Annotated in this window: 52 protein-coding genes and 4 pseudogenes (2 of these 56 cut by a window edge); 33 read left to right on the top strand and 23 right to left on the bottom strand. The window is 42.5% G+C overall.

Translation table 11 applies throughout. The features are described 5' to 3' along the window. On the bottom strand, window positions 1–990 hold the beginning of the coding sequence (locus LPAF129_RS03980) for a peptidoglycan D,D-transpeptidase FtsI family protein (protein WP_244054864.1). 1,080 nt of this gene lie to the left of the window's left edge; only the first 990 of its 2,070 coding nucleotides appear in the window; its start codon is at window positions 988–990; its stop codon lies off the left edge, out of view. A 295-nt stretch (window positions 991–1,285) separates the two neighbouring features. Continuing rightward, window positions 1,286–2,098, bottom strand: a complete 813-nt coding sequence (thiD, locus tag LPAF129_RS03975) for a bifunctional hydroxymethylpyrimidine kinase/phosphomethylpyrimidine kinase (protein WP_244054863.1) — start codon at window positions 2,096–2,098, stop codon at window positions 1,286–1,288. A gap of 686 nt (window positions 2,099–2,784) precedes the next feature. Here thiD and LPAF129_RS03970 point away from each other — a divergent pair. The 4 genes from LPAF129_RS03970 to LPAF129_RS03955 all read left to right on the top strand — a co-directional run bounded on the left by LPAF129_RS03970 (window position 2,785) and on the right by LPAF129_RS03955 (window position 8,352). Continuing rightward, window positions 2,785–4,203 (top strand): flotillin family protein, encoded by a 1,419-nt coding sequence (locus tag LPAF129_RS03970; RefSeq protein ID WP_244054862.1) that lies wholly within the window; start codon window positions 2,785–2,787, stop codon window positions 4,201–4,203. 425 nt (window positions 4,204–4,628) lie between these two features. Further along, the gene (locus LPAF129_RS03965; RefSeq protein ID WP_244054861.1) at window positions 4,629–5,027 is read left to right on the top strand and encodes a flavodoxin family protein; all 399 of its coding nucleotides are present in this window, start codon (window positions 4,629–4,631) and stop codon (window positions 5,025–5,027) included. Window positions 5,028–5,265: 238 nt separating this feature from the next. Beyond that, window positions 5,266–6,534: a methionine gamma-lyase family protein gene (locus LPAF129_RS03960; protein ID WP_244054860.1), complete on the top strand. Its 1,269-nt coding sequence runs from the start codon at window positions 5,266–5,268 to the stop codon at window positions 6,532–6,534. Window positions 6,535–7,218: 684 nt separating this feature from the next. Next, complete coding sequence (locus LPAF129_RS03955; RefSeq protein WP_244054859.1) at window positions 7,219–8,352, top strand: 5-methyltetrahydropteroyltriglutamate--homocysteine S-methyltransferase; 1,134 nt, start codon at window positions 7,219–7,221, stop codon at window positions 8,350–8,352. Window positions 8,353–8,437: 85 nt separating this feature from the next. Here LPAF129_RS03955 and LPAF129_RS03950 read toward each other — a convergent pair whose 3' ends face one another. Next, window positions 8,438–9,289, bottom strand: coding sequence for an aldo/keto reductase (locus LPAF129_RS03950; RefSeq protein ID WP_244054858.1), 852 nt, complete (start codon window positions 9,287–9,289; stop codon window positions 8,438–8,440). 108 nt (window positions 9,290–9,397) lie between these two features. On the opposite strand from LPAF129_RS03950, the gene LPAF129_RS03945 reads away from it, so the two are divergent. From LPAF129_RS03945 to LPAF129_RS03930, 4 genes are all read left to right on the top strand, one after another. Next, window positions 9,398–10,783, top strand: a complete 1,386-nt coding sequence (locus tag LPAF129_RS03945) for an MFS transporter (protein WP_244054857.1) — start codon at window positions 9,398–9,400, stop codon at window positions 10,781–10,783. 488 nt (window positions 10,784–11,271) lie between these two features. Continuing rightward, entirely contained in the window at window positions 11,272–12,018 is a 747-nt protein-coding gene (locus tag LPAF129_RS03940; protein ID WP_244054856.1) for a deoxynucleoside kinase, read from the top strand. Window positions 12,019–12,370: 352 nt separating this feature from the next. Further along, window positions 12,371–13,291 (top strand): CPBP family intramembrane glutamic endopeptidase, encoded by a 921-nt coding sequence (locus LPAF129_RS03935; protein WP_244054855.1) that lies wholly within the window; start codon window positions 12,371–12,373, stop codon window positions 13,289–13,291. 97 nt (window positions 13,292–13,388) lie between these two features. Beyond that, a complete protein-coding gene (locus LPAF129_RS03930; protein ID WP_244054854.1) occupies window positions 13,389–13,847 on the top strand; it encodes a universal stress protein in 459 nt (152 codons plus the stop codon). Between the two features lie 157 nt (window positions 13,848–14,004). Here the strand turns inward: LPAF129_RS03930 and LPAF129_RS03925 are convergent, their stop codons facing one another. The 5 genes from LPAF129_RS03925 to LPAF129_RS03905 form a co-directional block, all read right to left on the bottom strand. Next, the gene (locus LPAF129_RS03925) at window positions 14,005–15,414 is read right to left on the bottom strand and encodes an amino acid ABC transporter substrate-binding protein/permease (RefSeq protein ID WP_244054888.1); all 1,410 of its coding nucleotides are present in this window, start codon (window positions 15,412–15,414) and stop codon (window positions 14,005–14,007) included. 761 nt (window positions 15,415–16,175) lie between these two features. Further along, window positions 16,176–16,229 carry a hypothetical protein gene (locus tag LPAF129_RS03920; RefSeq protein ID WP_244054887.1) on the bottom strand — a complete coding sequence of 18 codons (54 nt, stop codon included), beginning with the start codon at window positions 16,227–16,229 and terminating at the stop codon, window positions 16,176–16,178. A gap of 261 nt (window positions 16,230–16,490) precedes the next feature. Continuing rightward, the gene (locus LPAF129_RS03915) at window positions 16,491–18,239 is read right to left on the bottom strand and encodes a thiamine pyrophosphate-dependent enzyme (RefSeq protein ID WP_244054853.1); all 1,749 of its coding nucleotides are present in this window, start codon (window positions 18,237–18,239) and stop codon (window positions 16,491–16,493) included. A gap of 477 nt (window positions 18,240–18,716) precedes the next feature. Next, complete coding sequence (locus tag LPAF129_RS03910) at window positions 18,717–19,013, bottom strand: GNAT family N-acetyltransferase (protein ID WP_244054852.1); 297 nt, start codon at window positions 19,011–19,013, stop codon at window positions 18,717–18,719. A gap of 81 nt (window positions 19,014–19,094) precedes the next feature. Beyond that, a complete protein-coding gene (locus tag LPAF129_RS03905) occupies window positions 19,095–19,463 on the bottom strand; it encodes a DUF488 domain-containing protein (protein ID WP_244054851.1) in 369 nt (122 codons plus the stop codon). 190 nt (window positions 19,464–19,653) lie between these two features. Here LPAF129_RS03905 and LPAF129_RS03900 point away from each other — a divergent pair, with 190 nt between their 5' ends. From LPAF129_RS03900 to msrA, 3 genes are all read left to right on the top strand, one after another. Next, the gene (locus tag LPAF129_RS03900; RefSeq protein ID WP_244054850.1) at window positions 19,654–20,127 is read left to right on the top strand and encodes a glutathione peroxidase; all 474 of its coding nucleotides are present in this window, start codon (window positions 19,654–19,656) and stop codon (window positions 20,125–20,127) included. A 109-nt stretch (window positions 20,128–20,236) separates the two neighbouring features. Then, complete coding sequence (gene trxA / locus LPAF129_RS03895; RefSeq protein WP_244054849.1) at window positions 20,237–20,554, top strand: thioredoxin; 318 nt, start codon at window positions 20,237–20,239, stop codon at window positions 20,552–20,554. Window positions 20,555–20,625: 71 nt separating this feature from the next. Then, window positions 20,626–21,141 (top strand): peptide-methionine (S)-S-oxide reductase MsrA, encoded by a 516-nt coding sequence (msrA, locus tag LPAF129_RS03890; protein ID WP_244054848.1) that lies wholly within the window; start codon window positions 20,626–20,628, stop codon window positions 21,139–21,141. A gap of 302 nt (window positions 21,142–21,443) precedes the next feature. On the opposite strand, the gene LPAF129_RS03885 is transcribed toward msrA, so the two are convergent. From LPAF129_RS03885 to LPAF129_RS03875, 3 genes are all read right to left on the bottom strand, one after another. Continuing rightward, window positions 21,444–21,689: a hypothetical protein gene (locus tag LPAF129_RS03885; RefSeq protein WP_244054847.1), complete on the bottom strand. Its 246-nt coding sequence runs from the start codon at window positions 21,687–21,689 to the stop codon at window positions 21,444–21,446. A gap of 33 nt (window positions 21,690–21,722) precedes the next feature. Next, window positions 21,723–22,064 (bottom strand): hypothetical protein, encoded by a 342-nt coding sequence (locus LPAF129_RS03880; protein WP_244054846.1) that lies wholly within the window; start codon window positions 22,062–22,064, stop codon window positions 21,723–21,725. A 107-nt stretch (window positions 22,065–22,171) separates the two neighbouring features. Next, a complete protein-coding gene (locus tag LPAF129_RS03875; protein WP_244054845.1) occupies window positions 22,172–22,822 on the bottom strand; it encodes an NAD(P)H-binding protein in 651 nt (216 codons plus the stop codon). Window positions 22,823–23,000: 178 nt separating this feature from the next. Between LPAF129_RS03875 and LPAF129_RS03870 the strand changes: the two genes are divergently transcribed. The 3 genes from LPAF129_RS03870 to LPAF129_RS03860 all read left to right on the top strand — a co-directional run bounded on the left by LPAF129_RS03870 (window position 23,001) and on the right by LPAF129_RS03860 (window position 26,193). Next, window positions 23,001–23,765, top strand: coding sequence for an NUDIX hydrolase (locus LPAF129_RS03870; protein ID WP_244054844.1), 765 nt, complete (start codon window positions 23,001–23,003; stop codon window positions 23,763–23,765). A gap of 421 nt (window positions 23,766–24,186) precedes the next feature. Beyond that, window positions 24,187–25,647, top strand: coding sequence for a nicotinate phosphoribosyltransferase (locus LPAF129_RS03865; RefSeq protein WP_244054843.1), 1,461 nt, complete (start codon window positions 24,187–24,189; stop codon window positions 25,645–25,647). A 396-nt stretch (window positions 25,648–26,043) separates the two neighbouring features. Then, a complete protein-coding gene (locus LPAF129_RS03860) occupies window positions 26,044–26,193 on the top strand; it encodes a hypothetical protein (protein WP_244054842.1) in 150 nt (49 codons plus the stop codon). A 92-nt stretch (window positions 26,194–26,285) separates the two neighbouring features. Here the strand turns inward: LPAF129_RS03860 and LPAF129_RS03855 are convergent, their stop codons facing one another. Together LPAF129_RS03855 and sstT are read right to left on the bottom strand one after the other, a co-directional pair. Continuing rightward, window positions 26,286–27,008 (bottom strand): class I SAM-dependent methyltransferase, encoded by a 723-nt coding sequence (locus LPAF129_RS03855; protein ID WP_244054841.1) that lies wholly within the window; start codon window positions 27,006–27,008, stop codon window positions 26,286–26,288. A 204-nt stretch (window positions 27,009–27,212) separates the two neighbouring features. Continuing rightward, on the bottom strand, window positions 27,213–28,469 hold the full coding sequence (gene sstT, locus LPAF129_RS03850; protein ID WP_244054840.1) for a serine/threonine transporter SstT: 1,257 nt from the start codon (window positions 28,467–28,469) through the stop codon (window positions 27,213–27,215). 550 nt (window positions 28,470–29,019) lie between these two features. On the opposite strand from sstT, the gene LPAF129_RS03845 reads away from it, so the two are divergent. Together LPAF129_RS03845 and LPAF129_RS03840 are read left to right on the top strand one after the other, a co-directional pair. Further along, window positions 29,020–29,880: a helix-turn-helix domain-containing protein gene (locus LPAF129_RS03845; protein ID WP_244054839.1), complete on the top strand. Its 861-nt coding sequence runs from the start codon at window positions 29,020–29,022 to the stop codon at window positions 29,878–29,880. A gap of 487 nt (window positions 29,881–30,367) precedes the next feature. Continuing rightward, a complete protein-coding gene (locus tag LPAF129_RS03840) occupies window positions 30,368–31,438 on the top strand; it encodes a YdcF family protein (RefSeq protein ID WP_244054838.1) in 1,071 nt (356 codons plus the stop codon). Between the two features lie 225 nt (window positions 31,439–31,663). On the opposite strand, the gene LPAF129_RS03835 is transcribed toward LPAF129_RS03840, so the two are convergent. Then, window positions 31,664–32,530, bottom strand: a complete 867-nt coding sequence (locus tag LPAF129_RS03835; protein ID WP_244054837.1) for a metallophosphoesterase family protein — start codon at window positions 32,528–32,530, stop codon at window positions 31,664–31,666. Window positions 32,531–33,051: 521 nt separating this feature from the next. Then, the gene (dld, locus tag LPAF129_RS03830) at window positions 33,052–34,731 is read right to left on the bottom strand and encodes a D-lactate dehydrogenase (protein WP_244054836.1); all 1,680 of its coding nucleotides are present in this window, start codon (window positions 34,729–34,731) and stop codon (window positions 33,052–33,054) included. Window positions 34,732–35,121: 390 nt separating this feature from the next. Here dld and LPAF129_RS03825 point away from each other — a divergent pair, with 390 nt between their 5' ends. Next, on the top strand, window positions 35,122–36,294 hold the full coding sequence (locus LPAF129_RS03825; protein WP_244054835.1) for a cation:proton antiporter: 1,173 nt from the start codon (window positions 35,122–35,124) through the stop codon (window positions 36,292–36,294). 35 nt (window positions 36,295–36,329) lie between these two features. Continuing rightward, a complete protein-coding gene (locus LPAF129_RS03820; RefSeq protein WP_244054834.1) occupies window positions 36,330–37,313 on the top strand; it encodes a nuclease-related domain-containing protein in 984 nt (327 codons plus the stop codon). A gap of 327 nt (window positions 37,314–37,640) precedes the next feature. On the opposite strand, the gene LPAF129_RS03815 is transcribed toward LPAF129_RS03820, so the two are convergent. Continuing rightward, complete coding sequence (locus LPAF129_RS03815; RefSeq protein ID WP_244054833.1) at window positions 37,641–38,033, bottom strand: DUF1694 domain-containing protein; 393 nt, start codon at window positions 38,031–38,033, stop codon at window positions 37,641–37,643. 159 nt (window positions 38,034–38,192) lie between these two features. Here LPAF129_RS03815 and LPAF129_RS03810 point away from each other — a divergent pair, with 159 nt between their 5' ends. The 8 genes and pseudogenes from LPAF129_RS03810 (at window position 38,193) to LPAF129_RS03775 (ending at window position 43,707) form a co-directional block, all read left to right on the top strand. Beyond that, the gene (locus LPAF129_RS03810) at window positions 38,193–38,510 is read left to right on the top strand and encodes a hypothetical protein (protein WP_244054832.1); all 318 of its coding nucleotides are present in this window, start codon (window positions 38,193–38,195) and stop codon (window positions 38,508–38,510) included. 93 nt (window positions 38,511–38,603) lie between these two features. Further along, complete coding sequence (locus LPAF129_RS03805) at window positions 38,604–38,810, top strand: CsbD family protein (protein WP_244054831.1); 207 nt, start codon at window positions 38,604–38,606, stop codon at window positions 38,808–38,810. Window positions 38,811–39,304: 494 nt separating this feature from the next. Next, window positions 39,305–39,778 carry a free L-methionine (R)-S-oxide reductase MsrC gene (msrC, locus tag LPAF129_RS03800; RefSeq protein ID WP_244054830.1) on the top strand — a complete coding sequence of 158 codons (474 nt, stop codon included), beginning with the start codon at window positions 39,305–39,307 and terminating at the stop codon, window positions 39,776–39,778. Between the two features lie 6 nt (window positions 39,779–39,784). Then, window positions 39,785–40,867, top strand: a pseudogene (locus tag LPAF129_RS03795) (methionine ABC transporter ATP-binding protein). Next, window positions 40,861–41,526: pseudogene (locus LPAF129_RS03790) on the top strand (methionine ABC transporter permease); the annotation flags it as partial. The pseudogenes LPAF129_RS03795 and LPAF129_RS03790, both read left to right, overlap by 7 nt. Before the next feature lie 57 nt (window positions 41,527–41,583). Further along, window positions 41,584–42,433: pseudogene (locus LPAF129_RS03785) on the top strand (MetQ/NlpA family ABC transporter substrate-binding protein). A 2-nt stretch (window positions 42,434–42,435) separates the two neighbouring features. Next, the gene (locus LPAF129_RS03780; protein ID WP_244054829.1) at window positions 42,436–42,909 is read left to right on the top strand and encodes an S-ribosylhomocysteine lyase; all 474 of its coding nucleotides are present in this window, start codon (window positions 42,436–42,438) and stop codon (window positions 42,907–42,909) included. Window positions 42,910–42,936: 27 nt separating this feature from the next. After that, window positions 42,937–43,707 (top strand): acetoin reductase, encoded by a 771-nt coding sequence (locus LPAF129_RS03775; protein WP_244054828.1) that lies wholly within the window; start codon window positions 42,937–42,939, stop codon window positions 43,705–43,707. Window positions 43,708–43,798: 91 nt separating this feature from the next. Here the strand turns inward: LPAF129_RS03775 and LPAF129_RS03770 are convergent, their stop codons facing one another. Next, window positions 43,799–44,629, bottom strand: a complete 831-nt coding sequence (locus LPAF129_RS03770; RefSeq protein ID WP_244054827.1) for a DUF1129 domain-containing protein — start codon at window positions 44,627–44,629, stop codon at window positions 43,799–43,801. Continuing rightward, entirely contained in the window at window positions 44,622–44,960 is a 339-nt protein-coding gene (locus tag LPAF129_RS03765) for a PadR family transcriptional regulator (protein ID WP_244054826.1), read from the bottom strand. The genes LPAF129_RS03770 and LPAF129_RS03765 overlap by 8 nt, the downstream gene beginning before the upstream one ends. Window positions 44,961–45,151: 191 nt before the next feature. Between LPAF129_RS03765 and LPAF129_RS03760 the strand changes: the two genes are divergently transcribed. After that, window positions 45,152–45,619 carry an LbetaH domain-containing protein gene (locus LPAF129_RS03760; protein WP_244054825.1) on the top strand — a complete coding sequence of 156 codons (468 nt, stop codon included), beginning with the start codon at window positions 45,152–45,154 and terminating at the stop codon, window positions 45,617–45,619. Beyond that, the gene (locus LPAF129_RS03755; protein WP_244054886.1) at window positions 45,576–45,749 is read left to right on the top strand and encodes an LbetaH domain-containing protein; all 174 of its coding nucleotides are present in this window, start codon (window positions 45,576–45,578) and stop codon (window positions 45,747–45,749) included. The genes LPAF129_RS03760 and LPAF129_RS03755 overlap by 44 nt, the downstream gene beginning before the upstream one ends. Before the next feature lie 402 nt (window positions 45,750–46,151). Here LPAF129_RS03755 and LPAF129_RS03750 read toward each other — a convergent pair whose 3' ends face one another. The 5 genes from LPAF129_RS03750 to LPAF129_RS03730 form a co-directional block, all read right to left on the bottom strand. Further along, window positions 46,152–46,682 (bottom strand): P-loop NTPase family protein, encoded by a 531-nt coding sequence (locus LPAF129_RS03750; RefSeq protein ID WP_244054824.1) that lies wholly within the window; start codon window positions 46,680–46,682, stop codon window positions 46,152–46,154. Between the two features lie 90 nt (window positions 46,683–46,772). Beyond that, a complete protein-coding gene (locus tag LPAF129_RS03745; protein ID WP_244054823.1) occupies window positions 46,773–47,567 on the bottom strand; it encodes a class I SAM-dependent methyltransferase in 795 nt (264 codons plus the stop codon). Then, complete coding sequence (locus LPAF129_RS03740; protein ID WP_244054822.1) at window positions 47,554–47,955, bottom strand: hypothetical protein; 402 nt, start codon at window positions 47,953–47,955, stop codon at window positions 47,554–47,556. The genes LPAF129_RS03745 and LPAF129_RS03740 overlap by 14 nt, the downstream gene beginning before the upstream one ends. Window positions 47,956–47,989: 34 nt before the next feature. Continuing rightward, entirely contained in the window at window positions 47,990–48,202 is a 213-nt protein-coding gene (locus LPAF129_RS03735; protein WP_244054821.1) for a helix-turn-helix transcriptional regulator, read from the bottom strand. Between the two features lie 226 nt (window positions 48,203–48,428). Continuing rightward, a complete protein-coding gene (locus tag LPAF129_RS03730) occupies window positions 48,429–50,429 on the bottom strand; it encodes a putative ornithine decarboxylase (protein WP_244054820.1) in 2,001 nt (666 codons plus the stop codon). 447 nt (window positions 50,430–50,876) lie between these two features. On the opposite strand from LPAF129_RS03730, the gene LPAF129_RS03725 reads away from it, so the two are divergent. The 5 genes and pseudogenes from LPAF129_RS03725 to pfkB form a co-directional block, all read left to right on the top strand. Continuing rightward, the gene (locus tag LPAF129_RS03725) at window positions 50,877–52,340 is read left to right on the top strand and encodes an APC family permease (protein ID WP_244054819.1); all 1,464 of its coding nucleotides are present in this window, start codon (window positions 50,877–50,879) and stop codon (window positions 52,338–52,340) included. Window positions 52,341–53,157: 817 nt separating this feature from the next. Beyond that, entirely contained in the window at window positions 53,158–54,351 is a 1,194-nt protein-coding gene (locus tag LPAF129_RS03720) for an amidohydrolase family protein (protein ID WP_244054818.1), read from the top strand. A gap of 509 nt (window positions 54,352–54,860) precedes the next feature. Next, window positions 54,861–56,306, top strand: a pseudogene (locus LPAF129_RS03715) (APC family permease). Window positions 56,307–56,660: 354 nt separating this feature from the next. Next, on the top strand, window positions 56,661–57,410 hold the full coding sequence (locus LPAF129_RS03710; RefSeq protein WP_309296496.1) for a DeoR/GlpR family DNA-binding transcription regulator: 750 nt from the start codon (window positions 56,661–56,663) through the stop codon (window positions 57,408–57,410). Between the two features lie 5 nt (window positions 57,411–57,415). Continuing rightward, window positions 57,416–57,671, top strand: the beginning of a protein-coding gene (pfkB, locus tag LPAF129_RS03705) for a 1-phosphofructokinase (protein ID WP_244054817.1). 662 nt of this gene lie beyond the right edge of the window; only the first 256 of its 918 coding nucleotides appear in the window; it begins with the start codon at window positions 57,416–57,418; its stop codon lies off the right edge, out of view.

Raw genomic sequence — 57,671 nt, 5'->3', positions numbered from 1 at the left:
AACGATGTCTTGCACATGGTTTTGGAACTTGGAGTTGATTGTTAGCTGGATGTCATCCCCAGCTTTTCCACCGTACTGCTTGGTTCGCTGTAAAATCTTGCCGTTTTGGGTTTCGACGTTAATGGCTTCCTTGGTTCCCTTCAGAATGTTTTCATACTGAGATTCAATATAACTGGAACCGACGTTGTCATCTCGGGAATAGCCCTGGGCGAGTAATTCATTGATTCGTTCGCTTGGCAAACCTTGCTTTTGTGAGGTGACAGTTCCGGCGACATTCTTGATCGAATCGCCATTTGGATAGCTACGGGTCCAGTCGGTCGTGATTTTAATTCCGGGCAAATCAGACTGGTGTTCACCGATCCGCGCCATTTCTTCGTCAGAAACGTCTTTAGTTTTCAAATAAATGGTCGATAATGAATAGGCGTTGTTCATCTTATTATAGATGGCAGCAGCTTTTTTTTGTTGGTCGGACATGTTTTCAGTTAGTTTGTGCTGTTTAACGTAGTCAAATTCTAACTGAGCCAATTTCTTATCGTCGGTGATTTTATTGACGTTTGGAATTTGTTTTTTGACGTCATCTTCATGCTTGGCCAAATAAAAATTGATCAGCATGGAACTGGTTGTTGCTTCGTCGTCAATTGCGACATATTTTACCAAATCAGTTGCAACAGAATGCATCGTTTTCGGATAGACATTGAGTGGCTTAGAGTAACTAATGGCCCGAGTAGTGTTGTTTGCGACTAACGGTTTACCCGCTGAATCGTAAATCATCCCACGTTGGACATTTCTAGTTTCGGTTTTAATGTCACCACTGGTAATTTCACTTTGAAAACGATCACCTTGGATAATTTGCAGCTGCACGAGCCGGCCAATCAGTAAGGCGAACAACAGAAAGGTGATAAAAAACAGGATGTTTAACCGGTTCGGAATTCGTGATTTATTAACTCTAGTTGAATCGTCAGTTGATTTAGTTGGTTTAAAGAATTTCACAATAAGTACTCCCATTTCATATAATGAATCAATAACTTGAGCAATGCCCCTGCAATCTTTATATAGCGCGAGCTCAGCAAGTACAAGACCCTTGATTAGATAATAAGAAAAAATTACAACTTCATTGCTGAGTAATACTGAACTATTATAGCATTTTCCAACTAGTCCTGTCCGCTTTTGCAACCAGAATTAACTGATTGTTAGCAGTTAAAAATTAGTCCAGAGCTATGGGAATGGATGTGAAAAAAACTCACCAAGTGACTGTCATTTGAACAGTACTTGGTGAGTTTTTGATTTAATCGAAGTTGTAGTCTGTCAAATGGTTGACTGGGCCATACTTATGACCGACGAAAAGTTCATCCGCAATTGCAGCCGTGACGAATTTCTTTGCTTGACGAATGGCTGCTTCAATGCTGGTTCCTTTGGCAATTTCAGCGGCGATGCAAGCGGACAACAGGTCGCCGGTTCCGTTGATATGGGTGGTATTGATATAGGGTGCGCTTAAAGTAAAAGAAGTTCCGTCCTCTAATAAGACGGTGTCAGTAACTTCGGCTTGAGTGGTCGAAGTGTGGCGTCCTTTGACCATGACGTTTTTAGCCCCCATCTTCTGGAGAATATGGGCAGCCTGTAAGGCATCAGCCGGACTGTCGATTTCGGTCCCAGTTAGTTTGACGGCCTCATAGTAGTTAGGGGTTAACACTGTGGCTTGTGGGATCAGTTCAGACTTGAGTGTTTCAAATGCGTCTTCTTCAAGTAACATGTCACCATGTTTGGTAATGATAACTGGATCTAAAACTAGTGGTCCTAAATCATATTGACGGTAGTTGTCGGCGACAGTTTTAATGGTAGCTGTGTCTGTGAGCATCCCAGTTTTGCAAGCTTTGATCACAAAATCGTCAGTTAGAACCTTGAACTGTTGGTTGATGAAGTCAAGCGGCATTGGGTGGCTGGCAAAAATGCCATATGAATTACCAGCAACTGCGGCGGTTAAGACGCTCATTCCATAAACTCCACAACGCTGAAAAGTATTCATGTCAGCTTGCAAGCCGGCACTACCATCACTATCAGAGCCGGCAATTGTCAGCACCTGGGGAAATTGATTAACCATTTTAAATTACCTCTTTTTATTGTTAGTTTGGTTGTCGGACTAGTTTGCTGACAACAAGTAAGTATTGTTCACTCAAGAATAGCATAATTTCGGCTAAAAATCTGCTGAAAGTTTGCAGACTTTGAAAAATTAGTCTGACAGAAAGTATGAGCTAATTAAGTAACCTTTAACTAATAAAGAATTGAACTACATTTTAGGAAAATTTTAAGAAGCTTTATTACTTCAAATAAATACACAGAGAGCTAGTGTAATCAATCTCACAAGAAATGCCAAGACTGTGAAATTGTTTTGCGGCGGTAGTTGTCACTAAAAGTCCACAGCTTCTGCAGGAAAATAGACTGTTATAAAAAGCTAATGCTAGTAGTATCTATATAATATATCGTGCACAATCAAATTGTTTGACAACTTTCTAATGAATTCGATACCATAAAGGAGTGGCCGGTAATTTGGTCGGTTAAAAGTATGTAGCATTGAAAGTACATATTAAAAATATACTTTAGTAGTTTCGCCTTAAGCATCAGACTATGAAACGAAAAGCCCAGCATCTCAGGTCAACTTTAGTATCAAAAAATCATGGCTTAGCCTAGGTTTTTATCGGATATGTCTATTAACTGGGACGTTTAATAGGAGTTTTGTAGCACGGTCTGCTAGAATAATAAGTAGTAAAACTTTAAAGGAGTGGTAATATGCCTAGTTTTTTAGTGACAATTATTTCAATTATAGTACTGATCATCTTGTTTATCGTAATTGGTTCTATGCTGTATCGGAAAGTTGGACCCAATGAAGTCCTGATCGTAACTGGTGGTTTGCTGAAGGGAAAGAATATCCAGGAAAATGCCGATTTAGGGACCCACATGAAGGTTGTTAAAGGTGGGGGAGCCTTTGTGATCCCGGTGATCCAACAGGCCAATGTTTATTCATTGGATACCTTTAATATCAATGCTGATGTTGAAGAAATTATGACGGTTGATTCAGTCCCAGTAGATGCATCAGTCAACGCGGTCTTACGGATCGGTTCAACACCAGAATTGATTGCCATCGCTGCAGAAAAAATCATGGGCTTGTCAGATGACGAGTTAAGCGCACAGATGATCGAAGTGGTTAAAGGTGGTTTGCGTGAAGTCTTATCATCATTAACACCAAAAGAAGCCAATGACCGCTCGGCTTTCCAAACTCAAGTTGTGCGTTCGATTGAAGCAACTTTTGCTAATATGGGGTTGGAAATCACTAGTCTGCAAATTACGCGGATCTCTGACAAACATGGCTACTATGAATCATTGTCTGCTGGTGAAATTGCTGAAAAGCAAGCTAATGCCAAAAAGCTGCAAGCTTCAGCCGATGCAGAAGCCAGAAAAGAAATTGCCCAACGTGATAAAGAAGCTCGTTTGGTAGAAGCACAAAATACCCAGGAAGCTCAACAGGCTAAAGCCCGGGCAGATAAAGAAATCGCACAAACACAGCGTGATACGAACGTGGCTAAGGCGGAATACAATGCCGATGTCAATCAGAAAAACGCTGTGGCTGAACAAGCCGGAGAAATTGAAAAGGCTAAACAGCAACAACAAGTTTCTGAAAATCAAATTATTGTCGCACAAAACAAATTTAAGGCCACGACGATTGCTAGCCAAGAAGCTGACGCGCAGTCACAACGAATAGCTGCTGACGCCCAAGCTTATACGACTAGACAAACTGCGGAAGCTAACGCAGCGAAGATCCAAGCCGAAGGGAAGGCTTCTGCCGATGCTCAACGGATGATGTCACAGGCTCTGGCTGAAAATGACAAGGCCTTGCAACAGCAACTAATCGATAAGTTGCCAGAAATTATGTCAGCTTATGCTTCAGCCATTGCCAATATTGATAACTTAACGGTTTTTGATGGTGCCCAAGGTGTTGGTGACCAAATGAATACTGGTTTCGTTCAATCAAGCCAATTCATCAAACAAGCAACGGGGATCGATATCGCAGAAATCGTTGGCAAACGTGCCGATGGACGAGTTTCTTTGAACGAACCTGTTCCAACTAAGGAAACAACCCAAGTTCAGGCTGAACCAAAACAAGCACCAACTGCTAAAGATTATTTCGATGATGGAGAAGATCAGCAGTAAGCTAAGAAAAGGTTCGACGAATTTAGTGGATTTTATGCTTAGGTATGATTAAGTAAAACACATAACAACATCTAGATATTTGATGTTGTTATGTGTTTTTTTGAGATTTTTGGAAATTGGTGTTGAATGGAGGAAGGTTGTAGATGAAAGCATGGCCAGAACTAAAACAGGAAGTCAAAAAGTTATCTTAATGAAAATGGGCCAAGGCAGTTGCTTTGAATATTTTGCAAAGTGATCCCAAGGTAGTCCAGGGGGTGCTTTTGGGACAGACAGTATATTGATGTCTAATAATATTATCAGAAATCGATTACATTTTCAGACAGATTTTAATTTTTCCAAAGTAAGATTTGATTTAATTAATGAGCAAAGCGTATAATGGTTTTGTAATAAAAAACGCTTCATATTTCTACGAGGGGGAAATATTCATGATAGCTGTAAGATATTGTTCAAAATCTGGGAACACAGAGAAAGTCGCTAATTTATTGGGAGAAAAATTAGGTGTTCAAGCTGCTTCAATCGAAGAGCCGCTACCAGATAAGGTTGATAAATTGTACTTAGGTGGTGCTGTCCACGGTAAGATGTACTCAGCCTTACGGAAGTATGCTGAAAAGATCGATCCAAGCCAAGTTGGCGAAGTTGTGATGTTTGGAACTTCCGGCGGTGCATTCTCAATCAAAACAGAATTTACCAAGGCTTTGACAAAGAGCGGCGTTAAAATCAGTGATCATTCACTTTTCTTGCACGGCTTTGCACCAAAAATTAAGTCAGAATTAAACGATAAGCAGTTAGAAGAAGTAGCTGCTTTGGTTGAAGCAACTAAATAATAAACTAACAAACCTCACAGCGAGCAGTTGTGGGGTTTGCTTGTGCTTAAAATTGGAAGTAACCCGCAGTTAACGGAGTCTAAACTTGCTTATTAGCTATGAGATGGGTAGACTGGAAATGACAGCATCTCTGTGGTGCTAATGTAGTTTAGCGGACGTCACCGTGTCAGTTACGTGAGTTAAATTTCACCGGTTGGACACAAACTGCTCGTTTAATATGAAAAGGAGAAAAAAATACATGAAACATAATTGGCAAGAAAATTTACCAGCAGATCTACAACAAAAAATTGCCGAAGTCGACGAAATGATCGCTCCTCGGTTGAATGAAATTAATGAGGTTTCATTATATAACCAACAGCGCGTTTTGAATTTATTCCGCGAAAACCATGTCGCTGAAGAGGACTTAGTTGGTTCAACCGGCTATGGCTACGATGATATTGGCCGTGACAAATTGGAAAAAATTTATGCGGGTTATTTTAAGACAGAAGATGCTCTCGTGCGACCACAGTTGACTTCTGGGACCCATGCGATTGCCACAGCATTGTTCTCACAACTCTATTATGGCGATACTTTATACTATATGACTGGGACTCCTTACGATACGATTCAAGAAGTGATTGGTTTAGCGGGCGACAAACCCGGTAACATGAAGAAACGTGGCATTAACTTCAAATGTACTGAACTCTTACCAAATGGTGAAGTTGACTACGAAAACGTGGAAAAAGATCTGGCTGGCGACCCAACGATCAAAGTTGTGACGATTCAACGTTCTTTAGGGTACGCTACTCGAGCAACGTTCACCCTTGATAAAATTAAAAAGATGGTGGAAACGGCCAAACGTTTGGCACCACAAGCCATCATCTTCATTGATAACTGTTACGGTGAATTTACTGAAACTGAAGAAGCAACCTTCTTTGGGGCAGATTTAATGGCTGGTTCCCTGTACAAGAACGCTGGTGCCGGTATCGCCAAATCTGGTGCATATATCGTTGGCCGGGCGGATTTGATTCAAGACTGCGGCTCACAATTGATCGTACCAGGTGCTGGTAAGTACGAAGGTGCAACATACGGCTATTTGCGTGATTTTTATGAAGGATTCTTCTTAGCTCCACATACTACAGCGGAAGCTTTGAAGGGAATGGTCTTTACTGCAGCTTTATTGGAGAAGATGGGCATGGTTGCTGCACCAAAATGGAGTGATCCACGTTCAGATATTGTAGAAACGATTGCTTTTGGTAAGCCAGAACCAATGATTCAATTCTGTGCTGCTATCCAACATTACTCACCAATGAATGCTTTTGTTGATCCAGAACCAAGTTACCAAGATGGCTATGAAGATCAAGTTATCATGGCGTCAGGGAGCTTTACAGAGGGCTCAACGATTGAACTATCCTCCGATGGCCCGTTACGTGACCCATACATTTTGTATATTCAGGGTGGTTTGTCATTCCAGCACGATAAGATTGCGATTACTAATGCGGTTCGAGATACGTTCTACAAAGATTAATTGAAACTAAAAGCCGGGGCTAGTTGTGTAGTACAACTGGCCTCGACCTTTTTGTGTTCAGAGAAATGAGAGTTTTGGGGAGGTTTGGTGGATGGGAGCTTAAGTTTGGGAGTTTGGCCCTAAGATTGAGGAAATAGGGACCAAACGAAAGCAGTCTGGCCCCAAGAATGAGGAGGGATGGTCCAAACGAAAGCAGTCTGGCTCCAAAATTGAGGAAGAAGGAGCCAGACTGAACCCAAAGTCAGTCGAAGTATGTTCTAGAGCTCGAGACTGGCTAAAAGTTAGCCCACCAAAAATAAATTAAACCGTCATGCTTGACAACGGTCAGTGTCTGTTTTATTATTACTTACAACTTAATGAATATTTGCTAAAAAAAGATGAGTAACTGATTAAATCTTACCAGAGAATCGCGGGAGCTGGGAAGCGAGAAGAAGAGGTCGGTGAAGATGGTCTTGGAATGCAATCAAGTTGTGAGCTAAAACTAGTGAGCGACTTGCGGGTCCGCCCGTTACCGCGGCAGGGGATAGCTCAGTTAGTGTCCCTGATGAGGCTGTTAGTCAAACTAACAGCGAAGTGGGTGGTACCGCGTGAATTTTAATTTGTAAAAGACACGCCCCACAAAGATGATGGAAATTGTCTTTGTGGGGCGTTTTTGGTTTGGTGAAAAGTAAAGGAGAGATTTAAATGGTAGAACAAACAGCAACTAAGTTACATTATGATATTGTCGGTAGTTTTTTACGTCCAGCACAGTTAAAAGAGGCGCGAGAAAAGTTTGTGGCAGGCCAAATTGATCAGTCAGCATTGACGGCAGTCGAGAATAGCGAAATCAAAAAATTAGTGGCACAAGAAATCGCAGCTGGGTTGCAGGTTGTAACCGATGGTGAATTTCGGCGGAGTTACTGGCATTTAGATACTTTCTGGGGCTTTGCTGGGATTGAACATACTCGTCCGGAACACGGATATTTCTTCCATGATGAAGAAACACGAGCTGACTCAGCGCGGGTTGTTGGAAAAATTGCCTTTAAACCAAGTCATCCTGATATTCAAGCCTTTAAATTTCTGCAGGAACTAGTAGCCGACCAGCCAGGAGTGACCGCGCGTCAAAGTATTCCTGCACCTGCACAATTTTATTCCGAACTCTTGCGTGGTGAAGATAATTTAGCAGCTTTGCAACAAGTTTATCCTGATCAAGCAGAGTTAATTACTGATATTGGTCAGGCCTACCATGATTTGATCCTTACCTTATATCAAGCTGGGTGTCGGGACTTAAAAATTGATGATTGTACTTGGGGGATGGTAGTTGACCACGATTTTTGGGAAAATCAAACGAATGGCGACTATGACCTAGAGGAACTTCAGGATATTTATCTTCAGGTCAATAATGCCGCTTTAAGTGATCTGCCTGCTGATCTTCGACTGAGTACCCATGTTTGCCGTGGAAACTACCATTCAACTTGGGCCGCTAGTGGTGGTTATGCTCCGGTTGCCAGCCATTTGTTGGCACAAGAAAAGGTCGATGCTTTTTATCTCGAATTTGATGATGATCGTTCCGGTGACTTTGAACCGCTAGCGGAAGTACCTGCTGGCAAAAAAGTTGTCTTGGGTCTAGTCACCAGTAAAAAAGCACAGTTAGAACAACCTGAAACATTAATTGCGCGGATTAAAGAAGCAGCACAGGAAGTTCCATTAGAAAATCTTTCTTTAAGCACGCAGTGTGGCTTTGCTTCGACTGAGGAAGGAAACAAACTAACAGAAGACCAGCAGTGGGACAAGATCCGCCTGGTTGTGGCAACAGCTAAAGAGGTCTGGGGAGAATAAATTTAGCCAGGTTCCGTTATCGAAACGGAGCCTTTTTGGCGTCAAAAAATAGGCCTAGCACAGGGCCAGCCTATCTTAACGACGTTTATAGTTCTTCATGAGTGCGCGGATCTTGCTGAGAAACACGGGCATTTTCTTGATCCAAGGCACAGATTTGTTTAACTTCAGCAGTGGTTAATTTAAAGTCAAAAATATCCAGGTTTTGAGCTTGACGCTGGGGATTGTGCGAGAGTGGTAGCGGTAGGACGCCCAGTTGATGTTCCCAACGCAAAATAATTTGCCCGCTATTTTTACCGTATTTGTCAGCGAGACTTTGCAGTAACGGCAAGTTGCGAATCGGCTGGCTGAGATCCTGAGTTTTACCGCCGAGCGGACTCCAAGCCTGAGTTACAATTTCGTGTTCTGCATTATAACTACGCAATTCTGGTTGGCTGAAAAGTGGGTGGAGCTCAATCTGGTTAAGTTCGGGTAACTCGCCGGTCTCTGTTGCTAGCTTTTCCAAATGTTCAGGTAAGAAGTTGGAAACGCCCACTGCTCGCACGAGACCGAAACGTTTGGCGTCTAGTAATGCTTGCCATGCTTCGACGTACTCGGCGCGTTGCGGATTGGGCCAGTGGATCAGGTAGAGGTCGTAGTAGTCGAGGCCCGCGCGGTACAAAGATTCTTGAATGGCAGTGATGGCCTGGTGGTACTTGTGGTGGCGCCCTGGTAGTTTAGAAGAAATGAAGAGCTGTTCTCTGGGTAACTGGGCCTTCTTGATAGCTTGGCCGACAGTTCCTTCATTTTCATAATTATAGGCAGTATCTAGCAAACGGTAGCCCGCATTGATGGCTGAATTAATGGCAGTGATTCCGGCAGGCCCACGTAAGCCGGCGGTCCCAAAGCCGATGGCTGGTAGTTCAAGCCCGTCTCGTAAGGTAATGGTTGGTATTTGCATGTGATCGATCCTTTCTATGCTAGAAATAACTTAAAATTACCAGTAAAATAAGTGGGAAACTAAATTTAGTTTCATCATAAGATAGTAATAAAGGAGAAGTCAATTAATATGAATGAAACGACAGTTAGCCGGCAAACACAACTGGCAATCGGCGCAGTAGCGTTGTTATCATTTTTAGGAATTTTGGTTGAAACGTCGTTGAACGTCTCTTTTCCAACTTTGACCCAAGAATTTCATGTGAGTTTGGGAAGTATGCAGTGGGTCACTTCAGGGTATTTGTTAATGGTCACTTTGGTCATGTCAACGACAGGCTTTTTAACTAAAAAGTTTGCTGCCCGGACATTATTTACGACGGCCATCTGTTTTAATTTGGTGGGAACCTTGTTGTGTGCGAGTGCCCCAAGTTTTGCAGTTCTGCTGGGAGGACGGTTACTACAGGCGGTAGCGACCGGACTTTCGACACCGTTAATGTTTCATTTGGTGATGTCATTAGTACCGCAAGAAAAACTAGGCACTTATATGGGAATTGCAGCGATGGTGATTTCGCTAGCACCGGCACTAGGACCGACCTATGGCGGAACCTTGGTTGCTTTTTGGTCGTGGCGGGGCATTTTCATCATTGTTCTGCCAATCTTGTTACTGACGGCTTGGCTTGGCGAACGAAACATCCGCTTGGCTGCTAGTTCAACCACTGAGAAGTTTGACTGGCTGGGCGTTATTTTGTTGAGTGTGACCTTCTTTAGTTTAAGTACAGCTTTCGCTCAAGCAGGCAACTATGGCTTTGGCGACCGACGATTCTGGTGGTTTTTACTGGCCTTCGTGATTGGTGTGAGCTTGTTAGCCGTTCATTTGCATTTTTCTGCCCGGCGAATTTTGAACTTTAAGCTCTTGCTCCACCCATTAATCGGCTTACGCTGGTTAAACTTTTTCATCTTGCAGTTTGTCAATATCGGAATTTCATTTGTTTTGCCGATCTTTACTGAGGGTTACTTACATGTGAGTGCGTTTGTGGCGGGCTTTATTTTATTGCCAGGGGCGCTCGTTGGGGCAGCAGTGTCACCGTTGGCTGGACGATTATTTGACAAGCATGGTGCTTTCTTACCATTATTAATTTCGAGCTTGTTGGTGACTTGTGGTAGTTTGTTATTTTTTAGTTTGACTCCTGTGTTGGGTGTCATTTCTGTGACGTTGATTTATATTTTCTTACGTGGTGGCTTTAACTTTGGTTTTAGTAATTCGATGTCGGACGCAAGTACCCAGGTTCCACCAGCACAAAAGGCTGAAATTAATTCACTGTTTAACACTTTTCAACAGTATGCTGGCTCACTTGGAACTAGTGTGTTATCAGCCATTATTTCTGCTCGTCAAATGGCAAGTCAGGGCAGTATGTCGCGGGCAACTCTACTGGGAAGTCGCTTTGACTTTGGTTTCTTAGTACTGTTAGCACTGGTTAGTTTAGCAACGGTGCTGGGTGCAAAACACAGAGCGAAGTGAAACGGGAGAAAGTGAGCACTATCGGAGCCAGACCTTTAATGCGCTTTTGGCATTGAAGGCCTGGCTTGGATGGGCGGAGCTTTCTGTTTCGCGTAGCTCGACTAAGAAAACACAGAGCGAAGCAGGGCGGTTAAGAGACGAGCAACATCGGAACCCAGGGACTGATGCGCTTTCGGCATCGGTTCATGGGTTTGGATGGGCGGAATCTCTTGCCCTGAGTAGCTCGACTAAGAACACAGAACGGTCAACTCCCAATTATTGCTTGCAGAGCCTACCTTTCTTCATTAAGTAACTCAATTGTAATTTTTTTAGAAATGACCGTTAACAGCCAATGAAAGCGAGACCGGTAACTTTTTCGTGCAAGTTGAACACGATTTAGCTCTTTATTTTTAGGCTAAACCCGCGTATGATTGTTAAGGTGAATAGAAGGAAACAGACGAGGAGCACTCCTTGTCTTTGATATTTAGGGAAAGGATGCTTCAATCATTTTGATTACATTATCTGGTATTATCGGGTCAGGAAAGTCTAGTTTAACGGATATCCTTTCAGCAGAACTCGGAACAAAAGCATATTACGAACCAGTGCAAGATAATCCTGTCTTGCCAATTTTTTATAAAGGAAATGAGATTGCCGCACAAAAACGGGCAGCTGGAGACCAAGAGGCCACTAACCCCTACGCATATTTATTACAGACATTTTTCTTAAATCGTCGTTTTTCGATGATCAAGGCTGCAATGCGTGAGGACAACAATATTTTAGATCGTTCGATTTATGAAGACGAAATTTTCATGAAAATCAACACGGAGATGGGTAACGCCACTCAGGTTGAATATGACATCTATAAGAGCTTATTGAATAACATGATGGAAGAATTACCATTTGCTTCCCATAAGAAATCACCAGACTTGATGATCACAATCAAAGTTTCATACGAAACGATGATCAAGCGGATCGAAAAGCGCGGCCGTGATTATGAGTTAGTAGAAAAGGATCCATCGTTGGTTGATTACTACCAGCGTTTGTTGGCCTGCTACGACGAATGGATGAGTGATTACGATGCTTCGCCACTATTGGTGATCGATGGTGATCAGTACGACTTCGTTGATAGTTTGCCAGACCGGATCGAAGTTTTCGATACCATTGAAAACAAACTGCATGAATTAGGAAACTTGAACGATGCACAGCTGAAACAATTCCATGCTCAGCATGTTGATTTACTAGCACAAGCAAAATAGCATTAAATATTAACGACCAGTATTTTGGGCGTCTCATTTAGTTAACAAATGAGTCCCACAAAGTGCTGGTCATTTTTTTGAACTAAAAATAGTTGGGTGAGGGTCGAGTAGAGATTAATTTTGTTGCTTGCGAACGTAAGTCTGACAGACTAGTGTTTGCATTTTCATTTACCTACATAAGTCTGCTAGACTTGTGTTCGAATCCTGAATTGTAGTTGTAGTTGAGCTACTTGAGGCGAGAGTTTCCACTAATCTGGTTTCCGTCTACAATAATGCTTGAGTTCTCCCGTCTCACTTCACTCTGTGTTACCATAGACAAATAGACTTATTTTCAAAGGAGGAGTCAGCTAAAGTGAAAGAACCTGCAACTTATCGCCAAACAATCAAGAAAGTTTGGTTGACCAGCGCTACCTACACGATTGTCTTTCAGATTGCCGCTGTGGTCGCAGTGGCCGTTGAAGTCTTGTTGAAGCCTCAGTTACTCTCGGGTGATCAGCTCGAACAGATTGGTTCGCCGTATTTTTTTGCCGTTGCTGCAGGTCTGTTAGTAATTTTAGCAGCTAGTTCGCCACGGATCCGGCAGACTTTTTTTAAACCCGGGGACGCACCGATGAACTGGCGAACGTTCGGGGGTCTAGTTGCGGTCACTTTATTAGTACAACTGATTTTTACTGGTTATTCTAATGGCTTAGAAAGTCTGCTAAACAGCTTTCATTTAACTGCCAACGCAGAAGTTGATGCTGCCACTGCCGGTAGCGAGACTTGGTCGATGTTTATCTATGCAGGTTTTTTGGCACCAATCACCGAGGAACTAGTCTTTCGAGGCTTTATCTTGCGGACGATGCAGCCCTTTGGACCCGTGCCGGCCGTGGCGTTGTCGGCATACTTGTTCGGTCTGTACCACTTGAACATTATGCAAAGCCCATTTGCGCTGATTTTGGGAGTGGTCTTGGGCTATGTCGCTTTAAAGTATGGAATCAAGTGGTCAATCACGCTCCATGCTTTTAATAACTTGGTGTTGGGCGATGGACTAGGATGGCTGTTAGGAATTTTACCTAAGACCGCCAGTTCGATTGTGAACTTACTGGTTTTTGTCGGGGGTGCTGGTTTAGGCTTATACCTTTTATGGCGTCAGTTACCCGTTTTTAAAAATTGGTATAGAACTCAGCGTCCGAAATCAGAAGATCTTAGACATGTTTTTCTGAATTGGGCTGGAATCATCCTTACGCTGGTGTCACTAATAATTATGGTGAGCCAAATTGAAGCTAAATAGGATTATTTTTGGAAAAATGTTGTTTGAAATGGTTTTCACCGGCAAAAGAGAGTATGATATTAAGCATAGATTTATTTAGTCAGGGGTGAGTGACAACATGACACTTAACTACAAACGAATTTTGGTTGCGGTCAATCAGTCCGAAGGGGCTGAGCTAGCGTTGCAAAAAGCTGTCGCAACCGCGAAACGCAACGATGCCCGTCTGGATATTTTACGGGTGATCGACGTGAATTCGTTACAGTATAAAGCAGGGGACCAGACGTTGATCAATGGGCAAGAAATCGTCGATATTGAAGAAGATAACGAAAAATTCTTGCTGCAGATCAAAGAACGTTTGGTAACAGAAAATCATTTAAAACCGGAACAGGTTTTTGTGCATCTGAGATTCGGTGATCCCAAAAAAGTTATTTTAAACGACTTTCAACCGGAGTATCACAATGATCTCTTGGTAATCGGCGGAACTGAGATGAGCTTATTTAAGCGGATGGTTGCCGGTTCGGTGGCGTCCTATGTCCCGAAAGCAGCGCAATGTGACGTGCTAATTACTAAAAAATAAAAAGTCGGTGCCACTCATTGCGAGAGGCCCGACTTTTTGTTTGGTCTGGTAAATAAAAAGCACTAATCAGCACTAGTGGCAACTTGCTCGTCTAGACTGATTAGTGCTTTTTGGCAACTGAAGTGTTGGCTTTTAAAGGCTAAAAGCGGACTTAAGCTTAATTGTTCATTTTCTTTTCAACGTATTTCGATAACCAGGTCAACAAGGTGATGATGATCAGGTACATCAATGCCACGATTCCCCAGACCTTGAAGCCTTCCAAGTTACGGGCAATAATGATTTTCCCAGTTTGCGTTAATTCTAGGATCCCAATAATTGAGAGGATCGAGGTGTCTTTCAAGGTAATAATGAACTGGTTGATAAACGATGGTACCATGATCTTGATCCCCTGAGGTAAGATCACTTTACTCATCGCTTTACCGAACGGGAGTCCCAAACTGCGTGCGGCTTCCATTTGTCCAGCATCAACTGACTCAATTCCGCCTTTGACAAAGGCAGCTGTATAGGCACCTTCATTTAGCATTAAGGTAATTGTCCCTGCAATAAAGGCTGGAATTTTTGTGCCTGTCAAACTTGGGATTCCGTTATAAATAAAGAGTGCTAAGACTAACAGCGGTAAACCACGGAAAATGTAAATGACAGTCGTGGAAACGCCCCGGGCGAATTTGTTAGGTAAGACACCCAACAAACCAAAAATTACCCCGAAGACTGTGGCGGCAATGATACCGACCACTGTTAAGTAGAGAGTTTGCCCTAAACCTTTCAAAAGTACGCCAGAGTTTTGGTGGAGCAGTCCGCCGATGGTGTGCTCATTGCTTTTCTTTTTCTCGGCGTTAACTTTGTCGGTACTAAGGTAACGGTCAGTGATTTTTTTGTACTCACCATTTTGCTTGAGGACCTTTAAGCCATGGTTGAATTTCTTCAGCAAGTCAGCATTTTGTCCCTTCATGACTGCAAAACCATAGTTGCCGCTTTCGGCTGGTTTGGTCACAATTTTAAGCTTAGTCCCAGTCTTGATCGCATATTGCATCACGGGCACATCTTCAAAAGTGGCGACTGAGTTTTTATTGACGACGTCGTTATACATATTGTCGGAATCATCGAAAGTCACGGTTTTGAAGCCATACTTCTTTTGTTGAGATTGGGCATAAGCTGCGGCAGCTGTCCCAGTTTTAAGGGCGACTTTCTTGCCTTTCAAATCGCTGAGGCCTTTGATTTTGCTATCCTGACGCACGGCCATGACAACCCCAGTTTTATAGTAAGGATCTGAAAAATCAAACTTTTCCAAACGTTCAGGCGTAATGGACATCCCAGCAATGACACCATCGATTTGGTTAGATTGCAGCGACTGGACAGCCGCGTTGAATCCTAAAGCTTTGATGTTAACTTTGAAACCTTCCTCTTTAGCAATTGCCTTTAACAAATCAACGTCGATTCCGACGTATTTGTTGTCTTTATTAGCAAACTCAAATGGCGGATAGGTAACATCCGTCCCAATCGTGTAAGTTTTTTCTGCGTGTACCTTTGGCGCCACTGTCATGAATAAGAGTAGTGCAAAGACTGACATTAAGATTTTGCTGATTTTACTTTTCCGCATCGGTTCCACTCCTTTAACTAATCTATTTTTAATAATACTAAGTATAGAATACCATATTTTAGCTAGGAGGGGATAGTTTTAGTGATGAAAATTTCACCTAGACCAATTGATGACGAGTGTTTTTTAGACTTAAGCTAAGCACTTCAAGTGGTCCTTAACCAAATGAGAGTAGTACCGTGAGTTAACCGCATAAATTTGGTCAAATTGCTACATCTTTGACTTGTATTTCTTTCGGAAAGCGATTACAATAAGGGCGTAGAGAATGAACAGCTCATAATTTGTAAATTGTTTTTATGAATTAGTCGGTTGTTTCATTTAAACCTAAGCGAAAAGAGGTTAAGGGCTTGTCAAATTCTCTATTAGATAATGGTCAGACTCGACTATAGTGTGATAATGAATTCTGTGTTGGTGGGGAATCAACATTGTAACGGTTCTTATCCACTTTTACTAGTTGCCGTGAACGAGTAATTAAGTCTGATCATTATTTTTATGGCCAAAATTTATGATAATTCAGCGAAATGTGGTACGTGTTGGGGCTGCGCTAAATAAGCCCACTATTAAGTAATCGTCTGTCAGGTGACTTTTTGCTAAAACGATGCTATAATTTAGGCGTAAAGAAAAGGAGCTATGCGTCAACATAGCTCCCACAAGCCGTTTCAAAGACGGTGGTTAGTATCAGAGACTAGACATAGTCGCCCTCAACTCGCCAAAGTTTATGAGGGGCGGCTTTTTTATTTGTCCTTTTTGTCGGACAAGACAGCCACTAATGTGCCAAAAGCAATCATTAGCGACAGCGCTTCGAATACGCTCACTGACCGTGAAACCTTTCTGCAGATTATTCCATGTTCCCATAGACCTCACCTCGCAGGGGATAAGACAGCCACCGCCCTTAAAACTTCTTGTTAACTAAAATTATAACACTACTGCAAAAAAACAGGTGCAAAATTTTGGACTTTCCCAAAGCTTTGCACCTGTTTTATTTGTTTAAAGCTGTTTTTTCCAGCCATATTTTCTAGTTACTACATATTATATATCTGTTTTTGCTCTTAAAGGTTCTTCATGATTTCGCTCAAAGATGGTTGGTCTTCAGCTGAAATTGCGTAAGTTTCACGATAGTTAGCGGCCATCTCAGCGCCAAAAGCGGCCTCATCCAATGGTACAAAGGAAGTATCGATTGGGTCAATGTTTTGAATCTTAGCGTCCAAGACGATTGGCAAATCATTACCATTCTTTTGGAGTTCGTTGATTTGAGCCATGGCATCCTTTAATTCAGCCAAGTTTGTAACTGTAAAGCCAATTGCACCCATGTCTGTAGCGGCCTTGCCCCAGTCAGCACCAACTAAGTCGATCCCATAAGGGGCTTGGTTAGCCTGGATCTTTTCATGACCAATGTAACCAAAGGCTTTGTTTTCTAAGACAACGTTAATTACTGGTAAGTGGTACTTAACTTCTGTCAGTAAGTCTGGCATGACCATTGCGTAACCACCATCGCCAGAAATTGTCCAAACTTGACGGTCAGGAAAGCTCAATTTGCCGGCCAAACCTGCTGGTAAGCCAAAGCCCATTGTGCCATACCATGGTGACATTGCGTAAGTTTGGTCTTTGTCAAATGGTAGCTGACGTAATGACCATTCTGTGTTGTTACCAACATCAAGTCCAAAGACTGCATTGTTAGTCGAGTTATCTTTGATAGCCTTGATGACACCTTCAGCGCGTAAACCGTTTTGATCATCAGCGGCTAATTTTTCTAACCAGTTCATCCATAAAACGCGGTCCTGTTGGGCAGCCTTTAAGAAATCACTAACTGGTGCTTGGTAATCTGTCTGTGCAAGACTTGCCAAGAAGGCAGCGGCATCAGCTAAAACAGTGATGTCAGCGTCGTATTGCTTGCCAAGGTCTGCCAAATTATTGTTAACTTGGATGATTGTCTTGTCAGCAGGCATGTAGCGTGCAAATGGGTAGTTTGTCCCAACAAACAAGATCAAATCACTAACCTGTGAAACTTCAAAGGCTGGCTTAGTACCCAAACGACCACGAGCTCCCATGTAGTTAGCATGGTCAGTTGGGAAGACGTTGGCAGCTGGTGCAGTTGTCAAAACAGGCATCCCCAATTTTTCAGCAACTGTCACAGCGGCAGCTTTGGCTGAAGCAGCACCTTGACCTAACCACATTACTGGACGCTTGGCGTTTTTGATTGCTTCAGCGACTTGTTGAACTTCAGCTTGGTCAACTGGTAGTTTAACAGTCTTTTTGCTTAAGTTAGCAGTCTTTAATTCATGATAGTCGATTTCTTGACCAGATAAGTCATCTGGTAAGATCACAACTGAAACTGACTTCGTTGCATAAGCTGAACGAATCGCTTCGTCAATGACCTTAGGAATCTGGTCAGCGTTAACAACTTGCTTGTGGAATTCTGCCACGTCGGCAAAAATTGGATCCTGGTTCATTTCCTGGAAGAAGTTCGTGTTCATCACACCAGTTGCTGATTGACCAACTAAGGCCAAAACTGGAGTATGATCCATCTTAGCTTCATACAAACCATTTAACATATGCACGGAACCGGGGCCGGCTGAGCCAAATGCAACACCAATTGTTCCAGTTAACTTAGCGTCAGCAGCGGCTGCCAAGGCGCCAACTTCTTCGTGACGAACCTGAATATACTTGATCTGGTCGCGTTCCTGGTATAAACCATCGACTGTGTTGTTGATTGAATCGGCGGTAATTCCATAAACGTGATCAATATCCCATTTCTCTAAAACTTTTGCGAGTGCTTGTCCTGCCATCATTGTAGCCATTTCAAAAACTCCCTTTCTTTGTGTAAAGCATTTTATTTTTTATCAAATTAATCTTGGAAATCATCCGTTGCTGTTCAACGGAACAAGATTAAGTATATCACTTACTTTTTGTAAGTCAATCTTTTTAACTAACTTTTTTGAAAATAAAAAAAGTCCTATAAACGTGATAATACCAGGGCTTGAGACGATATTTTCGAGGAATACGGTGAAAAAATAAAAATATTTTCTGAAATAAATTAGGGGATTCGGGACTAGTTTTAGGAGTGAATTTTCTGGAAGAAGCTGATGGGAATTTGTGGACCAAAATCGCTCAAAGTTGGGTCCCAAAATGGATTTATGTACCAAACTTTGCCAGAGTTAAGTACGAAAGATAGGTTTATGTACCAAACTTTCGTAAACTGAGAGTCAGAAAAAAAGCTCAATCCTAAGTTTGCTCATTAAGAGAGCAAACAATAGGACTGAGCTTTAAAAATTAGCTTATTGGAGTACATCGGCGTACTCGTCGTGATGTTTGTCAAAATAATTGACGGCGTACGGGCAAACGTTAATAATGTGATAGCCAGTTTCGTGGGCACGCCCAACAACGGCTTGCATTAATTGACCCGCAATTCCTTGGCCGCGCAAGGCTGGGTCTGTTTTAGTTGAGTCGATGGTGTAGGTTTGCGCGGAGTTATCGACTGTTAAGTCAACTTCAGCGTCGATCTTCCGGTCAGCGGCATAATGAACGAAACGGTCGTGACCTGCTTCATAGTTGTGTTCGAATTCAAATTCCATGGAAAGACCTCCTGTTTATGCTTTGTTCCCCTCTGTGTTGATAACGTTATCATATATTATCCTGGCGACCGGTGCAATCAATTAGTCTGTTTTTGGCAAATGCTCGCGCAAATAGTCCAGCAAGACCACAGCTTGGTTGTATTGCTCATCTTTGGCACCATACAAGAGAGTTACCGAACCCTGTGCTAATTGAACTCTGGTTGTTTTTAAAAATTCAACGGTGGCAGGATTTTCGGCTAGTTCTTTCAAATAAGCGACCCGGAAGTCTGCAAATTTGGCAGGATCGTGGTTGAACCATTTCCGTAGTTCTGGCGAAGGAGCAATTGTTTTGACCCAATCGTTGAGTTGCGCTTTTTCCTTGGACATTCCCCGTGGCCAAAGCCGGTCAACTAAGATCCGGTAGCTATCGTAGTCCTGGTCAGATGCATAAATTCGTTGCAGTTGTAACACGAAACCATCTCCTTGCTAGTGTTTTCAACTTAATTGTAACGCGCAGTTCGCGAGAAAAATATTAAAAAGCCTACTGAATAAAAAAAGCTTTCTTTTTGTAAGCAAAATTATTGATGTTGGTGAAAAATCATGGTACATTACTGATAGTAAAGATGTTAAGTCATGACAGCAACAAAGGATGGTGAGCATGATGGCGACAATTTATGATTTTTCTGAAGAGGAAGTTAGCGGTCAACCAATTGATTTGGCAGACTACAAAGGCCAAGTTTTACTGCTAGTCAATACTGCTAGTAAGTGTGGTCTTGCACCACAATTAGAACAGTTAGAGGCCTTGTATCAACAGTACCATCAGGCAGGGTTCACTGTCATTGGTTTGCCTTCTAATCAGTTTAACCAGGAACTAGACTCAGATCAGGCAGCAACCGAGTATTGTCAGTTGCACTTTGGTGTGACATTTCCAATGACCAAGCGTGTTTGGGTGAATGGCGAGCAAGCGGACCCGCTCTTTACGTATTTGAAAAAAGAGACCACGGGAGAAGAGATTGCCTGGAACTATACCAAGTTTTTAATTGGCAGAAACGGGCAAATTATTGGGAGGTATGAACCGAAAACAACCCCTGAAGAATTTAGTGCGGATATTGCAGAAGCAGTGCAAAACTCGTAGGAATGCGGTATCATAGAGTTAGAAGATAAGTCGGGCACGATGTAATTGGAATTGTTTGATAGAAAACAACCAGCGTGAACGATCACCAGAAATAGGAGGAAATTAAATTATGGCAGTTAAAGAAATTACAGATGCAGATTTTGAAGAAGCTACAAGCAAGGGTGTAACTTTCACAGACTTTTGGGCAACATGGTGTGGTCCATGTCGGATGCAAGGACCAGCAGTTGATCAACTATCCGAAGAAATGGGTGACAAGGTGACTTTCACTAAGATGGATATTGATCAAAACCCTGAAACACCAGCACATTTTGGCATTATGTCAATTCCAACGATGATGGTTAAAAAAGATGGTGAAGTGATCGATACTATTATCGGTTATCATCCTAAGGAACAATTAAAACAAATCTTGGAACAATACACTGACTAATTAGTCAGCTAACAAAAGGGCACTAGCCACTCAAGCGGTGTCCTTTTGTGCTAGGAAGGGAAGTTAATTTGATGGAAAAAACAGCAATTTTTGCCGGAGGTTGTTTTTGGTGTATGGTGAAACCATTTGACGAACAGCCAGGTATTAAGCAAGTAGTTTCGGGCTATACTGGCGGACACGTGGCTAACCCAACCTATGAACAAGTTTGCAGTCATACGACGGGACACACTGAAGCTGTGGAAATTCACTACGACCCAGCAATCGTGTCTTATGCAGATTTAGTTGAAATTTACTGGCGCCAAACTGACCCGACCGATGCGATGGGCCAGTTCCAGGACCGTGGTGACAGTTACCGGCCAGTAATTTTTGTGCAAAATGAGGAAGAACGTCAAATTGCGACAGCCTCTAAGCAGAAGTTAGCAGAGAGTGGCCGTTTTTCGGACCCGATCGTGACGCAAATTGAAGATGCCAAACCATTTTATCCAGCTGAAGATTATCACCAGAACTTTTATCGCAAAAACCCACTCCGTTATCAAATGGAGGAAATGGGTGGCCGCGAGAAATTTATCCAGGATCAATGGAAATAAGTTCCACTACTAAAAAGACGCTCAGATTGATGAGCGTCTTTTTTCGTTGCAGATTTTTTAGTGAAGAAGCAGTCTGGAAGTTTGCATTGTCTGAGTAACCAAGAATCTGTAGACATAAGTCCGGGAAAGTAATGTGTACAGTGGAATCTGTAGACATAAGTTCGCGAAAGTAATGTGTACAGCAGAATCTGTAGACATAAGTTCACCAAAGTAATGTGTACAGCACCAAAATCTGTGGTGGCACCTATTTGCAAATAAAAACTCCCAATCAACACTGATTTGCTTGTTGGGAGTTTGTTAAATTAATGTGGTCGTTTGGATGAGTCCTGTTTGCGCTCGCGTCGTTTACGCAGATAGTTCACCAAGGGCACTGTCAAAGTCGTGCATGCAGCACTGAAAACTAAAAAGTCACAGATAACTAATCCTAGTAAGACCAGCTTTCCAGGCCGAAAATACCAGGCTGCAATGCTGATTCCAGTCAAAATGATGGCTGTCAGCCAGATCGCACCGACCAAAAAAGCAAGTTTCCGCTTTTGCGATGAATTCATGTTTAGGACTCCTTCCTACTTAGTTAATAGAAATTATTCCTGGCGGATCAGGGCAGCGATTTGTCCGCTTAAATTCCGCCAAAATAGGATTTCATTTCCCTTGAAATCAGCTGAAAATGTTTCGCAGTCTGCCCGGGGAGTGAGCGTGCCAATCTCATTTTTGAGCGCACCAGTCACTACTAAGACTTGGTCGGGTGTTTGCCAACGAACGTTGTAGTAAGGACCTTCCAGCGCTTCGTCTAACAAATCTTGGGCACCAGCACGAGCTGTGTCTAGTAAGACGTCATTTTCTGTTGCGTCTGGTTGACCATGGGTTTGTAAGTAAGCCAATTTTTGGGCAACTTCGCCCATATCGTTAGGAATTAAGTTGAACATTTTTGACCTCCGAAAGTTTTGATACTGGCTATTATAGCACAGTGCAACTTGACCAAAAAACCTCCGCCCAAATTAAATTGAGGCGGAGGTTTTGCTGAACTTTAAATTTAGCCGTTAGCAACGGTAAAACGTTCTTGTTTATGAGTAGGTTCTTGAATTTCTTTGACGATTGCTTGTGCCATTGTATCGCCAGTTGTTTCAGATTCACCAGCAGCGTTGACCAAGAGGTCTTCTGTGCCGTATAAAATCTTGTCAGCAGCAGGTCCTGCAACGAAAGATGAGGCAGGAGAAACGCCGACCCAGTTCACATTTGTCACGTCTTGTAAGAAGTGTAATTCAGCAAGCTGGTTAACTGGAGTATTGACCCAAGCAGCTGCTTCAGGCATCTTCTTAATGTCTTCGACTACCAAATGATTGTCAGCACCAGTGTGCAAACTACCAGCACCTAAGATGAAAATTAAGCGTGGTTGTTTAGTTTCACGGAATAAGCTGATCAAATGAGCAGTTAAGTCCACGTGTAAATATGCTTGAGCTGGGGCGGTAGAAAATGCATCAACGATTACGTCAAAGCCAGCCAAGTCTTCAGTTGTCAACGCAAAAGCGTCCTTTTCCAAAATCTGAATGTCAGCACCCAATAATTCTTTGGCTTTGGCAGCATTGCGAACAACCGCTGTAACGTCCAAACCTGCTTGTTTTGCTGCTTTAAATGTGGCGGAACCGGCCATTCCAGTTGCACCAATAATTCCAACTTTTGTCATGAAAAAAGCCTCCTCTTTAATTTGTATCACTTACATTTTATAAGCAAATTTCATTAATTACAAGTAATAAGTCAGCCAAATTTGTAAATAGTTGGTGCAATGCGTCGGCTAAAATGATTTTCACGGGTTCGTTAATCAGTTATAATAGATACAAACCAGTATTCAGGAGGAAATGTTCATGAAGGAAGAAAATCGTTTGACACAAATTAATATTGTTAATTTGATCTGGAGCTTTGACCGGGAAACAAATCAGGTCAATTTGTTGTTAGTCAAGCGATCTGAACGACCAGCGCTCGGAATGTGGGCGTTGCCAGAGACATTTCTGGGTGAACATGAAAGTGCGGATCAAGCGGCGCTTCGTTTAGTACAGGATAAAATCGGTTTGAAATTGGCAGCTTTCCATACGGAACAGTTAGAAACTTTCACGGCCCCACAACGGGTCACGGCTCACCACCGCAATTTATCGTTGGCGTATATGACTTTTTTGCCGGAAATGCCGCCATTAAATCCAGGTTATGGTGCTAGTGACGCACGCTGGTTTGCGCTGTCGACGGTCGATTCCCGTTACTGTTTTAGCAATGGGCTAGTGCAGTTTCAGGTGGCAGCGGAACAAAAGCAAGAGGATTATTACGCTAATTTGGCGGCCTATGTCAAAAAAACGCCGCATCGATTGGCCTTTGATTATGAGTGGATCATTAAGGTTGCTTGTTTACGCATCAGAAATAAGCTGGATTATCAGCCAAATATTTTATTAATTTTGGGCGACAGCTTTACCATTAGGGAGGCGCGCTGTGTTTATGCACCATTCTTACAAACGAAGATGGAACAGATCGACAATTCTAATTTCACTAAAACACACAGTAAGCTCTTTGAAGAAACGGGGATCTCGGTCTCCAAGAAGCGTGGGCGCCCTGCGAAGGTTTATCGCTTGAAGGAAGCCTAAAAACAGAGCGGAGCAAAGCGATTAGCTTCCGAGCATATCGGAGACTGACCTTTAATGCGTTTTGGGCATTGAAGGTTGGTCTTGGATAGGCGGAAGAAGCTGCTTTGAGCAGCTCGACTACAAAAACAGAGCGGAGCAAGCCGGTTAAGACTCGAGCACCATCGGAACCTAGGGACTAATGTGCTTTTAGCATTGGTTCCTGGGGTTAGATGGGCGGAACTTTCTGTTTCACGGAACCCAGACTACAAAAACAGAGTGGGGCAAACTAGCACTATCACCGGTTTGATAACAGCAGGTCTGTAGGTTCGTGGTTGCAATTATTCGGTAAGAAGAGTAGTATCAACTGCAAAGAACCAGGCTTTTGTTTTTTATTCAATTAAAAGTAAAAAATACCTTTATTGTTTTCTAGGAGGAACGATCTATGATCGAGCAAGGAAATATGGCACTACTGACCGATTTATATGAATATACTATGGCAAATGGTTTTCACGAAGAAATGGCGGAAGAACGCGGGTCTTACGACATCTTTTTCCGGACACTACCAGATAACGGACGGTTTGTTGTTTTAGCCGGAATTGGGACAGCCTTAGAGGAGTTGCAAAACTTCCACTTTGACGCTGCTGATTTGGAATATTTGCGTGGGTTACAGTTGTTTACCCCAGAATTTTTGGACTACTTGCGGGACTTTAAGTTTACCTGCAAGGTCTATGCAATTCCAGAAGGGACGCCAGTCTTTCCAAGAGAACCAGTTGTGACGGTTGAGGGACCATTGCTCCAAGCTCAGTTATTTGAAACCTTATTATTAAATATCATTAACCATCAAACGTTGATTGCTACCAAGGCCCGCCGAATCTCGGCAGCAGCCAAGGACAAGGCAGTCATGGAATTTGGTGCACGTCGAGCACAGGGACCAGCAAGTGCGGTTTATGGTGCACGGGCCGCAGTAATCGGCGGTTGTACAAGTACCTCGAATTTGTTGGCCGGACAGAAATTCGGGATCCCGGTTGCCGGAACGATGGCACATTCATGGATCGAAGCCTTTGACACGGAATTGGATGCTTTCCGGGCTTGGGCCAAGATCTATCCTGAAAATTGTTCATTACTAGTTGATACTTATGATGTTTTGCATTCTGGGATGCCGCATGCGATCCAGGTCTTTGATGAGTTGTCAGCCAAGGGCTCTGACAGTAGTTCATTTGGTGTGAGAATCGATTCTGGAGACATTACCCAATTATCAACGAAAGCTCGCCAAATGTTGGATGACGCCGGTTATCCGGATGCAACGATCACAGCTTCAAACGCCTTAGATGAACAAATTATTCAGTCTTTGGTTAATGAAGGGGCTGCCATCGATAACTTTGGGGTCGGTGAAAACTTGATCACAAGCGCTAGCTCACCAGTTTTGAGTGGTGTTTACAAATTAAGTGCTGTGAAAAAAGCCGATGGCACTTGGCTGCCAAAAGTTAAAGTTAGTGCGAGCCTTGGCAAACTAACTCTTCCAGGACGAAAACGAGTTTATCGGGTCTATGATCCGCGGACTGACGAACCAATTGCTGACCTGGTCACATTACGGGAAGAAGAAGTTTTGGACAACATTGAAGATATGCAGGTCCTAAGTGCTGATCCAGAAGCTATCAAACGTTTCCAGACATTAAGAAACGTGAAGGCAGTTGAACTACAAAAAGAAGCTTTAAATGAACAGGGAGAATTATTGACGGGAAATCCAAGCGTGTTTGAGATCCAGCAGTATAGTCAGGAAAAATTAGCTGAATTACCTGCATCGAAGAAACGTTTACTGTATCCAGACGAATATCCTGTTTATATTTCGAAGGAATTATATGATGTCCAGCAAGAACTGATTGAAAATAATCGAGTGGACTAAAAACACAGAGCGGAGCAAAGCGGTCAGCTCCCGAGCATGATTGGAGCATAGTCTTTGATGCATTTTTGGCATCGAAGGCTGGGCTTAGATAAGCTGAGAGCCTTGTTTAGCAGAACCCGACTATCATAGTGTGACTAGCAATTGAACTCTATCGTAAAGGTAGGGTTCTTTTTTTTGGGTGATTTACTGAGCGACTACGTTGGCTGCCATTTGTAGGAGTCAAGAAGTGCTGCAAGTTAAGCAGAAATTAGCGGATCCGACTTGTTATTTCAAAAGAATAGTCGAAAAAGAGTCCTTTTGAGACTTATTTTTAACTTATTCGTTCAAAATGAAGTATGATAGAGATACGGGGTAACAGAAGTAGAAATATCAGGCAGTAAAAAAGGGGCGAATGACATGTCAGACCGTGAAGAAATGCGGATCCGTACACATAAAATTATTAGCTATCTAGATCAAACTTATGGAGATAACTGGGCGCAAGATCCTGAAATTTCAGAGGATCCAAAGTTAAAAGAACATCTCCAATGGATCAAATCATGCAGATAGACAAACCACCGCGTGCGAGCGGCAAGCAACCGAAATAGCGTTAGTCAGCAAAGAATCTACTTTTTGTGACTAACGCTATTTTTGAGCGTAAATTATGCCGCTTTTTGTGCGGTAAGGATCATGGTCCGCATCCAAGGTCCAGTCCACCAACCATTGACCCCGGCGGAAGTGAGCTGAATGTTTGTCAAATTATGGGCGGCTAGGACGGCCTGATATTGTTTGAAATAGTGACCAGTATCGACCAGCAATAATTGTCCCCCCGGTTGTAAGACGCGGATGGCTTCTTGCAGTGCGCGCTGGCGTTTGGCGGCTGGTTTGATATTATGGAAAGCTAGACTGGAAATGACAAAGTTAAAAGTTTCGTCCCCAAAGGGTAGGTCAGCCATATCGGCAGTTTTTAGAGAGACTTTTTGCTGAACGTTAGCGGCAATTAAATTTTTGACAGTGGCAGCGCGGCTATTCTTCGATTGATCGACGGACCGCCAAAGGTCAACACCAACAACTTTGCCGGTCGGACTAATTAGTTGAGCAAATTTGATCAAATTTAGGCCATGTCCACAACCCAGGTCTAAAATTTTCGCGTCTTTCGGAATCGTTAGTTCACTAGTTAGCTGTTCCCAAATCTGGTATTTTCCTCGTAAACTAGTATGCAGAAAAATGACTGCACCCGCCAACATGGCAATGGCAAATAATGAATTGAGCCAAGCGAAGGGATAGGCGCGATAAGTGATCCAAAAGAACAGTGCCATTAAACTAGCTAGGATAAAAATTAACGGAACTAGTGGGGCATCGATACCACGATTGATTTTTTTCATTGGAAAAACCTCTTTTCTAGGTTAATTCACTTCCAAGTATGCAAGGCTAAGGGTAAAGAGTCAATTATTGTGACTGAGATAGACTTGTGTACCCAAATGTCTCAAAACAGTCCACCTAAAAAAAGACCTTCAATGCCAAGTTGCATTGAAGGTCTTTTCTTCTGAGTGTTCATCTTCTAAACAAGCTTTTTTATTCTGTGAATATTACCCGCGGGCCTGGTTTGCACGTTTGATCGCGGCGGAAATGTTAACAGGCTTCCCGCTCTTGCGCAGGTCCCCGTATTCGGCAGCGGCGGTGAACAAGAGGTCAGACGCTGAGTTCACGGCTGTTTCAACGGAATCTTGGATCACACCGATCACAAAGCCGATCCCAACCACTTGCATGGCGATGTCGTTACTGATACCAAAGAGGCTGCAGGCCATGGGGATCAGTAAGAGGGAACCGCCGGCGATTCCGGAAACACCAGTGGAAGCGATGGCCGTTAGGAAACAAAGGACCAAAGCTAGTGGAATAGAAAAGTCCATTCCCAGAGTGTGCGTGGCAGCTAGGGTCATGATCGAGATCGTGATCGCCGCGCCGCCAGAGTTGGCTGAACCGCCCAGTGGGATCGAAACGCCATAACTCTTTTCATTTAACCCGAGATCTTCGCAGGCTTCCAGGTTAATTGGAATATTGACGGCACTGCTTCGCGTGAAGAAAGCGGGGATCCCCGAGACCTTCAACGTCCAGAAAACGAGTGGAAATGGATTTTGGCGGGTCAGTGACCACACCATTAATGAATAAACGACCAGATAGACGAAAATCATCGTGCCGACCAGCATTAAAACGAGTTGGCCGTAACGTAAGACACCCTTTGTACCTGTTTCAACTAAGGCTTGGTGAACCAGACCAACGATCCCAAATGGAGCGAATTCGATGATCCAGCCGGTAACTTTCCCAATCATCTGTGAAAAGTCTTTGATGACCGTTCTCGTCGTTTGACTGGCAGCCTGAAGGGCGATCCCCAACAAAACGGCCCAGAACAAAATCGTCAAATAGTCACCGTTCATGAGTGCATGCACTGGGTTTGAGACGGCGTTGGTCAGCAGGTCACTGACAATTTGCCCTAGGCCTTTGGGAGCATTCGCAGCCGAAGCGGTTGTAGCTTTTGACAAAACCAGCTTAATTGGAAATAAGTACGAAGCTAACACGGCAGCCACGGCCGATAAGAAGGTGGCTCCTAAGTATAAAATAATGACAGTTCCAAAATGATTTTCAGTTCCTTTTTCATAGCCCGAGATCGAGGACATGATGACCATAAAGACTAACAGCGGTGCGATGGCTTTCAAGGCACCAATAAAGAGTTCTCCTAATAGGTCGATCCAGGTCCAAGAAGGAAGGACCACCCCTACGAAGACACCGATGATAATGCCAATTAGTATGCGCCCAATTAATGGGATCCTGGTATACTTTTGAAACATATTTTTCCCTCCAACTAAATTCTTCTCATTTAAATTATAATATTATTAGAATTTTAAAGGTAAAATGAGTAAAAGTCAATGAAAAGTTGAAATTATTGCATTAAAATTGAAAAAAGCTACCAAAATGGCGGTAAATGTTCGGAAATTAAAGCGCTGTCATGCAGACGGTGAGCCAAACTGGTTGTTTTCCAGGCAGATTTAACCGTAATTGACCGGCTAGCACTAGATAATCCCCTGCCTAAATCAAGCATTAATTTCGAACAGTTCCGCAATAGCATGGTATAATCTATTTAGTGGAATTGGTCTGGTAAAAATTAACTGGCAAATTACCATAGTTAAACCCAGACAATTGACTTGATTGCTCTGTCGGAAAAGCCTGTTGATTATTTTTAGGTAAAACGTATTACTTGGTGGTAAATCTCAGGGGAATCTTCTAGTTGAATCACATTTGATTATGTATAATAATAGATATTGTGAATCTATCGGCTAAGAAGTAACAGTGAAATAGTAGAATCGGTTAAACAAACTTTAGTTAAGAGGTACAGATAAGATGATTAATGGTGGATTAATTCGAAAAAGAAGAAAAGAACTTAAAATGTCCCAAGGGGAACTCGCCGAGGGCATCACTTCGCAAGGGATGATCAGTCAGATCGAAACTCGGTCAGCCGTTCCTTCTGGGGAAACCTTGGAAAAAATTGTTACACGTTTGAATATGAGCTTTGCCGAAGCAGTTGGCACTGAAGAATTTATTGATGGCAACTCGCTGGTCTTGAGTGCAGTGGTCAGAATTTTGCACCACCAATTTGATGCTGCGAGCGAGATCTTGGACAAACTCGATACATTAGATGATATGACACTTGAACTGACTTTGTGGCGCGACTATATGCGGGCATGGATCTTAGCGCACTCAACGACTGACCATCGCTCCGACGCAATTTTCACTTATAACCGGATCTTGCAGGTCACACACCACGAAATTGGCGTTTTATGGCCATTAGTTGCCAGTGATTTAGCGGTCGAATACTTGATTGCTGGAAAAGTTGAACCAGCCAAGTATTACATCGACCAGGCACGGGAAGCCTTTGCGGACCACGACCCAGAAAAACAAAGCTATGCGACCTTGCAGCTGTGGACCAATGCATCTTATTACTATTTAAATATGAAGCAGTACGATGAAACTTTGAAAATCACACGTAAGGGAATTGCGATGGCACAAAAGGAAATGATTTCGGGCCCAGTCGACAAGTTGTATATTAACATGGCCTATGCTTTAGCGGGTGTCAATGGCAAATGGATCCCAGAAGCCATCCAGGCCTTGTATATGGCGTATACTTTTGCTGACCACATCCATAATGATGAAGTTAAGGAGCGAGCAGTGGCAGAATTAAATGCCCAGGGCTACGCTTTATAAAAAACACAGAGTGGAGCAAGCCGGGAGGACTCGAGTACCATCGGAACCTAGTGGCTAATGCGCTTTAGGCATTGGCCGCTGGGTTTAGATGGACGGAAAGTCCTGGCTTGAGTAGCTCGACTAAACACAGAGCGGAGCAAAGCGTTTAGCTTCCGAGCATATCGGAGACCGGCCTTTAATGCGGTTTCGGCATTGAGGGTTGGTCATGGATAGGCGGAGCTTCCTGTTTCACGGAGCTCGACTAAATACACCCGAGCAAAATAAGTAGAAAGGAGTTTTAATGCGTACTTGCATTGAAGCTCCTTTTTGATTATGCGGGATGAGGTCCTGTCACTGAAAGAAAAAATGAACTCATAGGTTATGGAAAACCATTTTGCGATAACCAGCAATTATTAAATTTGAAAAAATACCAAATTCTTGTAAAATTAGAAATGAACTGGTCGAATCAGGCCAGCAACTAATTTTACGATGATCGAGGTATTTTTTTATGGGGCAAACAGCAATTTTGATCAGTGGCGGGACGATTTTCACCTTGGTCTGTGTAGTTTTACTAGCAATTAGTTTACATCAAAATAAATTCCGGATCCTCAATGGAGTCCTGTGTAACCTAGCGTTACTATCGTTTGCGGTGACAGTGATTTTGGCAATCGAGGCCACAAATATTCACTGGCTCAACACAATGTTGATCGTAGTGTTAGCGGTGATTGGTTTCCCGCTCTTATTGCTTTATTCATTATTAGGCGTGCTGTTGTTGTGGAACGCGATCACCGTGTGGCACAAGGAAAGCCACACTTTAGGCAATATGCTGACGCTAGGTCTGGGAGTCTTGATCCTGGTGGTTTTGCCAGTGATCAGGTTCGTTGACCGGAGCTTTTTCTCACAAGATTCAGTCACCTTTTACACTTCTTTCGTGGTGCCAGTCCTTGGTTACTTTGTCTTTTGGTTTTTAGCGTTCATTACGTCCTTTATCATTACGCGCCTGTATCGGCCCAGCTACAACCAGGATTACATTATTGTTTTAGGAGCAGGGCTGTTAAATGGTGACCAAGTTTCGCCGCTGCTAGCTTCTCGCATCCAGTGTGCCTTAGACTTTGCGAATGCACAAGAACAAAAGACCCACCATTATCCTTGGCTGATTTTTTCTGGTGGTCAGGGCGGCGATGAGACCAAACCGGAAGGGACAGCTATGAAGGAGTATGCCTTGGCTCATGGAGCGAACCCTGCCCGGAGCCTTGCCGAAGAAAAGTCGAAGAATACGTACGAAAACATGGCTTTTTCCAAACAAATCTTGCAAGACCATCAAGTTGATCTGAAACATGGCCTCTTCGCAACCAGCGATTACCATACTTTCCGCGCCGCAGGTTATGCCCGCTATGTCGGTTTGAATATCGCCGGTCTGGGCGCCAAAACGAGTCGTTTTTTCATTCCGAACGCGTTTATCCGGGAGTACATTGCTTTGTTGGCCAACCATAAAAAGTTCCATTTGGTGATGCTGGGAGTTATTTTCCTGTGGTCACTAGTGAACTTTGTGGTCGGCAATGACTTACAAATATTCTAAGTGATTACCATAATTCTTTTCGGGCATAAAACTTAACAAGCGGAGAAATGTTTGATACAATATAAATTGTAATCAATGACCTCCCAAAATTTGTTGATTACTCTAAAAACAACTATGCTTCAAGCCCAGTGACCCCTTAAACTTAGTCGCTGGGCTTTTTTGTGCACTAAAATAACCAGGTTCAAAGGCCTGGTTACTTTGGAAAACGACCAGTGTGTGGTCTGATTATTGTGCAGCTCGTGTTTGTTCTTTTAGCTCATTCAAATATTTGGCTGCGAGTTTGTCATAACCGCGTTTGGCATTAATTTCTGCTAGTAAAGCGGTGTTGTGGGTCGATGAATGACCCGTTAACAGCTGCTTTTGTTCCAGGTCGACATAGGGGAAGCCTCGGTCACGGCCTTTTTGCAGTTCAATGTTTAAGTCGTAGGCGGCGCGGCGGAAATCGACTTTAGCGAGCCCAGTGTCATTGACTGTCAGCAAAAGGTAGCTGGCAGCCCGATTTTGCAGCAACTTGGCTCGGGTGTTCCAGGGACGACCAACGGCGCCGGGATTCAAAATAATTTGGCCCTGATCACTGTAACGCCAGAGGGGACTATGGATATGAGCGTAGATGGCCACATCGATGGCCGAGTCGAGCGCTAGCTGGTCAAAATTAGCCTGAGGCTGGGTGGGGTAAAGGCTATGCCCATGGTTTTGCCCTGGCAGGTTATGGCTCAATGAAAAGAGCAGGTCGCCAACTTGCTTACGGCCAGACATTGGCAGGTGGACTAGTTGTTGCCGGTGTTTGGCGCTCAAATGTTCATTTTCATACTTGACAAGCACAGTGAAGTAGACATTAGTCGGATCACTAAGATCCCAGTTAGGCTGAGTCATTTCCTGGTTGAAGTCGCTTTCCCAGTTACCCATTAAAACTTGAGTTAAATTAACTTGGTCTAACAGCTGGAGACATTCTTCGGAGGTCGCTCCACCAAAGGCAATATCGCCAAGGGTCCAAAATTCGCTGGCCCCCTGGGCAGTAGCATCGTCGATGGCTGCTTGCAGAGCAGTTGAGTTTCCATGACTATCGGAGAGCACTGCAATTTTTTGTTCCATATCAGTAAAACCTCCAATTAATAACAGAGCGGAGCAAAGCGGTTAACTCCCGAGCACTATCGGAGAATGGCCTTTGATGCACTTTTGGCATTGAAGGCTATTCTTGGATAGACGGAAGGAGTTGCTTTACGGAGCTCGACTAAAATAACAGAGCGGAGCAAAGTGGTCAGTTCTGTTTAATTCACCAGACTATATTTAAGTTCTTTAATATCAAGCATAATTAACTAGCTAGTAAAAGTCAAAAGCTCTGCCTGGTAGATAATTTTTTACGTAAATTGTTTCAAAGAATGGCTTTAATTGATAAATTCGTCTCTTAGTTTGCACGATCCAGTTGCTGTACACGTTAATCCGGAAAAGTTATGTCTACAGCAGCATCTGTACACGTTAATCGGGGAAAGTTATGTGTACAGCAGCATCTGTACACGTTAATCCGGGAAAGTTATGTCTACAAACACAATAGAAAATTACTCAACAAAAAAGGAACCCTACCTTGCGATAGAGTTCCTTGGAAAATACTAATTTTAGTATTCTCCCCAGTTTTTGTTCATTGATTGTAAACCAATCCCAGGGTTGAAACTGTTAGTTGGGTCGTTCTTCTTGTAATGGTCAACCAAAGCTGGAGCTGCCAAGTATAAGTGACCAACGTTGTGTTCTGCTGGGTAAACAGCATGGCGTTCGTCCAAAAGCTTCAACATTTCCATCTTGAGTTCATGAGCATCAACGCCAGGCTTCAAGATGTAATCTTGATGCATAACGTGATCAAGCAAATGACCATAATAGATCTTGTATTCGATCTTGTCGTCGATTTCCTTTGGTAGATGTTCGAACCAGTGGTAATCGTTGCTTGCTAAAGCAATATCCAATGGCAAAATGTCAATGCTATCTTGCTTTAATTCTTGATAACGAATAGCGACACCGGCTGTTACATAACGGTGAGTTGCAGCCTTGCTTGTTTCGTCAGCAGTGGCTTCGAAGTAGTTACCGCTAGCCTTTGAGAAGTATTCTTTCAGGTATTGGCGTGCTTCTTCGATTCCTTCACCAGCCATCTTCAATTGTAGATAATGATCATACTTAACATAGTAGTTATCTAGTCTTGTCGGCATTTGGTTAGGGAACAAGTGACCTGCTGTTTGCAATAAACGATCTGGGAAGTAGTTCTTGAAGAATGGAATGTGCTTCAAGAAGCGTTCGCCCCAAGCTTTAAGTGCAAACATTTCTGGTAGATGTGCTGTCCCGATCTTTTCAATGACGATCAATGAATCTTTACCATACTTCTTGGCCAAACGGTAAGCATCTTTATGCATGTATTCACCAGAAACAGGTAAGTTCTTGAAGTTCTTCATGATGTAACGACGGACATCTTCCAATTCGTCAGGGTTGTTAGTCCCAATGTAAAACATTTGTGTTTTTTCATCCATTGGGAATGTATCCAAACGAACAGCAAGTGCGGCCACGTGACCAGCTGAACCAGCAACCTCATATAATTCTTTAGGATTGGCGTTGTAACGGATTGGTTGATCAGAGTCAACATCACGGACAACTTCTTCATGGTCATACATTGAGCCATGGCGTTCACTGGCTGGAACATTATTCAAATCAAAGTTCCGGTTTTCCAAGTTAGTAATGATTTCTTCAGGTGTGTCACCCAAGTCAATGCCCAAATGGTTAACCAAGTGCATTTCGTTGTTTTCGTCGATCCAAACATACAGTGAAAGTTCTGTGTAAGCTGGTCCACGACGAATCAAGGCACCACCAGAATTGTTGTTGATCCCACCAATGACTGATGCACCTAAGTTAGATGAACCGATCACTGAATGTGGTTCGCGTTTGAGCGGTTTTAATTCATTTTCAAGTTGGAACAAGGTTGTCCCAGGGAATGCTAGTGCTTGTTCCCCATGGTTAAGTAGTTGAAGGTCTTTAATTTTTGAGCCACTAACCACAACTGCCTGGCGGTCATAACCAGGAGCTGGAATTGAGCCTTCTGTCAAAGAAGTGTTGGATGCTTGCATAATAATGATGATGTCGTTGTCATGCAAAACATTCAAAACACGCCACATTTCCATCAAAGTAGTAGGGAAGACAACAGCGACTGCATCGCCTTCACCTGAACGATACCCTTTCCGGAAACGTAAAGATTTTGCTTTGTCGGTAATGACATTCTTATTACCGACGATTGAGACTAGTTCGTTAACTAAGTCCATGTTAATTTCTCCTCTCTGTAACACTTAAAGTAAGCGTTTAAATCCCTGCACTATCAATCGTACTCTTTTTGTAAGTTAGTTAGTAAATATGTAGTACAACAGTCAATTGTACTTAACTTTTGCACTAACGTCAAGGGTTGAAACGCTTTCTTTGTTAAGAATGTTTGATTTTTGTTATTTAATATGGTAGCTTTGTGATTCAGAAATTCGTGTTTAGACCGCGCAATGTAAGACATTGAGAGTTGAGAGTTTGAGTAAATAATGTTAAAATACTTTTAATATAAAAACTGGTTGGAGCTCCGGCTTTCAAGAATTTGTCCTCGTTTGGGTTGCTAGGACAGCTTGAAGTCGGGCTTTTTTTGTAGTTTGCAAGGGAGAGTTTAAATTAAAATGGCAGAGATTGGAACATTAGCGTTAATTTTGTTAGCAACGGCGGTAGCGGGGCATTTCAGTGCTCGGCTTAATTTTCCACCGGTGATTGGTCAACTATTGGTGGGGGTCGTTTTAGGCCCGGCCATGTTAAATTGGGTCAAGCCCGGGTCACTGGTAGAAATCTTTTCAGAACTTGGAGTGGTGATCTTAATGTTTATTGGCGGACTGGAAAGTGATTTGCGTCTGCTTAAAAAATATTTAAAACCCAGCTTATTAGTTGCGGTGGCAGGTATGATTTTTCCGATTGTCGGAGCCTATTTAGTGGGGCAGTCTTTTGGCTTGAACCATTTGGAAAATATGTTTTTAGGTGTGATCTTTGCGGCGACTTCAGTCTCGATCTCGGTCGAGGTCTTAAAGAATATGCGCCAGCTAGATACGCCAGAAGGTACCACGATTTTAGGTGCTGCAGTGGTCGATGATGTGTTGTCGATCATTGTCTTGAGTGTCTTGGTCAGTTTTGCTGGCAATAAGATTGCGGCTGGCAATGCCCGGCCGTTATGGATGAGTTTATTATTACAGGTTGCTTTTTTTATCGTCTTATTTGTAGTTAGCCGCTGGGGTGTACCACATTTAATGCGGTTGGGTGAACGGTGGCTGATTCCAGTTGCTGAAACAGTGATGGCACTAATTTTGTGCCTGGGTGCCGCTTATTTGGCAGAATCCGTGGGATTAAGCAGCGCGATCGGTGCATTTTTTGCTGGACTTGCCGTGGGTCAAACTGACTTTCGGCAAAAAGTTGATCGTGAGATCGAGCCTGTCGGTTACGCCATCTTTATCCCAGTCTTCTTTGTAAGTGTTGGTTTAAACATGACCATGACGGGTCTAGTGGAGGACTTTGGTTTATTTGCCGTGCTGACAATTGTCGGGACGTTGACTAAATGGGGCGGATCCGCGCTGGGAGCTGGTGTTGCTAAGTTTAACTTGAACAGTTCGAGCATGATTGGCGCCGGAATGATCTCGCGGGGAGAAATGGCGTTGATCATTGCACAAATGGGATTCAACGCGCATTTGTTATCGACCGATAATTATTCAGCGGTGATCGGCGCAATAGTGGTCACCACGTTGATGGCACCATTTATTTTGCGGGCTGAGATCAAACATTTGGCAAAAAATAACCAAAATTCCAATTAATTGCGTATCTTCTAGTAGGAGGTACACATAACATAATGAGAAAAGAAGCTTTAGAAACTCAATATTTACAGGTTCTGCAGGAACGAGTCCAATTAACGACGACGGAACAAGCAAAATTTCAGCGGGCCCAAGCTGGTTACCAAGGAGAGTGCACCTTTGATCGCTGGAGTGCTGAGTTGCTTACTGATTGTTTGGATGATGTGAACTTAAGCTATCAAGGAAGTCGCTGTCAAATGGACAAATTGTTCGTGCACGGTTCGGACCTGTATGTGATTGATGTCAAAAATTATAACGGGGCGTACAGTTACCAGGCAGGTTGCTGGTATTACAATGGCCGGGTCTTGGCACACAATATTTTTGAACAGCTCACGCGCGCCCAAGATTTGCTGGCCCGTTGTTTGAGTGACCAGCATGTTAAGCTGCAGGTCAAGAGTGTTTTGGTATTTATGGATCCGCGGGTTCAGCTGGATTTGACGGATCCGCCGGCGCACATTGAAATTAAGTCAGCGGCGGACGCTTATGCTTGGCTAGTGTCACTGAACCAGGAGAAGTTTGCGATGGTGACACCTCCATGGAAGCAAGCAGTGCGCCATTATGAGGTGCCCGGCTATCGACCACGGCAAGATTTAGGGGACACGCCGCGACGCCACTACCGCCATGGAATTCGGTGCGTTCACTGCGGCCAATTTGCCATGAGCCAGGGGCGGTATGCGGTGACGTGTCAACATTGCGGCACGAGTGAAGCGAAGGAACACGCCTATGTTCGGACAATTTGTGACTATGGTGTGCTGTTTTTCAAGCGAGACCTTCGCCGGCGGGACTTATGCGAGTTTTTCGGGGAAGGATATAGCGAGCGGTATTTAACATTCGTATTAAGTAAGCACTTTGTTTCAAAGGGAAAAAGAAGAGCAAGAAATTTTGCTTATATCAACAAAGGTATTAGATTCCAATACTGGTTTGCAGATAAATCTGATTATTTTCGCAAAATTCAACAGCGAATTAACTGGGAACGGCAATGATTTTGTTGAGACATACTTCTGTAGACATAAGAATACGAAAGTAACGTTTACAGCAACTTCTGTAGACATAAGATTGGAAAAGTAACGTGTACAGCAACTTCTGTAGACATAAGAATGCGAAAGTAACGTGTACAGCAGCTTCTGTAGACATAAGATTGGAAAAGTAACGTGTACAGCAGTTTCTGTAGACATAAGTCCGGTAAAGTAACGTGTACAGTGCTAAGTTGAATGTAATTTCTCGCTATTTCACTAAAAAAGCGCCTCCCACCAGTGGCCCCATCCAGTAATTTTGGAGAAGGGTCCGCCAGCGGGGGGCGCTTTTACTATTTATTTTGGAAAACGTTTGGCAACGTCGACTTCATCCAGATGCAAAGCCGTGTCTACCGTGCAAACGACTGCTGCGAGAGCGTCTATGTCGTCTGGGGCAGCTTTCCCGGCGAGCACTGTCGAGTGGTTGGCGACCATATTTGACAGGTCAGTCAAGTTGTCGAGCGCCGTTTCCGAGGCATTACCATTAATCCGTAACTGGTATTCGGGATGCTGGTCGAGCTCCTTGTGCAAAACGTCGATGAATTGCGGCTGCTGAGCCTCGCCTTGATCGAGCGTCAAAGCGACGCGCTCACGAAACGTACCCAGATATTTGCGTTGTTCGTCCGGCTTGACTTTGGGTGTGCCATACAGGCTTTCAGTCAAACGGTCATTTAAATCGTCTCCGGCCATTTACTGGTCCTCCTTTAATTTCATGCTTACTTTTACCATACCATAGTTGGTGAAAAAGATTAATGATTTCAGGCTAAATGGGTGCAGTTTGGTCCTCGTTGCGGAAATTTCTTTACTAATCAAACAGATGTTCGTATAATGAGAGCAGAGGTGGTAAAAATGCAGACAGCGCACCAACAGGTGGATGTGATGGAACAACGGATCAACCAACACTTCAAACCCCATATCAGGGCTCGCTATCAGATCCAGATCGTGAATGATAAGTTTGACCGCCATTTTAACTTCTTTTTTCTCTACAAACGTGGGCAAGAAAACACGCATTCGGTCCCGATCCGTGTGATTCAAGAGTATGACTGGGTTTATTTTGAAGAAATCGTGACGGAGCTTCACCGGCGAGTCAACTTTACGTTGCGGTTTACCGGCTTTCAAGGGGAGATCTGGCAGTCTAATGGTCGGGATATTCCAGCTTATTGGTAGGCTCAGTGAGCATTTAAATGGTGTTTTAGTTAGCCAGCAATTATAATAATGGTGCTGACGTATAGCAAATCTAATTTGAAGGAGTGTTGGATAATGAGCAACTTTGATGATAAATTGGATCAGGCAAAAAGCAAGGGTAAAGAAGCCCTAGGTAAGGTTACAGGTGACAAGAAGACTGAGGCTGAAGGTAAAACTGAAGGCGCAGTAAACGCAGCTAAAGAGAAACTCGATGACGCTAAGGATACGGCGAAAGGTGCCGTTGAAGGTTTGAAAAAAGGCACCGACAAAGACGAAGACTAAGTAATGTAACTGGCTGGTCTCACAGATTTGGCAATAACTGTCAAATTAGTGAGGCCAGTTTTTTTACGTAAATAAAAAATTAAACTTAATGGTTGACAGCTATTTGTTTTAGTTGCATAATAACTACATTAAATTTAAATGAAAAATAAACGAGAAGATGAGTAACTCAGCGGAGATCTCAAGAGAGTTGTCAATCATGGTGGAAGACAACGATGGAAACTGGGTGAAGATGGTCTTTATGATTCGTTGCAACACTGAGCTCAGGCTAGGTGTTGCCGGGGACGCCCGCTACAGCGTTAAGGTATGCACACATAAGTAAGTACTGATTTTAAGCACAGCTTTAGTTTGTCGTACCCGATGAGGAGTGTTCCGTGAGGGGCAGTCAAACTAAGGTGGTAACACGAAAAGCATTTTCGTCCTGGTCTAGAAATAGATGGGGATGGGAATGCTTTTTTGTGTTTCATTACAATTTAGTTAGAAAGGAGTGACTTTAAATGAGTGAAAAAGCAGCACGATATGAACTGTTAAAACAACAGGCGCAAGCATTATTGAAAAATGAATCTGATCTGGTTGCGAACATGAGTAATCTGGTGTCATTGGTGTTTAATGAGTTGCCACGACTAAACGGGACGACCTTTTATCGCCTGATAGATGGCGAACTGCTACTGGGTCCGTTTCAAGGCAAGCCAGCTTGCATGCATATTGCGGTGGGCAAAGGCGTCTGCGGAACGGTTGCAGCTACTAAAAAAGCAGAAATTGTCTCAAATGTTCATGAGTTTCAAGGACATATCGCCTGTGATAGCGCATCTAAGTCTGAAGTGGTGGTGCCAATCTTTAAAAATCAGCAGTTCTGGGGAGTGCTTGATTTAGACAGCCCAGAATACAACACTTTTGACAAAGTGGATGCCAAATATTTGGCAGAAATTGGCCCGCTGATCTTCGGTGAAAAAGCAGAGATTGGGGAGTGAAACTGAATGGTAGCAGAGACTAGCAACGTGATTGATTTACAAAATGTCAGGGTCACATTCAAAAATAGCGGGCAGGAGCTTAGAGCAGTAGACGATGTGAATTTGCAAATTAAGCAAGGTGATATCTACGGGATAATTGGCTACTCAGGAGCTGGAAAAAGTACCTTGGTCCGGGTGATCAATCTCTTGCAACAACCCAGCGCAGGGCAAGTGTTCGTGGGTGGTCAGGATTTACGGACTTTAACAGCACCTCAGCTGCGGCACGCTCGTCAGCAAATTGGGATGATCTTCCAGCATTTTAATTTAATGAAATCGCGCACCGTGTTGGGTAACGTTGAATATCCGCTCTTGGGCAAGAAAATTAGTCAACAAGACAGGCGAAAACGAGCTTTCAGCCTGTTACAACGGGTCGGACTAGAAGAATACGCAAATACTTTTCCAGAAAGACTGTCAGGTGGGTAAAAGCAGCGAGTCGCAATTGCCAGAGCCTTAGCGACTGAACCGGAAGTTTTGATTTCTGACGAAGCTACTAGTGCTTTGGATCCTAAAACTACTCAGTCAATTTTAGAACTGCTAAAAAAGCTCAACGAAGAGTTGGGATTAACGATCGTTTTGATCACGCATGAAATGCAGGTGATCAAGTCAATTTGCCATAATGTGGCGGTGATGGATGAGGGACGGGTGATCGAACGCGGACCAGTTAGTCAAATTTTCACTGCGCCGCAAGAAAAATTGACGACTGATTTTGTGGAGACTTCCACGAATGTTAAGGCGGCCATTGAGAGAGTGACTAAAACGGTCAAGCTGGATGAATTGCCAGCAAATCAAGAATTGGTTTACTTTAATTTCATTGGAAATGCAACTAAACAAAGCATTCTCTCGGAATTGTCGCAGACTTACCACGTGTCTGAAAATATCTTGTTTGCCAATATTGATGAAATTGACGGAGAAAGTGTTGGCTATATGATCGCAATCATAGCAGGAGATTTGCCGCCGTTTAACCAGGCACTTGAAGATTTACGCTCGCAAGGAGTTAAGACCCAGATACTAAGTGGAAGAACAGTCAGAGAGGGGGAAGCATCATGCTAGAAAAGTTGCTGCCAAATGTTTTCCAAATGAAGGGACAGTTTATCCAAGCCACCTGGGAGACTTTGTATATGACCTTTGGGTCGGCAGTGATCTCAGCGTTTTTGGGGCTCTTTTTAGGAATTTTTCTGGTAATCACCCAACCAGGCGGGATCTTAGAAGACCGGGTCACATATTCACTCCTAGACAAGGTGACTAATCTCTTACGGTCGATTCCATTTATTATTTTGTTAGCGGTCATCTCGCCGTTAACTCAGTATTTAATTGGCACGACTGTTGGAACTACGGCTTCTTTAGTTCCGTTGATCTGTGGGATTTTTCCGTTCTATGCGCGCCAGGTGCAAAACGCGTTGTTGGATGTAGACGATGGTGTGATTGAAGCGGCTCAGGCGATGGGTTCTAGTCCAGCTGCGATAATTTTTCGGATTTATTTGCGGGAAGGATTGGCCGACATTGTCCGCGTTTCGATCGTAACAATCATTAGCTTGATTGGCTTAACTACCATGGCTGGCGCGATCGGCTCTGGCGGCTTAGGTGACATTGCAATCAGTATTGGCTATGCCCGCTTTCAAAACGATGTGATCTTGGTGGCGATGCTGATTATCTTGATCTTGGTGTTCGCCGTTCAAATTATTGGTGACTGGTGCGTGGGTCTCATTGAACACCGACCATTAGGCAGAACAACAAATCCAGCTCGGACAGAAAAAAGCGGAAAGGGGGTGAAGCAGAGTTTCTGGTGGTTAGCAGGTTCTTTGGCGGTAGTCAGTCTCATTTTTGTCGGAATCCATACGATGACTACTCAGGCTGCTCAAGCAGATCAAACTAAGACGATCACCATTGGGTCACAGGGGACCGATTACGAAACATGGAAATATATCGCTAAGTCGCAGTCAGCTAAAGACCTCGGCTTGAAAATTAAGGTCAAGCAAATTACCGATGGTGTCCAGCTGAATCAAGCCACCTCGCAGGGCAACGTGGATGTGAATGCCTTCCAATCTTTATCTTATGTCCAAGCTTATAATCAACAAAATAAGGGTAATAAACTAGCAGTTTTAGGAACGACTTACTTAGAACCAATGGGAATCTATTCCAAAAAATACAAAAATATTGTGGATCTTCCTACTGGAGCAACAGTCGCGATTGCAAATAATCCTTCTCAAGCAACTCGTGGCTTACTGTTGCTGCAAAAGGCGGGCTTGATTACCTTGAAAAAGGGCTTCGGTAACTTAGGGATGGTTAATGATATTGTTGCTAATCCTAAAAAATTACAGTTTAAAAAAATTGATGATACCACGGGCCCGCGGGTGATCAACAATGTTGATGCAGTGTTAATTTCTAACACGGTTGCTTTGGAAGGTGATTTGAACGTTTTGAAGGACTCGATTTTCCATGAAAAAGTGGATCAGAGTACGAAGGCTAACGTCAATATTTTGGTAACGGCGGCGAAGAATAAAGACAACCAGGAATACAAAAAAATTGGTCAAATTGTATCATCAAAAAGAGATTCAAAAGTACATTCAGAAAAAATACTATGGAACCAAAATTGAAGTTAAAAAAGGAGATTATTAATCATGGCTAAAGTTGAAAGTTTTACATTGGATCACACACAAGTTAAGGCACCCTACGTTCGTTTGATCACGGAGGTGCAAGGAGAAAAAGGCGATTCTATCAGCAACTACGATTTACGCTTAGTGCAACCAAATGAAAATGCGATTCCTACGGCCGGTTTGCACACGATTGAACACCTCTTAGCTGGTCTGTTACGTGATCGGCTCGATGGTGTCATTGATTGTTCACCATTTGGCTGTCGGACTGGCTTTCATCTGATCACTTGGGGTGAACATTCTACAACAGAAGTCGCCGAGGCTTTAAAAGGTTCTCTAACAGAAATCGCTGAGCAAGTGACTTGGGAAGATGTGCAAGGAACTGATATTTATAGTTGTGGCAATTACCGGGATCACTCCTTGTTTTCAGCTAAGCAGTGGTCACGAGATATTTTGGACGCAGGAATCAGTGATGACCCATTTGAACGCCACGTAATTTAAGCAATTTTATTAGAGAGGGGAAAAGATATGAGTAAACTTGCGATTGTTACAGGAGCTGGTCAGGGAATTGGCGAGGGAATTGCTCGTCGTTTGGTCAAAGATGATTACGCCATTGCGGTGGCAGATATTAATGATGAGACTGCGCAAAAGGTGGCTGCAGATTTGACCGCTCAAGGCTATCAAGCTCGAGCTTATCATGTTGATGTTGCACAGCGGCAAGAAGTTTTTGACCTTGTGCAAAAAGCAGTGACTGATTTGGGCGAGTTGGCATTATTCGTTAACAATGCCGGAATTGCGTTTATTGATAGTTTCGTAGATTCTGCACCAGATGATGTCGAGCGTTTGTTAGATGTGAACCTCAAAGGAACATACTGGGGAATCCAAGCTGCTGCGACACAGTTTAAAAAGCAGGGTCATGGTGGACGAATCGTCAACGCTGCTTCCTTGGCAGGCTACGAGGCTTCGGCTTTGCAGAGCGCTTATTCTGCTTCCAAATTTGGGATTCGTGGTTTGACTCAGTCAGCCGCTAAGGAACTAGCAGCAGACCAAATCACGGTTAACGCTTATAATCCGGGCATCGTTCGGACTAAGATGCGGGATGCGATCGATGCAAAGACCGCGGCGATTAAAGGCAAAACAGTTCCTGCACAACAAGCAAGTTGTTTAGCAGAAATTCCACTTGGTCGTGAGGGGACACCCGCTGATGTTGCTGAGGTAGTCGCATGGTTTGCATCTGATGCTGCCAAATACGTCACTGGACAGTCACTGCAGGTCGATGGCGGAATGAGATTCCACTAAAACTTTAATTTGATCAAAATAAGGGCAGCCCGAAACTTCTGGGGTTAGAGAGTTTCGGACTGCCTTTTTTGCTGTGAATGATTTTTAAAAGTTAATTCTTTTTTGCCAGAATGAAGTTACCTAGCAAAAAGAACGCTGAAGCGGTTAAGACGATGATCAGTTCAGTAGTTTGTCCGGTAGTGGTGGTTAAAAAGGAGCCGATTGTTCCTGGCAAACGCTGCGCGATTCCCAGAACGCCTAAAATTAGCAAGAAAAAGACGAGTGGCAGCCAAGTCTTTTTATCCTGTTGCTTGACGAACAAAATTGTGCCAATTACAAACCAAAAGACAATAATGGTAATTCCTAATCTATTACCAATTGTAATTTGAAAGGGAGTTGTGATAAAAAATTGAATTAAAAATATTGGAACGATAAGGAGAATTCCTAGTAGAGTCGGCTTGATGTTTTTCTGCCAGTTAGTCGCTTTTTTAGATGCAGCTTCATAAATAGTATTACTTAGGAACCTAAAGATCAAAAAGATCGCCAAGACTAGGTAGAAGCCGTTTAGGATGCCAGTTCCTATATCAAGGGCTGAATGAGGTGAAGCCATGCTGGGCAGAGCAATAAAGAATAGGTAGATCCCCAAAATAAAAAGGATGTCCTTGAAAAATTTTGTAAGACTTCTGGGGAACTGAGTAAGCAATTCGTCGGCGACTTGTTTGGCATTTCGCCCAAAATATTGTTCAGCTGAGACATTGTCTGACTGGGCATCAAGGAGATCTTGTAAGATCTCTAGGAGTTTAGATTCAATGTCTTCTTGGTCTTGAATAAAGCTGCGGGTCCGGACGTATAAAAGTAGATTGCTGTAGAATTCTTCATTTTCTGAAGTTAATTTTTGGCGTAATTGGTTGTTTTCTGCAACAAAAGTTTGTTCTTTAGTCATGGGATTCCTCCTTGATCAGGGTATTAACCGATTTTTGAAGTTGAGACCACTCTTGAATGAATCTGTCTTTTTCTTGCTTTCCTGTTGCGGTAATGTAGTAATATTTTCGTGTGGGTCCAAGAGTTGAAGCCTTTCGTTTGCCTGTTATGAAGCCGCGTTTTTCCATCGCCGTTAGTAGTGGATAAATGGTTCCCTTAGGCACACTGCTTAGTCCATAACGATTCATTTCTTGACTGAGTCCGTACCCATATTCGGCTTTTTTGTTTAAGATCATTAAAATGACTCCTTGTAAGATACCTTTTAAAACTTGGCTTGATATATCTTGTGCCATAGTGTTGTCTCCCTGCTAATATGTTTAACATACTAGTAGGATAACAAAAAATGACTAGTTTGTAAAGCAAACTAGTCTAGTGGATTTTTTTAGTATAAATGTGAATGGTTGTGGCTCTTTTGGAAATGTTTTAACTAACGGTTGATACTAGACATCAAGCGTTAGTCTGCATAGAATAGCAGTAAAGAGAGGTGTTTCAAGATGGAAAAAGTGCTCTTAAAGGAATTAATGGTGGTCAGGTTGTTTTTTCAGGTGAGATGCAAGAGCAGGTTGATGAACTTGTGAGTCAAACAACTGAAAATTTGGTGAAGTTCAATCAGGCAGTTACAAAAGAAGAGCAACAAAAAGCGCTGGAAAAGATCCTACGTTATCCTTTTCCGCCAACGCTTAGAATTAATCCACCCTTTCAAGTTGATTTTGGGGCCCATACTTTTATTGGTAAGAATGTCTTTATTAACCGCGACTGTTTATTCATGGATCTCGAGGGAATCTATTTGGAAGATAATGTATTGCTGGGGCCGAGAGCAGCTCTGTTATCAATTAATCAGGATGAAGAACCAGAGCAACGCCAGAATTTGATTTTAAAAGAAGTCCGCATAAAAAAAAGGGGCATGGATCGGTGCGGGGGCTACTGTTCTTCCTGGTGTTACGGTCGGTGAACATTCGATCGTGGGTGCTGGTGCAGTAGTTACCAAAGATGTTGCTGCAAACACGATCGTTGCTGGGGTACCAGCACGTTTTGTTAGAAGGATAAAAAACGTGAAGAATAAGCGTGACAACCGTCTTTAGTTTTAGCTAACCTAGTTTAAAAAGGTTCCACTTTTGAGGCGAACTGGCTTTGGATGGTGCGGCTTAGAAGTTAGTCAATTTTTAATAAATGATAGGCATCATTAAGGCAGATAGACGCCCCTCTTGAATTGCGGCAGGCATCAATATTGTCATTTTCTTTGTGCGTAATTAAATGAATCTGAAAGTGCGGGAGCGATTGTCCAGAAGATGGTGTAAGCTTTCAGGGTCACAATCCTGAAGATTGCTGCTGTACTTTTTAGGAATTGCTAACATATGGTAGTTAACAGCTGCAGTTTGGTCTAAAAAACACAGGAATAAGCGTCCTCATAGATCCGTTCTGCTAGGGAGCTAGTTAGACTTATCATACAAAAAGGACATTTTTCCATGTAATTCATGCTCCTTTCATTTGGGTGAATGGTGTGGTAGAAATTTACTATTTTTTCGCAAATCTATTAAAATCTGTTGAATGATTTCTTTTTGAGTCAAATCTTCGGCAAGCTGGTGTTCGCTGGAAACGGCTAAAAAGTCTTTGTCTAACCACCATTTTTCCAGTAGTTCCTTACTAAAACGATGGTCAGCAGCGTGCTGGTCGTTACGTTTAAGTGTCTCCGAAAAAGAGATGTCAAAGTAGTAGACTAGGGTGTTATTGTCAAAAAATTCCAGAAGGTCAGAAAGCATCGTTTGGTATTTTTCCCGGTCTAAAATTCCTTCTAAGATGACGTAATCGGACCTATTTTTCCCAAATTTACAAATTTGTGAAATAAGCTGAACACTGGGATTCTCTGGAAAGTCCTTAACGTTTAGGATTTCTAGACGGATAAGATCTTGAGAAACCAGCATTGTGGTTTTAGGTGCTAGAGCTTGCCGCAGTAGGCGGGCAGTCGTAGTTTTGCCACTGCCCGAATTACCACGTAAAATAATTAACTTAGTCAATATGAAAACCGCCTTTCCTAACGCTTAACTACCAGAATTTAGCTGCCGTTATAAGGGGGAGGCCATTACCAAATTAGCTTGCTTTAGCAACTATTCTTTGACAGCTTGAACAATTGAAGTGCTCATCCAAGGGCCTGTCCACCAACCGTTGAAGCCAGCCTTAGCTGTGTGAATGTTGGTAAAGTGTTCTTCTTTTAAGAGCCGCCGATATTCTTTTAGGTTATTGCCAGTGTCAACGATGACCAATGTCCCCTCGGCTTTCAAAACGCGACAGGCTTCCCGGAGAGCTTGTTCTCGTTTTTGCTGCGGTTTGATATTGTGAAACGCTAAGCTAGAAACAACAAGATCGAAACTGTTGTCGGTTAGAGGCAGGTTACTCATATCAGCGGTCAGTAATTCCGTTTTGTTAGTTAGACCTAATAATGCAAGATTTTTCTTGGTCTCATTTTCGCTATTATGGGATTGATCTGAACTGTGCCATAAGTCAACGCCGGTTACCCTACCTGGAGCGATAATTTTTTGCGCAAATTTAATTAGAACAGCACCATGCCCGCAACCTAGATCTAAAATGTGGGCATCTTGTGGGATAGTTAAACTAGCTATGATCTTATCCCAAATCAGATATTTTCCCCGCAGTGAAGTATGTAAAAAAATAATTCCACCGCCAATCATGGATAGACCGTACACGACTGTCATCCAAGCAAAGGGGTAAGGGCGATTATAAAAATAGATCAACAGGCTTAAAAAGCCCACTACAAGGTAACTAAGTGGTACTAAGGGAGCATCGATACCACCTTTAATTTTCTTTTTCATGATAATAACCGTCACTTTCAAAAGGGCTGCAGGTAGATAGACAACTGTATTAATGTGTTTAATCTGCGTCATACTTATTCCAAAGAATGTAGTACTGGATATTTGGAATAAAGAAAGCTAAACTTAACCAGCCAATAGACCAGAAAATTTTAGTTGTAAGAGAAAAATGTGTAATCAAAGAAAAAATAAGCAAAATAAAAGCAAGCATAATAAGGTTAGTGAGAGTTGCTAGTATCGCACTGTGAACTTTTAAAGCAATTTGTTGGTCTCGTTCATCTTTGGCAAAATAAAGTACATCAGATGCTTTGGTTGGTGTTACGTGGTATTTTTTTGACATAAATGTAGTTTCAAAAAAGATAATGGCAACTGATAGTAAAATAATAATTAGAGCCCAAGCATACCATTTTTCAACTACAAAGACTACAGTTAAAAGAAGTCCTGCTTGCCATAAGACATTCATCCAAAAGCTAAAACGAACTATTTTTTAGTAACACTCATTTTAAATCCTCCTCATTTTCTTGATAGTCAAATAAAGCGTTAACGGTCGTGTGGAGCTGGTGCGCAAGTTTAAAAGCTAAAATCAAAGAAGGATCATACTTATCATTCTCAATCGCATTGATTGTTTGCCGAGTGACTTTGGTTAGTTGGGCTAACTCTTCTTGAGAAAGCTTTAGTACCTTTCTTCTTCGCTTAATGCTGTTTTTCATATTCTATACCTCACATAATAAGTAAAATATGTTTTACATATAAAGTAAAACACTTAAGACATTAAGTGTCAATAACATTTGACGTCTTAAGTGTTTGTAACTATTTAGAGTTTTTCTAATTTATGATTATGATTGTTGTCTGAAAGATCTTTGACCATCATTTTGTCAAGTTTATCTTGCATTTTTTTCTTGTGTTATCAATCAAGCACTACTTCGGAAACGATTGTTACATTTTTTCTACTTCGCCTTGGACGTGATAATGTCCGTTTTCATCTTGCCGGTAGTAAACACCTTGAATTTCAGGAATGAAGCCGGCAAATTTTTCCATGGCACCGACAAGGACTTGGAAATATTGTTGGTCGATCCTTTGCCATTTTTCGCCAGGTGCAACAATGAAGACACCTGGTGGGTAAGGTAAAGCACCTTCTAAAGCAATTTTACCAACGATTTGATTTAAATCACAGAGTTCGTTTTGATTGCGTTTGAATTTTAAGTCTGCCTGCCAAGGAGTTTCAGTGTAATCTTGTAAACCTTTCTTGGCAAATAAAGCTTTTTGTAAATGGAAAGTGTCATTTTTTCGATAATAGTCATGCATTTCTTGGCAAAGTTGCCGTAAAGTATAGCCGTGATAACGCTGGCTGTATTTTTGATAGAGCGCTGGCAGAGCTACTTGCAAAGAGACGTCCGCCAGATAATCGGCTTCGAATTCCAATAAAGCATCCAGTAGGGTGTTTAAGTCTTCTACTGAATCGCCTGGTGTTAGTAAGAACAACAATGAATTTAAATCATCTTTTCCGCGGATAATGCGTTTCTCCATTAAGAATTCCGCAACAACGGCTCCTGGAATACCACTTTCTAAGTAACGCTCATTAGCGATGTCGATCCCAGGTGTGACAATAGTTAGTTTAAACGGGTCGAGGACTGCTTCACCAACTGCAGTGTGATTGAAACCATGCCAGTGAGCGTTTGGATCAAGCTGCCAATACTTTGGCTGGCTAGCTAATTGTTCTGTCGGTAGCTCTTGCCAAGGGGTACCTTCATAGGTTAAAGGAACCAGTGGTTTGAATAATTTCGAGTGTTGAAGCAGTTCCTTACGAAATTCAATACTAAGTACTAACAGGTCCTTCCACCACTTAGTGACACCAGGGCTGGCTGCTAAATAAGCATTGGCGGTTAATGAAGCATAGACAGGATAAGAATAACTAGAGGTTACGTATTTCAAATAAGCATTGTTAAAGTGTTTGTGGTCAACGTAACGGGCTTGGCCTTTTAAATGGCTGTCTTTTTTCAAAATTTGCGAAGTTTGACCCATCCCAGCTTGTTGCTTATGAATGGACTGTGTGACTAAGATCCCAGGATCATCTGAGCCGTAGGTGTGACTGAGTGGTGATAAGTCATTTAACAACGGACTAAATTGTTCATAACCGCCCCAGGCACAATCGAAAAGGAGATAGTCACAGAGCGGACCGATCTTATCAATGATCCATTGTGCACTATAAAAAACGCCATCGTAGGTTTCAGATTGAACGACGGCTAACCGGAAGGGACGTTTAGCATCTGCTTTTTCAGGAGCCACTTTTCTGATTTGTTCTCTTAAGTTTTCTTCAGTTAAATCTGCAGGATCCATCGCTCCAATTAAACCTAATGGATTACGGTCAGTCCGGATGTAGACTGGGACAGCACCGCTTGTGACTAGGGCACTATTATATAAAGACTTATGATTGTTCCGGTCAAATAAAACCAAGTCTCCCGGTGTTAGGAGGGCACTAGCGCAAATGGTATTGGCACTGGTTGTTCCATTAGTACAGAAGTAAACTTTATCAGCATGATAAGCTTTGGCAGCGACCTGTTGTGCGGTGAGCGGGGTACCAGTATGCGTCATGGTATCACCTAGTTCAGCGACCGTATCGCTAGTGTCAGCGGTTAACATGTTTTCACCAAAGAAACGGTTGAAAACCACACCGGCTGGATGTTTTTCATAATACTGGCCGTTATGATGACCGGGAGTTGTGAAACTTAACGGTTTTTCTTCAGCAAATGCAACTAGATCACTCAAAAAGCCCGGGACAGTTTGTTGTTCGTACTGTTGGGCAGCGGCAGTTACTTGAGATTGAATGGCCTTAGCGTTGTAAGGTGCGCTCACTTGAATAATTGGAAAATTTAAACCTGAGTTTTGCTGTAAGTCTTGCAAAATGCGTTGGGTAAGATCGTCGTGTTCAAAGGTCACCGCTGCCGCTAATTCGGCTGGATTTAAATCTTGGCTCGACTCTTTCCCACTGGGAAGGTAGGCAGTTGCTTAGGGTTTTAGGAGCAGCAATTTTTAAAATTTTCATTTTTGCACATTCTTTCAATATTTTTAAGAATTTCTGTAAAAAATAGTTAGCAAGGTTTATAATATTATGATTGCTATCTACTAATTTTTAGCACGATAGTAGGTCCTTAATCAAGTTTTATTCTACATATTTGAAAAGAAGTAGTCGTAAGCAAGAGTGTACTGTTGCTGTTGCCTGAGCAAATTTGTTTTCAGGCAACCTGAATTATTTCAAAGTGTGAGCCAAACTACATATCAAACGAGGAAAAATAATGTCTTTTCTTAGCACTGTTCATAAGCTGCCGAATATTTGGTGATCATTAACCGATAACAACCAAATAATTAAGGAGCAAATTATCAATTATGAACGAATTACAACCGAATAAACACTATATGAATTGGATGGTTATTGCGCTATTAGACTTTGTCACAATCATTAGTTTTGAAAACATTTTCTATCCTTTTCAAAATCAAGGACTTTCCGTCGTCATCTCGTGGATTTTTCTTTTATTTGCCTATGTCATTCCCTATGAAATGATCGCTAGTCAAATGAGCTTGACTTTTGATAACCAAGACGGCGGTTTAGCCTCTTGGGTCTGCCGGAGCACTAACGATACCTTAGGTTACGTGACCTCATGGATGTATTGGGTCCAAAGCGTCCCTTATATTGTGGATGTTTCCAACTCAGTGATCGTTTCGTTTAGCTGGATGATCTTGGGGGATAGCTCTTTAGGGCAAAGAATGTCTCCATTTTGGTTTGGACTATTAACTTTTGGCCTGATTTTACTGTTCATTTTACTGGAAAATGCGATTAAAAATTCTCTGGAAATCTTGTCGCTGATTGGTGGCGGAGCAATGTTTGTGATGTCCGCCTTGTTTGTCCTTTTGGCAGGATATGCGCTAACTCACGGAGTTCATATTGCAACTCAACCTTTTAACTGGCACTCATTTATGCCTAATTTTTCGTTAAAATACTTTTCAACGACTGGTTTATTAATTTTTGCTATGTCTGGTGCAGAATTGGCGGCTCCCTATGTCGTGCGGATGCGTGATCCAAAGCATGAATTTCCGAAGGCGATGTGGTTGTTAGCTATTATGACAGCATTTTTGACGATTTTTGGAACCTTATCATTAGCTGTCTTCTTTAATGCTAACAAAATTCCACACGACTTTAAGATGAACGGTCCTTATTACGCGTTCTCATTACTCGGTGCACAACTTGGCTGGGGCAAAATTTTGATGTACATTTTTGCAGTGGTACAGGCTATTTTCATGATGGCACAATTAGCGGTCCTGTTGGACGCAACTAGTCGAGTTTTTGCCGGGGATGTTGCCGATAACTTTATGCCTAAGTGGGTCACTAAGAAAAATAAAAATGGCCGGCCAGTTAATTCATACTTAATGACCACTGGACTGAGTTTGTTTTTATTACTTTTAACGGGAACTTTGCCAGATATTAACACGATTTATAATTGGCTGTTGAATATTAATGGAATCGTCTCCCCTTATAAGACATGTTGGGTCTTTTTTGCCTTCGTTGCAGTGCGCTGGCAGGATAAAAAATTCCATTCGGACTATGTTTTCATTAAAAATAAACTCGGCGCACTTTTGGTAGGTGGTTGGTGTTTGGCGTTCACATTTGTTTGTGCGACGCTTGGATTCATTCCCCAAGAAGTTAAGTTTGGAACGCACGCCTTTACGCACCAACTAATTTTGAATGTCATTACGATTTTTGTTTTATTTGGATTAGGATTTGTAATGCCATGGCTACGCAGACGTGAACTGCGTAAAGAAGATTTAGAGAATAACGGTACAGGAGTAAAATAGTTAAACTAGCGAAATAGCAGTTTAATGAAACTTTACAGTTAAAATAACTAAAAATAAATAACGTCATAATGAGGACTGAACGTGCACATTATGACGTTATTTTTGGTCTAATTAGATCATAAAAATTTAATGCATCGTGTTTTAGAGTTAAAGACGGTTAGCTTACCGTCCGTAGCATACAAATAACTTTTTATAAATCGTTACAAAATTCAAAAGCATTACTTCTGAAACGTATTTGTTATCTTGATGATTTGTGTTATTTCTAGGGCCATGCATAACATAGACAAAATTGAGCACCTGCTTAATTCATTGATAAAATAGCTGTTTTTAGTAAGTAGAGAAAAATCTGGGTGAGAATGGAGAGGGTTGGCTTTGCTATCGAGGATAAAAATGATAATGTGGAATTATTAACACGTATTAACTGAGAAAGGTGTATTGATAGTGCTAGGATTCAAATTTTAAAAGAAAGGATGATAGTTTGTTATTTAACGGCTACAGCATATGGTGTTAGAGTTACTTTTTATCAATTAGCTTCTTTTGTTTTGGAAAGCTGGTAATTGCAAGAGGAAACTGCAGGATAAATTGTGGCAAGCATATTACTTTAGTCGCTGCGGACATTCAAGCAGCTTTTGACTGAGTTAGTGAGTTGGGTGTTTAGCTTGTGGACAGATTAAGATCCTGCCCTACTTGGAACATGGAATTAAGGTTTTTAATCTTTTATGGAGCTAATAAGAAAATTTACGGAGTTTGTCAGATTATTAAGAAATAAAGACCTTTTTGAACATTAGTGGATGTAACTGTGAGGAGGATTTTGATTTTGAAGAAATGGTTGAAAAATGTACAAATTGAGACAGGTTATAAGCAGCAGGGGGACTTTGTTTCAGGAACTAAAACTGAAAATGTTGACATTTTAATTGAGGATGGTCGTGTTACCAAGATTCGCCCGCATGGTCATGATTTTAATGGGCTGGTTGTTGAGAATGGCCACGGAAAACTGATTATTCCAGCAATTAGAGAAATGCACTGTCATTTTGATAAAAGTAAGCTTGGGTTAGCTTGGCAGCCAACTACTCCTGCGACTTCGATCGTTGAGCGTTTTGAGAATGAAATTCCTCAGCTTGATCAGGCACCACTTACTTTATCTGAAAGAATGCAGAACCTAATCGAACTTGAACGCCAGCATGGAGTGACTTTCTTTCGGTCGCACATCGATGTTCATCCTAAGGTCGGTCAAAGATATCTACAACAAACTTTGGCAACTCTACAGGAGTATCAAGGCGAGTTTGGCTATGAGCTAGTTGCCTTCCCACAGCATGGTCTTTTATGTTCGCAGGCATACCAGGATGTTAAGACAGCTTTAGAAAATGGTGCTAGTTTAGTTGGGGGTGTTGATCCGAATGCCTTGGACGGTGATGCAGTTAAGTCCTTACAACAAACTTTTGAATTGGCAACGACCCATAATGCGCGGATCGACCTCCATTTACATGAGAGAGGAACTCAAGGTAAGCAAACTTTTTATGAGATCCTTAAAGAAACTAAGAATAATCACTGGCAAGGAAAAGTAACAATTAGCCACGCCTTTGGGTTAAATGATTTTTCTGGTCAAGAACGGCAAGAATTTTTCCAACAATTGTCAGAAAACAAAATCGCTGTTTTCTCAAGTGTTCCTTTAGACGGAGCTATCCCACCGCTGGAGGAGTTACGTCATGCTGGGGTGCGAGTGGCTCTAGGGTGTGATAATGTTTATGATTCCTGGTCATCTCTAGGGAACGGGAATGTCTTGGAGAAGTTGAACCGGTATATTGAAATTTTTGGGATCCAAACACAAGATGGTTTGACAGACAGTCTAGCACTAGTGACTGGGCAAAAGCCAATTGTCGCAGATGGTCTTTGGTTAAAACCAGGGATGGATGCTAGTTTTACTTTAGTTGACAGCTCATGCAGTGCAGAATTTGTTGCACGCCAGGGTAAGGTTTGTGCTAGTTATTATAAAGGAAAAAGCTTTGCATAAAACCAAAAGACGTTAATCAAAGCCTGTTTTTTAGAAATAAAAGGTGCCTCACAATTGAGTTCATACGTACTGAGGATTGGACTGGAATTTCATTAAGCAGTGTAACTTGAATAAAAACACAATTCGAAATTTCAAGCTAAAAAATTCGAATTGTGTTTTTGTGTTTAAAAGTAGGAAGAAACACAGCAAAATGAATTCAGAAATTTGAATATTGCTAGTGTTTAAGAATTACATGATGGATTGCTCATAAAAGTGTAAGACTGTTGAGATAGGTTATAATTAATTGTGATATTGCTAATTTTTTGCACTTTTTTACTTTTTATCCTAGCAAGTTACGAGGTTAAAGTTGCTAGGACTGTAATCGTAGTCGAGCTGTTCAAACCAACTTTTTCCGCTTATTTAAGCTAAAACTAACCTTCAATGCCAGTGTGCATTAAAGGTTAGTTTCTGATAATGCTCAAAAGTTCCTGGTTTGCTCTGCTCCGTTATTTTGAGAAAGAAGGGATCTTATGGATGATCTTGCAACACAAAACAAAAAGAAAATGACCTGGTCGACCTTAGCCTTGATGGCCTTTTCTACTGTGTGGGGCTTTGGCAACGTCGTTAATGGCTACATGTACTTTGGTGGTATCAAAGTTGTCTTCTCTTGGGTCTTAATGTTTGCTCTGTACTTTGTTCCTTACGCTTTGATCGTTGGGGAGTTGGGCTCGACTTTTAAAGACGCCGGTGGTGGTGTCAGTTCCTGGGTCAACGAAACAATGGGAGCGAAGTAGGCCTATTACGCCGGTTGGACGTATTGGGCGTGTCACGTCGCTTATATCGCTGGGAAAGGAACTGGTGGCTTGCGGGCGATGACCTGGGCAATTTTTCAAAATGTCACTAAATTTGACCAGACGAGTACTTTCGTGATTCAACTAGTGACATTTTTCTTGTTCGTTTTCTTCTGTTGGTTGGCAGCTCACGGACTGACTGTGCTCGAAACGTTAGCAACACTAGCTGGTAGTGCGACCTTTGTGATGTCGCTTTTGTACATCTTGATGATGTTTGCTGCCCCTGCAATTAATCCGGCCGTGAGTTTTCATTCGATTGACCTGAGTTGGAAAAATCTCGTGCCAAACTTTAATGTGAACTACTTTACCTCGCTGTCGATCCTGGTTTTTGCGGTCGGCGGGTGTGAGAAGATTTCACCTTATGTTAATAAGTTGAAGCATCCATCCAAAAACTTCCCGAAAGCGATGATCGCGTTGGCAATCATGGTGATGGTTTCCGCTATTTTGGGAACGATCGCGATGGCAATGATGTTCGATCCGAACGATGTTAAGAATAATTTTGATAGCTATATCGCGAACGGTGATTACTGGGCCTTCCAAAAGTTGGGCAACTATTATCACCTGGGAAATACTTTATTGGTGATCTATGCCATTACTAATGTGATCGGCCAATTTTCAACCTTGTGCCTAAGTATTGACGCACCATTGCGAATCTTATTAGGCAGTAAGGAAGCCAAAGAATTTATCCCGGCAGGTCTGTTGAAGAAGAACAAGTACGGTGCTTATGTGAACGGAATTAAGATGGTTGGAATTTTGTCGGGTGCGATCATCTTGTCACAGTCATTGGTACCAGGTGCAGCCAAAGTCATGTCGCAGTTGATCAAACTCAATTCGACCATGATGCCATTGCGTTATCTTTGGGTGTTTGCGGCGTACATTGCTTTGCGCAAGGCACACGATAAGTATCAGTCCGACTATGTTTTTGCTAAGCACCAGGGAATCGCCTATTTCTTTGGCACTTGGTGTTTCCTCATCACGGCAGCCTGCTGCTTGCTGGGAATTTACTCGACTGACCCGTTTGCGCTGACCTTAAACATTGTGACTCCACTAGTCTTAGTAGCATTGGGTGTTATTTTACCAATGGTGAAGAAATATCAGGATCAAAAAAATAACAAAGCGGAGTGAAACGGGTAGAAAGTGAGCATTATCGGAACGCAGGGTCTAATGCGCTTTTGGCATTGGACCCTGCGTTTGGATAAGCGGAACTTTTTGTTTCACGGAGCTCGACTAAAAAGGCTAGTAATTGCTAGCCTTTTTTTGTTGCAAAAAACTCTTGAAAAATGGAGGGGCAGACTGCTCGTTTGACCCAAATTTGAACTAGTAAGTGGAAGATTTTGACCGTTTTAACAAAAATTGCGTCATGTAAGTGCTCTAAAAACACCTAAAATCAAAAAATATGGCATAAATTGAAACTTTTTGACTGATTGTGATTGATTTTTGAAGAATGATTTGTTAAGATAATTGCGGGAGGTGATGGAAGTGCTTGCAGAGCAAAGACAACAACTGATTCTTGAGATGTTAGCGCAACGGCAAGTCGTGAAATTAAAAGACATTTGCCGGCAAACAGGTTGTTCTGCTTCTTCAGCCAGACGCGATTTGCAGATTTTAGAAGAGCAGGGATCACTCGTTCGAATCCACGGCGGAGCCAAGGCCAAACATGATCTGCAGCGTGAACTGGATATGACTGGTAAGGCGACACAAAATGTTTCCGCTAAGGAACGAATCGCACAGGTGGCAGCGGCCAAGATTGCACGTGAAGATGTGATTTTTCTGGATGCTGGAACTTCGACTTTGGCGCTGGTGCATTATTTGCAGCCTAGCCAACATTTGACGGTTGTGACAAACAGTGTCATGCATGCGGCACAGTTGGCTGACCAGGCAATCCGCACGATTTTAGTCGGCGGGATGCTAAAGAACACAACTAAGGCAATCATTGGGACGAAGACAGTGCACGATATTCAGCACTACCGTTTCAACAAGGTTTTCTTGGGCATCAATGGTGTGCATGATGAGTACGGTTTGACAACTCCTGATCCAGAGGAAGCCGCTGTCAAACAAGCAGCACTCGCTCAGGCAGAAGAAACATTCGTTTTAGCCGACGCTACCAAATTTGATGCTGTTTCTTTTGTGAAAGTTGCTGATTTGGAGCAAGTCACGATCATCACTACTGAACTATCGCGTGCTGTTTTCGACAAATACAGTGGGCAGACTAATATATTGGAGGTCTAGATGTCATGATTTATACAGTGACTGTCAATCCAGCAATTGATTACATTGTTCAGCTCAAAGAATTAACGCTGGGCGAGGTCAATCGAATGGATTATGACAATAAACTACCGGGGGGCAAGGGTATCAATGTGTCCCGCATCTTAAAGGAACTGGGGCATGAAAATACAGCGCTTGGTTTCTTAGGCGGCTTTACCGGCGAATTTGTTGATGATGCTTTACAGCAGTTGGGACTACAAACTAAATTTACCCGGATCAACGACC

The sequence above is a fragment of the Ligilactobacillus pabuli genome (genome assembly GCF_022836475.1).
Classification (GTDB): Bacteria; Bacillota; Bacilli; order Lactobacillales; family Lactobacillaceae; genus Ligilactobacillus; species Ligilactobacillus pabuli.
The sequence above is the reverse complement of the archived record's forward strand: the minus strand, read 5'-3'. Positions and strand labels throughout refer to the sequence as shown.

What these genes read in the sequence shown, in the direction of transcription:
- thiD (WP_244054863.1), bottom strand. Translation starts at nt 2,098, where the DNA reads ATGGTTAATCAATTTCCCCAGGTGCTGACAATTGCCGGCTCTGATAGT.
- LPAF129_RS03970 (WP_244054862.1), top strand. Translation starts at nt 2,785, where the DNA reads ATGCCTAGTTTTTTAGTGACAATTATTTCAATTATAGTACTGATCATC.
- LPAF129_RS03965 (WP_244054861.1), top strand. Translation starts at nt 4,629, where the DNA reads ATGATAGCTGTAAGATATTGTTCAAAATCTGGGAACACAGAGAAAGTC.
- LPAF129_RS03960 (WP_244054860.1), top strand. Translation starts at nt 5,266, where the DNA reads ATGAAACATAATTGGCAAGAAAATTTACCAGCAGATCTACAACAAAAA.
- LPAF129_RS03955 (WP_244054859.1), top strand. Translation starts at nt 7,219, where the DNA reads ATGGTAGAACAAACAGCAACTAAGTTACATTATGATATTGTCGGTAGT.
- LPAF129_RS03950 (WP_244054858.1), bottom strand. Translation starts at nt 9,289, where the DNA reads ATGCAAATACCAACCATTACCTTACGAGACGGGCTTGAACTACCAGCC.
- LPAF129_RS03945 (WP_244054857.1), top strand. Translation starts at nt 9,398, where the DNA reads ATGAATGAAACGACAGTTAGCCGGCAAACACAACTGGCAATCGGCGCA.
- LPAF129_RS03930 (WP_244054854.1), top strand. Translation starts at nt 13,389, where the DNA reads ATGACACTTAACTACAAACGAATTTTGGTTGCGGTCAATCAGTCCGAA.
- LPAF129_RS03925 (WP_244054888.1), bottom strand. Translation starts at nt 15,414, where the DNA reads ATGTCAGTCTTTGCACTACTCTTATTCATGACAGTGGCGCCAAAGGTA.
- LPAF129_RS03915 (WP_244054853.1), bottom strand. Translation starts at nt 18,239, where the DNA reads ATGGCTACAATGATGGCAGGACAAGCACTCGCAAAAGTTTTAGAGAAA.
- LPAF129_RS03910 (WP_244054852.1), bottom strand. Translation starts at nt 19,013, where the DNA reads ATGGAATTTGAATTCGAACACAACTATGAAGCAGGTCACGACCGTTTC.
- LPAF129_RS03900 (WP_244054850.1), top strand. Translation starts at nt 19,654, where the DNA reads ATGGCGACAATTTATGATTTTTCTGAAGAGGAAGTTAGCGGTCAACCA.
- trxA (WP_244054849.1), top strand. Translation starts at nt 20,237, where the DNA reads ATGGCAGTTAAAGAAATTACAGATGCAGATTTTGAAGAAGCTACAAGC.
- msrA (WP_244054848.1), top strand. Translation starts at nt 20,626, where the DNA reads ATGGAAAAAACAGCAATTTTTGCCGGAGGTTGTTTTTGGTGTATGGTG.
- LPAF129_RS03885 (WP_244054847.1), bottom strand. Translation starts at nt 21,689, where the DNA reads ATGAATTCATCGCAAAAGCGGAAACTTGCTTTTTTGGTCGGTGCGATC.
- LPAF129_RS03880 (WP_244054846.1), bottom strand. Translation starts at nt 22,064, where the DNA reads ATGTTCAACTTAATTCCTAACGATATGGGCGAAGTTGCCCAAAAATTG.
- LPAF129_RS03875 (WP_244054845.1), bottom strand. Translation starts at nt 22,822, where the DNA reads ATGACAAAAGTTGGAATTATTGGTGCAACTGGAATGGCCGGTTCCGCC.
- LPAF129_RS03870 (WP_244054844.1), top strand. Translation starts at nt 23,001, where the DNA reads ATGAAGGAAGAAAATCGTTTGACACAAATTAATATTGTTAATTTGATC.
- LPAF129_RS03865 (WP_244054843.1), top strand. Translation starts at nt 24,187, where the DNA reads ATGATCGAGCAAGGAAATATGGCACTACTGACCGATTTATATGAATAT.
- LPAF129_RS03860 (WP_244054842.1), top strand. Translation starts at nt 26,044, where the DNA reads ATGTCAGACCGTGAAGAAATGCGGATCCGTACACATAAAATTATTAGC.
- LPAF129_RS03855 (WP_244054841.1), bottom strand. Translation starts at nt 27,008, where the DNA reads ATGAAAAAAATCAATCGTGGTATCGATGCCCCACTAGTTCCGTTAATT.
- sstT (WP_244054840.1), bottom strand. Translation starts at nt 28,469, where the DNA reads ATGTTTCAAAAGTATACCAGGATCCCATTAATTGGGCGCATACTAATT.
- LPAF129_RS03845 (WP_244054839.1), top strand. Translation starts at nt 29,020, where the DNA reads ATGATTAATGGTGGATTAATTCGAAAAAGAAGAAAAGAACTTAAAATG.
- LPAF129_RS03840 (WP_244054838.1), top strand. Translation starts at nt 30,368, where the DNA reads ATGGGGCAAACAGCAATTTTGATCAGTGGCGGGACGATTTTCACCTTG.
- LPAF129_RS03835 (WP_244054837.1), bottom strand. Translation starts at nt 32,530, where the DNA reads ATGGAACAAAAAATTGCAGTGCTCTCCGATAGTCATGGAAACTCAACT.
- dld (WP_244054836.1), bottom strand. Translation starts at nt 34,731, where the DNA reads ATGGACTTAGTTAACGAACTAGTCTCAATCGTCGGTAATAAGAATGTC.
- LPAF129_RS03825 (WP_244054835.1), top strand. Translation starts at nt 35,122, where the DNA reads ATGGCAGAGATTGGAACATTAGCGTTAATTTTGTTAGCAACGGCGGTA.
- LPAF129_RS03820 (WP_244054834.1), top strand. Translation starts at nt 36,330, where the DNA reads ATGAGAAAAGAAGCTTTAGAAACTCAATATTTACAGGTTCTGCAGGAA.
- LPAF129_RS03815 (WP_244054833.1), bottom strand. Translation starts at nt 38,033, where the DNA reads ATGGCCGGAGACGATTTAAATGACCGTTTGACTGAAAGCCTGTATGGC.
- LPAF129_RS03810 (WP_244054832.1), top strand. Translation starts at nt 38,193, where the DNA reads ATGCAGACAGCGCACCAACAGGTGGATGTGATGGAACAACGGATCAAC.
- LPAF129_RS03805 (WP_244054831.1), top strand. Translation starts at nt 38,604, where the DNA reads ATGAGCAACTTTGATGATAAATTGGATCAGGCAAAAAGCAAGGGTAAA.
- msrC (WP_244054830.1), top strand. Translation starts at nt 39,305, where the DNA reads ATGAGTGAAAAAGCAGCACGATATGAACTGTTAAAACAACAGGCGCAA.
- LPAF129_RS03780 (WP_244054829.1), top strand. Translation starts at nt 42,436, where the DNA reads ATGGCTAAAGTTGAAAGTTTTACATTGGATCACACACAAGTTAAGGCA.
- LPAF129_RS03775 (WP_244054828.1), top strand. Translation starts at nt 42,937, where the DNA reads ATGAGTAAACTTGCGATTGTTACAGGAGCTGGTCAGGGAATTGGCGAG.
- LPAF129_RS03770 (WP_244054827.1), bottom strand. Translation starts at nt 44,629, where the DNA reads ATGACTAAAGAACAAACTTTTGTTGCAGAAAACAACCAATTACGCCAA.
- LPAF129_RS03765 (WP_244054826.1), bottom strand. Translation starts at nt 44,960, where the DNA reads ATGGCACAAGATATATCAAGCCAAGTTTTAAAAGGTATCTTACAAGGA.
- LPAF129_RS03745 (WP_244054823.1), bottom strand. Translation starts at nt 47,567, where the DNA reads ATGACGCAGATTAAACACATTAATACAGTTGTCTATCTACCTGCAGCC.
- LPAF129_RS03740 (WP_244054822.1), bottom strand. Translation starts at nt 47,955, where the DNA reads ATGAATGTCTTATGGCAAGCAGGACTTCTTTTAACTGTAGTCTTTGTA.
- LPAF129_RS03735 (WP_244054821.1), bottom strand. Translation starts at nt 48,202, where the DNA reads ATGAAAAACAGCATTAAGCGAAGAAGAAAGGTACTAAAGCTTTCTCAA.
- LPAF129_RS03725 (WP_244054819.1), top strand. Translation starts at nt 50,877, where the DNA reads ATGAACGAATTACAACCGAATAAACACTATATGAATTGGATGGTTATT.